Origin of the sequence: Paenibacillus amylolyticus (genome assembly GCF_003719335.1) — a bacterium.
Taxonomy (GTDB): Bacteria; Bacillota; Bacilli; order Paenibacillales; family Paenibacillaceae; genus Paenibacillus; species Paenibacillus amylolyticus_D.
Window position 1 is genome coordinate 288,357 of record NZ_RIAS01000005.1, and the last position, 57,671, is coordinate 346,027.

53 protein-coding genes (2 of these 53 cut by a window edge) are annotated in these 57,671 nt (G+C 46.4%); 46 read left to right on the forward strand and 7 right to left on the reverse strand.

Annotated features, from left to right (window positions below; genetic code table 11):
* Positions 1 to 603, reverse strand: partial view of a beta-galactosidase gene (locus tag EC604_RS12035; protein WP_123064399.1) — the 5' end (the start) only. Its footprint begins 1,428 nt before the window's first position; 603 of the gene's 2,031 nt are visible here — the first part of the coding sequence; the start codon lies at positions 601 to 603; its stop codon lies off the left edge, out of view.
* A 125-nt stretch (positions 604 to 728) separates the two neighbouring features.
* On the opposite strand from EC604_RS12035, the gene EC604_RS12040 reads away from it, so the two are divergent.
* The 18 genes from EC604_RS12040 to coaD all read left to right on the forward strand — a co-directional run bounded on the left by EC604_RS12040 (position 729) and on the right by coaD (position 23,647).
* On the forward strand, positions 729 to 1,562 hold the full coding sequence (locus tag EC604_RS12040) for a helix-turn-helix domain-containing protein (protein ID WP_123064400.1): 834 nt from the start codon (positions 729 to 731) through the stop codon (positions 1,560 to 1,562).
* A 302-nt stretch (positions 1,563 to 1,864) separates the two neighbouring features.
* Positions 1,865 to 2,653 (forward strand): alpha/beta hydrolase, encoded by a 789-nt coding sequence (locus EC604_RS12045; RefSeq protein ID WP_123064401.1) that lies wholly within the window; start codon positions 1,865 to 1,867, stop codon positions 2,651 to 2,653.
* A 65-nt stretch (positions 2,654 to 2,718) separates the two neighbouring features.
* Positions 2,719 to 3,378 (forward strand): SGNH/GDSL hydrolase family protein, encoded by a 660-nt coding sequence (locus EC604_RS12050; protein ID WP_123064402.1) that lies wholly within the window; start codon positions 2,719 to 2,721, stop codon positions 3,376 to 3,378.
* A 14-nt stretch (positions 3,379 to 3,392) separates the two neighbouring features.
* Positions 3,393 to 4,274, forward strand: coding sequence for an SMP-30/gluconolactonase/LRE family protein (locus EC604_RS12055; protein ID WP_123064403.1), 882 nt, complete (start codon positions 3,393 to 3,395; stop codon positions 4,272 to 4,274).
* A gap of 346 nt (positions 4,275 to 4,620) precedes the next feature.
* Positions 4,621 to 7,695: a X2-like carbohydrate binding domain-containing protein gene (locus EC604_RS12060; protein ID WP_240036835.1), complete on the forward strand. Its 3,075-nt coding sequence runs from the start codon at positions 4,621 to 4,623 to the stop codon at positions 7,693 to 7,695.
* A gap of 276 nt (positions 7,696 to 7,971) precedes the next feature.
* The gene (locus EC604_RS12065; RefSeq protein WP_123064404.1) at positions 7,972 to 9,513 is read left to right on the forward strand and encodes a response regulator transcription factor; all 1,542 of its coding nucleotides are present in this window, start codon (positions 7,972 to 7,974) and stop codon (positions 9,511 to 9,513) included.
* A gap of 23 nt (positions 9,514 to 9,536) precedes the next feature.
* Positions 9,537 to 11,306, forward strand: a complete 1,770-nt coding sequence (locus tag EC604_RS12070; RefSeq protein WP_123064405.1) for a cache domain-containing sensor histidine kinase — start codon at positions 9,537 to 9,539, stop codon at positions 11,304 to 11,306.
* A gap of 331 nt (positions 11,307 to 11,637) precedes the next feature.
* Complete coding sequence (locus EC604_RS12075) at positions 11,638 to 12,936, forward strand: extracellular solute-binding protein (protein ID WP_192895096.1); 1,299 nt, start codon at positions 11,638 to 11,640, stop codon at positions 12,934 to 12,936.
* 130 nt (positions 12,937 to 13,066) lie between these two features.
* The gene (locus tag EC604_RS12080; protein ID WP_123064406.1) at positions 13,067 to 13,966 is read left to right on the forward strand and encodes a carbohydrate ABC transporter permease; all 900 of its coding nucleotides are present in this window, start codon (positions 13,067 to 13,069) and stop codon (positions 13,964 to 13,966) included.
* Positions 13,959 to 14,789, forward strand: a complete 831-nt coding sequence (locus EC604_RS12085) for a carbohydrate ABC transporter permease (protein ID WP_123064407.1) — start codon at positions 13,959 to 13,961, stop codon at positions 14,787 to 14,789. The genes EC604_RS12080 and EC604_RS12085 overlap by 8 nt, the downstream gene beginning before the upstream one ends.
* Positions 14,790 to 14,964: 175 nt before the next feature.
* Positions 14,965 to 18,015 carry a glycoside hydrolase family 2 TIM barrel-domain containing protein gene (locus EC604_RS12090; protein ID WP_123064408.1) on the forward strand — a complete coding sequence of 1,017 codons (3,051 nt, stop codon included), beginning with the start codon at positions 14,965 to 14,967 and terminating at the stop codon, positions 18,013 to 18,015.
* 196 nt (positions 18,016 to 18,211) lie between these two features.
* Positions 18,212 to 18,517, forward strand: a complete 306-nt coding sequence (locus EC604_RS12095; RefSeq protein ID WP_090923916.1) for a hypothetical protein — start codon at positions 18,212 to 18,214, stop codon at positions 18,515 to 18,517.
* 117 nt (positions 18,518 to 18,634) lie between these two features.
* A complete protein-coding gene (locus EC604_RS12100) occupies positions 18,635 to 18,919 on the forward strand; it encodes a hypothetical protein (protein ID WP_151458072.1) in 285 nt (94 codons plus the stop codon).
* 25 nt (positions 18,920 to 18,944) lie between these two features.
* On the forward strand, positions 18,945 to 19,382 hold the full coding sequence (locus tag EC604_RS12105; protein WP_123064410.1) for a hypothetical protein: 438 nt from the start codon (positions 18,945 to 18,947) through the stop codon (positions 19,380 to 19,382).
* A gap of 270 nt (positions 19,383 to 19,652) precedes the next feature.
* Positions 19,653 to 20,519, forward strand: coding sequence for an AraC family transcriptional regulator (locus EC604_RS12110; protein ID WP_429350550.1), 867 nt, complete (start codon positions 19,653 to 19,655; stop codon positions 20,517 to 20,519).
* Positions 20,520 to 21,367: 848 nt separating this feature from the next.
* Positions 21,368 to 22,150 carry a hypothetical protein gene (locus EC604_RS12115; protein ID WP_123064412.1) on the forward strand — a complete coding sequence of 261 codons (783 nt, stop codon included), beginning with the start codon at positions 21,368 to 21,370 and terminating at the stop codon, positions 22,148 to 22,150.
* Between the two features lie 377 nt (positions 22,151 to 22,527).
* On the forward strand, positions 22,528 to 23,139 hold the full coding sequence (gene rsmD / locus EC604_RS12120; protein WP_123064529.1) for a 16S rRNA (guanine(966)-N(2))-methyltransferase RsmD: 612 nt from the start codon (positions 22,528 to 22,530) through the stop codon (positions 23,137 to 23,139).
* Between the two features lies 1 nt (position 23,140).
* A complete protein-coding gene (coaD, locus tag EC604_RS12125; RefSeq protein WP_123064530.1) occupies positions 23,141 to 23,647 on the forward strand; it encodes a pantetheine-phosphate adenylyltransferase in 507 nt (168 codons plus the stop codon).
* Here the strand turns inward: coaD and EC604_RS12130 are convergent.
* A complete protein-coding gene (locus EC604_RS12130) occupies positions 23,625 to 24,959 on the reverse strand; it encodes a nucleoside recognition domain-containing protein (protein ID WP_123064413.1) in 1,335 nt (444 codons plus the stop codon). The genes coaD and EC604_RS12130 overlap by 23 nt on opposite strands.
* Positions 24,960 to 25,224: 265 nt before the next feature.
* Between EC604_RS12130 and EC604_RS12135 the strand changes: the two genes are divergently transcribed.
* Positions 25,225 to 26,265, forward strand: coding sequence for a SepM family pheromone-processing serine protease (locus EC604_RS12135; protein ID WP_123064414.1), 1,041 nt, complete (start codon positions 25,225 to 25,227; stop codon positions 26,263 to 26,265).
* Between the two features lie 342 nt (positions 26,266 to 26,607).
* Here EC604_RS12135 and EC604_RS12140 read toward each other — a convergent pair whose 3' ends face one another.
* The gene (locus EC604_RS12140; protein ID WP_123064415.1) at positions 26,608 to 27,852 is read right to left on the reverse strand and encodes a nucleotidyltransferase; all 1,245 of its coding nucleotides are present in this window, start codon (positions 27,850 to 27,852) and stop codon (positions 26,608 to 26,610) included.
* Positions 27,853 to 28,203: 351 nt separating this feature from the next.
* Positions 28,204 to 29,439, reverse strand: a complete 1,236-nt coding sequence (hmpA, locus tag EC604_RS12145; protein ID WP_123064416.1) for an NO-inducible flavohemoprotein — start codon at positions 29,437 to 29,439, stop codon at positions 28,204 to 28,206.
* A gap of 511 nt (positions 29,440 to 29,950) precedes the next feature.
* On the opposite strand from hmpA, the gene EC604_RS12150 reads away from it, so the two are divergent.
* From EC604_RS12150 to trmD, 19 genes are all read left to right on the forward strand, one after another.
* Positions 29,951 to 30,457: a YceD family protein gene (locus tag EC604_RS12150; RefSeq protein WP_090923907.1), complete on the forward strand. Its 507-nt coding sequence runs from the start codon at positions 29,951 to 29,953 to the stop codon at positions 30,455 to 30,457.
* A gap of 65 nt (positions 30,458 to 30,522) precedes the next feature.
* On the forward strand, positions 30,523 to 30,696 hold the full coding sequence (gene rpmF, locus EC604_RS12155) for a 50S ribosomal protein L32 (protein WP_090923906.1): 174 nt from the start codon (positions 30,523 to 30,525) through the stop codon (positions 30,694 to 30,696).
* Positions 30,697 to 31,096: 400 nt separating this feature from the next.
* Entirely contained in the window at positions 31,097 to 31,645 is a 549-nt protein-coding gene (gene fapR / locus EC604_RS12160) for a transcription factor FapR (protein ID WP_240036837.1), read from the forward strand.
* Positions 31,642 to 32,637: a phosphate acyltransferase PlsX gene (plsX, locus tag EC604_RS12165; protein ID WP_123064418.1), complete on the forward strand. Its 996-nt coding sequence runs from the start codon at positions 31,642 to 31,644 to the stop codon at positions 32,635 to 32,637. Before fapR ends, plsX begins: the two co-directional genes overlap by 4 nt.
* Positions 32,638 to 32,645: 8 nt before the next feature.
* Positions 32,646 to 33,635: a beta-ketoacyl-ACP synthase III gene (locus tag EC604_RS12170; RefSeq protein ID WP_123064531.1), complete on the forward strand. Its 990-nt coding sequence runs from the start codon at positions 32,646 to 32,648 to the stop codon at positions 33,633 to 33,635.
* A gap of 25 nt (positions 33,636 to 33,660) precedes the next feature.
* On the forward strand, positions 33,661 to 34,599 hold the full coding sequence (gene fabD, locus EC604_RS12175; RefSeq protein WP_123064419.1) for an ACP S-malonyltransferase: 939 nt from the start codon (positions 33,661 to 33,663) through the stop codon (positions 34,597 to 34,599).
* Positions 34,600 to 34,854: 255 nt separating this feature from the next.
* Complete coding sequence (fabG, locus tag EC604_RS12180; protein WP_090923903.1) at positions 34,855 to 35,604, forward strand: 3-oxoacyl-[acyl-carrier-protein] reductase; 750 nt, start codon at positions 34,855 to 34,857, stop codon at positions 35,602 to 35,604.
* A 151-nt stretch (positions 35,605 to 35,755) separates the two neighbouring features.
* The gene (gene acpP, locus EC604_RS12185) at positions 35,756 to 35,989 is read left to right on the forward strand and encodes an acyl carrier protein (protein WP_024630176.1); all 234 of its coding nucleotides are present in this window, start codon (positions 35,756 to 35,758) and stop codon (positions 35,987 to 35,989) included.
* Positions 35,990 to 36,163: 174 nt separating this feature from the next.
* Complete coding sequence (gene fabF, locus EC604_RS12190; RefSeq protein ID WP_123064420.1) at positions 36,164 to 37,402, forward strand: beta-ketoacyl-ACP synthase II; 1,239 nt, start codon at positions 36,164 to 36,166, stop codon at positions 37,400 to 37,402.
* Between the two features lie 13 nt (positions 37,403 to 37,415).
* Positions 37,416 to 38,114, forward strand: a complete 699-nt coding sequence (gene rnc, locus EC604_RS12195; protein ID WP_090923901.1) for a ribonuclease III — start codon at positions 37,416 to 37,418, stop codon at positions 38,112 to 38,114.
* A gap of 418 nt (positions 38,115 to 38,532) precedes the next feature.
* On the forward strand, positions 38,533 to 42,102 hold the full coding sequence (smc, locus tag EC604_RS12200; RefSeq protein WP_123064421.1) for a chromosome segregation protein SMC: 3,570 nt from the start codon (positions 38,533 to 38,535) through the stop codon (positions 42,100 to 42,102).
* Between the two features lie 101 nt (positions 42,103 to 42,203).
* The gene (gene ftsY / locus EC604_RS12205; RefSeq protein WP_123064422.1) at positions 42,204 to 43,217 is read left to right on the forward strand and encodes a signal recognition particle-docking protein FtsY; all 1,014 of its coding nucleotides are present in this window, start codon (positions 42,204 to 42,206) and stop codon (positions 43,215 to 43,217) included.
* Between the two features lie 141 nt (positions 43,218 to 43,358).
* A complete protein-coding gene (trhA, locus tag EC604_RS12210) occupies positions 43,359 to 44,006 on the forward strand; it encodes a PAQR family membrane homeostasis protein TrhA (protein WP_123064423.1) in 648 nt (215 codons plus the stop codon).
* Positions 44,007 to 44,275: 269 nt separating this feature from the next.
* Positions 44,276 to 44,626 carry a putative DNA-binding protein gene (locus tag EC604_RS12215; protein ID WP_123064424.1) on the forward strand — a complete coding sequence of 117 codons (351 nt, stop codon included), beginning with the start codon at positions 44,276 to 44,278 and terminating at the stop codon, positions 44,624 to 44,626.
* 68 nt (positions 44,627 to 44,694) lie between these two features.
* Positions 44,695 to 46,071 (forward strand): signal recognition particle protein, encoded by a 1,377-nt coding sequence (gene ffh, locus EC604_RS12220; protein ID WP_123064425.1) that lies wholly within the window; start codon positions 44,695 to 44,697, stop codon positions 46,069 to 46,071.
* Positions 46,072 to 46,125: 54 nt separating this feature from the next.
* On the forward strand, positions 46,126 to 46,398 hold the full coding sequence (gene rpsP, locus EC604_RS12225) for a 30S ribosomal protein S16 (protein WP_056700527.1): 273 nt from the start codon (positions 46,126 to 46,128) through the stop codon (positions 46,396 to 46,398).
* A gap of 23 nt (positions 46,399 to 46,421) precedes the next feature.
* On the forward strand, positions 46,422 to 46,652 hold the full coding sequence (locus EC604_RS12230) for a KH domain-containing protein (RefSeq protein ID WP_123064426.1): 231 nt from the start codon (positions 46,422 to 46,424) through the stop codon (positions 46,650 to 46,652).
* Between the two features lie 292 nt (positions 46,653 to 46,944).
* Positions 46,945 to 47,457 (forward strand): ribosome maturation factor RimM, encoded by a 513-nt coding sequence (gene rimM, locus EC604_RS12235; protein WP_123064427.1) that lies wholly within the window; start codon positions 46,945 to 46,947, stop codon positions 47,455 to 47,457.
* Position 47,458: 1 nt separating this feature from the next.
* The gene (gene trmD, locus EC604_RS12240) at positions 47,459 to 48,220 is read left to right on the forward strand and encodes a tRNA (guanosine(37)-N1)-methyltransferase TrmD (RefSeq protein ID WP_123064428.1); all 762 of its coding nucleotides are present in this window, start codon (positions 47,459 to 47,461) and stop codon (positions 48,218 to 48,220) included.
* Positions 48,221 to 48,317: 97 nt separating this feature from the next.
* On the opposite strand, the gene EC604_RS12245 is transcribed toward trmD, so the two are convergent.
* Positions 48,318 to 49,265, reverse strand: a complete 948-nt coding sequence (locus tag EC604_RS12245; protein ID WP_192895097.1) for a polysaccharide deacetylase family protein — start codon at positions 49,263 to 49,265, stop codon at positions 48,318 to 48,320.
* A 406-nt stretch (positions 49,266 to 49,671) separates the two neighbouring features.
* Between EC604_RS12245 and rplS the strand changes: the two genes are divergently transcribed.
* The 8 genes from rplS (at position 49,672) to EC604_RS12285 (ending at position 56,556) form a co-directional block, all read left to right on the forward strand.
* Positions 49,672 to 50,013, forward strand: coding sequence for a 50S ribosomal protein L19 (gene rplS, locus EC604_RS12250; protein ID WP_024630190.1), 342 nt, complete (start codon positions 49,672 to 49,674; stop codon positions 50,011 to 50,013).
* Positions 50,014 to 50,317: 304 nt separating this feature from the next.
* Entirely contained in the window at positions 50,318 to 50,938 is a 621-nt protein-coding gene (gene lepB / locus EC604_RS12255; RefSeq protein ID WP_111269987.1) for a signal peptidase I, read from the forward strand.
* 35 nt (positions 50,939 to 50,973) lie between these two features.
* Positions 50,974 to 51,837: a ribosome biogenesis GTPase YlqF gene (gene ylqF, locus EC604_RS12260; protein ID WP_123064429.1), complete on the forward strand. Its 864-nt coding sequence runs from the start codon at positions 50,974 to 50,976 to the stop codon at positions 51,835 to 51,837.
* Positions 51,838 to 52,251: 414 nt separating this feature from the next.
* Positions 52,252 to 52,956 (forward strand): ribonuclease HII, encoded by a 705-nt coding sequence (locus tag EC604_RS12265; RefSeq protein ID WP_123064430.1) that lies wholly within the window; start codon positions 52,252 to 52,254, stop codon positions 52,954 to 52,956.
* A 30-nt stretch (positions 52,957 to 52,986) separates the two neighbouring features.
* Complete coding sequence (locus EC604_RS12270) at positions 52,987 to 55,095, forward strand: DNA ligase (RefSeq protein WP_123064431.1); 2,109 nt, start codon at positions 52,987 to 52,989, stop codon at positions 55,093 to 55,095.
* Positions 55,092 to 55,403, forward strand: coding sequence for an EscU/YscU/HrcU family type III secretion system export apparatus switch protein (locus tag EC604_RS12275; protein WP_123064432.1), 312 nt, complete (start codon positions 55,092 to 55,094; stop codon positions 55,401 to 55,403). The genes EC604_RS12270 and EC604_RS12275 overlap by 4 nt, the downstream gene beginning before the upstream one ends.
* Positions 55,397 to 55,795, forward strand: a complete 399-nt coding sequence (locus EC604_RS12280; protein WP_123064433.1) for a YraN family protein — start codon at positions 55,397 to 55,399, stop codon at positions 55,793 to 55,795. Before EC604_RS12275 ends, EC604_RS12280 begins: the two co-directional genes overlap by 7 nt.
* 209 nt (positions 55,796 to 56,004) lie before the next feature.
* The gene (locus EC604_RS12285) at positions 56,005 to 56,556 is read left to right on the forward strand and encodes a nitroreductase family protein (RefSeq protein WP_123064434.1); all 552 of its coding nucleotides are present in this window, start codon (positions 56,005 to 56,007) and stop codon (positions 56,554 to 56,556) included.
* Positions 56,557 to 56,663: 107 nt separating this feature from the next.
* On the opposite strand, the gene EC604_RS12290 is transcribed toward EC604_RS12285, so the two are convergent.
* Complete coding sequence (locus tag EC604_RS12290; protein WP_151458073.1) at positions 56,664 to 57,326, reverse strand: hypothetical protein; 663 nt, start codon at positions 57,324 to 57,326, stop codon at positions 56,664 to 56,666.
* A gap of 106 nt (positions 57,327 to 57,432) precedes the next feature.
* Positions 57,433 to 57,671, reverse strand: partial view of a YifB family Mg chelatase-like AAA ATPase gene (locus tag EC604_RS12295; RefSeq protein ID WP_123064436.1) — the end only. 1,372 nt of this gene lie beyond the right edge of the window; only the last 239 of its 1,611 coding nucleotides appear in the window; its start codon lies beyond the right edge, outside the window; its stop codon occupies positions 57,433 to 57,435.

Genomic DNA, 57,671 nt, shown 5'->3' on the forward strand with positions numbered 1-57,671 from the left:
GCTTGGAAGCACAATCTCGTCCCAATCATAGAACGTATGGCCCCAGAAGTTTGTGTTCCATGCTTTGTTGACCTGTTCAATGGTTTGATAACGTTTCTTGAGATATACACGGAATGCTTTTTCGCAGTTTTCACAATAACAATCGCCGCCATATTCATTGGAAATATGCCAGACAAGGACTGCGGGATGGTCTTTGTATCGCTCGGCGAGTTTGTCTGCGATGATTTCGGAGTACTTCCGGTAGGTCGGACTGTTCGGGCAGGAGTTATGCCGTCCGCCAAATTTCCGTTTGCGTCCGTCCGCATCTACGCGCAGGACATCGGGGTAATTTTTGGCCATCCAGGCTGGGTGCGCAGCGGTACTTGTAGCAAGGCAGATATATACTCCGTTTTCATATAAACGATCAATTAATTGATCCAGATATTCAAAGTTATACGTCACCTCGTCAGGCTGAATGAGTGCCCAGGAAAAAACGTTAATCGTGGCCATATCAATACCTGCCAGCTTAAACATGCGGAGGTCTTCCAGGTGGGTCTCATGATCCCATTGTTCAGGGTTGTAATCGCCTCCATAAAACATTTTAGGTAATTTGCTGCTGATCAATGTGCTCACCTCTTGTATAAGAATAAACCTATACTATATGATACATATGACTTTTAAAATATAATAAAAGTAATGATCGATATAAGAATATGGAACTAGATTCTATTATGTTTAAGGAGGTTACCATGCTCATTTCACCGGGGCATCAGCGTTATTTTATGACACCGCGGGACCAGCCGCTTCCGCTATATATCGAGAGTATAGGATATAACGGAAATCAGGAAAAAGTCTCCAGACCAGCGGGTTATCCGTATTACCACTGGCTGCAAACGGTCAAAGGAGCAGGAGAGTTCGAGCTATCAGGAACTTCGGTCATTCTGGGCGAAACCTCGGGTATTTTACTTCCTCCAAATCTGCCTCATGGATATGCTCGTGTTCAAAGCGAGTGGGAGACCATCTATATTACATTTGGTGGTTCACAGTGTGCCGGCATCGTAGATTCGTTAGGTTTGGGAGAGGCCGATATTCGTCAGTGGGAGACAGATAGCCCACTAAACGATTATGCTCAGCATGTGCTGAATTCGATCGGGAGTGACCAGGATTTATCCGGGCTGGAAGCTTCGGCGGACATGTACCGTTTTTTGATTTTGCTGAAAAAACACGGAATGACCGGCAATCGCTCCTCCATCTCTCAAGCTGTAGCAAGACTTGCTCCGCTGCTTGCCTTTATGGAGCAACATTACGGCGACCCGGACATCGGGCTAGAGCAAATGGCATGGATTATCGGAATCTCATCCAGGCATATGAATACGCTGTTTAAACAATCCTTTGGCATAACGGCCTACAGTTACTTCATTTTGCTTCGCATACGTAAAGCCAAAGAAATGCTGACGGGCAGTATGGAACTTACGATCAAGGAGACTGCGGCACGGGCTGGGTTTCGGGATGCCAGTCATTTTGTTGCTACATTTCGGCGGATTGAAGGGGTTACACCTGAACAGTTTCGCAACTTGTACTAGGGCGTGTCTTGAAACCGACTGAAGTGCATCTTTTACCACCTTTTCGCCCCCTGCTGCGTCACTTTCCCTTGATGTGCCCCGTCACACCTGCGGGAAACTTCCTGGCTTGGAACAAAAATTCGGCAAAATCTGCTTCCTTCAGCGTTTTCAGACACGCCCTAATCGAGACCAGGTTGAACAAAAAAGATATGCAGAAGGGTATTGATGCTTCCTTCTGTTGCCGTTATGATGATATCGAATCCTAGAATCGAAAACGATTAAACGAATCTATTCCATATGCATGAGAGAGGATGAGTCCGATCATGAATTCAATTATTCCTTTGTGGGAGCAGGCCGCCCCGCACGCAGCTGCAGGTCATGAAGACGAAATGCCACATCTAATTCCTTTTATTCAACCGGGTTCCGAGAGCGCTGTCATTGTATGTCCAGGGGGCGGTTATGGTCATCTCGCTGACCACGAGGGAGCACCTGTTGCTGCGTTGTTAAATCGCGCCGGAATCAGTGCTTTTGTACTCAAATATCGAGTAGCACCGCACAGTCACCCGGCACCTCAGGCGGACGGGCAGCGTGCAATCCGTTATTTACGTGCTCATGCGGAACACTTCGGGATCAACCCGTCCAAAATCGCAGTACTTGGCTTTTCGGCAGGTGGCCATCTCACAGCAACATTGGGTACGCAGTACGATGGTGGACAACCGGGACATGAGGATCGGATTGAACGGGAAAGCTCTAGGCCGGACCGAGTCATTCTCTGTTATCCGGTCATCACGATGGAGTCTTATGGACATGCCGGCTCGCGTATCAACTTGCTAGGCGAGGATGCAACCGAAGAACAGATTCAAGCTTTCAGTGCAGAGCGACAGGTTCGAGCAGATGCTCCTGAAGCATTTATCTGGCACACGAGTGATGACCAGGCTGTACCCGTGGAGAACAGTTTGCGATATGCCTTGGCTTTGGGTGCGCATGGGATTCCATATGATCTTCACATCTTTGAAAAAGGTCCACATGGTCTGGGGCTAGCGGAGCATGATGACACGGTTCGAGTATGGTCTGATTTGTGTCTCACTTGGCTTAAAAATCAAGGCTGGTAATGTTGGCACACACTTTATTTTGCCAGTGAACAAACGGATCAATATCCAGCAAAGGGGACAGCGCCATGAAATTGCAAAAGAATGACAGACTTCTTTTTATCGGGGATTCCATTACGGATTGCGGACGAACACATCCTGTAGGTGAAGGAAGTTCAGGTCTGGGACACGGTTACGTGGCACAGGTGTATGCAATATTGCGGTCCATTTATCCAGAACTGATGCTGCGAGTGCAGAATGTGGGTAATAGTGGGAATACCGTTCGTGATTTGAAGCAACACTGGCAACAAGATGTGCTTGATCTGAACCCGGACTGGTTGACTATTATGATCGGTATTAACGATGTATGGCGTCAGTTCGATCATCCGCTCGCGGATTCACAGGTGTTTCTGGAGGAGTACGAGACAACATTGCGTGAGCTGGTTGCATCCGTGCGCCCGAATCTGAAAGGCCTTGTGCTTATGACACCCTATTATCTTGAAGCGAACCCGGAAGATCCGATGCGGGCGACGATGGATATCTACGGAGATGCGGTTCGCAGGGTGGCATCGGAGTATGACGCGCTGTTTGTAGATACGCAAGCAGCATTTGCGCCACTGTGGGATCATTTTTATACATCGGTTCTCACACATGATCGAGTACACCCAGATGCTACGGGTCACATGGTACTTAGCAAAGCTTTTCTGGATGCGATTGGATTTGAATGGACGAGAAATACGAAATCCTAAGAAGGAGCGATATTATGAGTCATGTAACTGTAGTTGTGGATACGCCAGCACAATTGGGAGAAGGACCAAGCTGGGATGCGGAAAATAATCGTTTGTTATGGGTAGATATTGAAGGGTTTAAGGTACATGCATACGAACCCGAGACAGGTAAGGATCAGGCTTATGATGTTGGTGAACATGTCGGAGCAGTGGTTCCCTATCGTGGAGATGAAGTGATCGTTGCACTACGAAGCGGCTTCTATACATATCATCTGCTCACGGGTGAGAAGCAAGCGATCGCGGACCCTGAGCAAGACAAAGCTACCAATCGGTTTAACGATGGAAAATGTGATGCATACGGTCGTTTTTGGGCTGGCACGATGAGCCTGAACAACGAGCAAAAGGCTGGATCGCTATATTGTCTGGAGGAAGGAAAGCCTGTACGCAATATGGTGCAGCAAGTATCCACCTCCAACGGTCTGGGTTGGAGCCCGAATCGTGAGTCCATGTATTATATCGATACGCCGACACGCTCCGTGGATCGTTTTGATTTTGATCTGGCTTCAGGTACGATCTCCAATCGGAAGAGTATCATTTCAGTTCCGGAAGATATGGGATTCCCCGATGGTATGACTGTGGATGCTGAGGGTATGCTGTGGGTGGCCCACTGGGGTGGAGGAAGAGTTACACGCTGGAACCCGGAGACAGGGGAACTGTTGCAGCAGATTGAAGTGCCTGCAGATCAGGTGACTTCCTGTTGTTTTGGCGGCCCGAATCTTGAAGATTTATATATCACTACCGCACGTATCGGAATTAAGGAAGAGCGCTTACAGGAAACGCCGCAAGCCGGTTCACTATTTGTCGTTAAGCCTGGTGTTCAAGGGCAGGAAACTCATGTTTATGGACGAAAAGCTTAAGCAAAGTCAGCAGAAAAAGTTATAGTGGGTTTAAAGGTGCTGTGAGAACAGCATCTTTTTTTGTTTTGCTAAAGCAAAGAATTACAAATTTTTTTTGGAAAGTGGTTATTTGCACAGAGGGGAAAAACGTTTTCTATCGAATGTTATTATTGAAAGAATTATCCATTTTCCGGCGGCTTTCGATAACATTTGTAAGCGCTTAACAATGAAGCGAAGTGAAGGGAGGTGAGGCTCCTCTAAAGGATTAGGTATGGATTCGTCTGATACGCCATCATCAGCAGGATGAGACAGCGGGGATAGACCGAATTGCCAAGATGTACAAACGTGAAAAGGAGGAGTTGTCGAGATGAAAACGTGGATGAGCAAGTTCCGAATCCTGAGTTTAAGTGTGGCTATTGTTACAGCTTCACTGGGTGGTCTGGGGATGGCAGGAACTTCAGAGGCGGCGCCGAGTGAGGCCTACGAATGGAAAAGCGTCGTTACTGGCGGAGGCGGAGGTTTTATACCCGGCATCATCTTTAATGAATCTGAAAAGGACTTGATCTATGCACGCACCGATATAGGAGGAGCTTATCGCTGGAACCCGGTGGACAGCAGCTGGACTCCGCTTACTGACTTTGTAGGCTGGGACGACTGGAACAATAACGGGGTAGATGCACTCGCCTCCGACCCTGTTGATCCGGATCGGGTGTATATGGCGGTAGGGACGTATACGAACTCATGGGTAAAAGACAACGGATATATCTTCCGTTCCACTGATCGCGGAGATACGTGGGAGAAAACCGAGTTACCCTTCAAGGTTGGAGGGAACATGCCTGGACGTTCCATGGGGGAGCGCCTGGTTGTAGACCCGAATGATAACAGCATTTTGTATTTCGGAGCTCGCAGCGGCAACGGATTATGGAAAAGTACAGATTATGGGGTGACTTGGAGTGAAGTAACCAGTTTCCCGAATCCAGGTAACTATGTTGAAAACCCAGCCAATGAGTATACAAGTGACATCATAGGTCTGGCCTGGATCACTTTTGATGAAACAAGCGGCTCTGCGGGACAGGCCTCACAGACCATTTATGTCGGCGTAGCTGATAAAAGTGAAAGTATATATCGCAGTACCAACGGCGGTTTGACCTGGACTGCTGTTCCTGGACAACCTACGGGTTATCTGCCTCATCATGGGAAAATGGATGTAGATGGAAGTTTATATATAACCTACAGTAATGGTGCTGGCCCCTACGATGGGACGAAAGGGGATGTCTGGAAGCTGAATACAGCAACAGGTGTATGGAAGAACATCAGTCCTGTACCAAGCAGCAGTTCGGACAACTACTATGGTTATGGCGGCTTGGCCATTGATGCACAGGAGCTTGGTACATTAATGGTTGCAACGCTTAATTCCTGGTGGCCGGATGCTATCCTGTTCCGAAGCAAGGATGGTGGAGATACTTGGACTCGGATATGGGATTTTGAAGGTTACCCTGACCGCAAATTCAGATATACGCAGGATATTTCCGCGGCGCCTTGGTTAACCTTCGGTGTGAATCCTGCACCGCCGGAAATCTCGCCTAAGCTGGGCTGGATGATTGCTGCTCTGGAAATTGATCCGTTTGATTCCGACCGATTGATGTATGGAACGGGGGCAACCATCTACGGAACCAACAATCTGACCGATTGGGACGAGGATAAGAAAATTAACATTTCCGTTATGGCCAAAGGCATTGAAGAAACCAATGTCATGGATTTGATTAGCCCGCCAAGCGGAGCGAATCTGCTCAGTGCACTCGGTGATGTTGCCGGGTTCCGTCATGATGATCTGACCAAAGCTCCAGCGACGATGTTTACGAATCCGAATTATCCTTCAACGGAGAGTATCGACTTTGCCGAATTGAGCCCGAACACGATGGTACGGGTGGGTAAAGCGGATTACACGGTTGATCCCAACGCGAAGTCTATTGGCTTATCGAGCGACGGTGGAAAAACGTGGTACAAAGCAAGCGCAGAGCCGTCAGGTACTGCCGGAGGCGGAACCGTTGCCATCTCGGCGACAGGCAACCGTCTGGTATGGAGCACATCGGATCGCGGTGTATTCCACTCTGCCGGCGGTAATTCATGGACGGCAAGCACGGGCATACCCGCTGGAGCCAAAGTCATTTCCGACAGAGTCAACCCGAGCAAGTTCTATGGCTTCGCCGCAGGGAAAATTTACGTGAGTGTTAATGGCGGAGCATCATTTACTGTATCTCCAGCTACCGGGCTCCCTGCCTCAGGCAATTCGGACCTCGACGCTGTACCAGGTGTAGAAGGAGAACTGTGGTTTGCTGGAGGGAATGAAGAAGAAGGACCCTATGGATTGTGGCACTCAACCGATTCTGGAGCGACCTTTACGAAACTTTCCAATGTAGAAGAAGCTGACAGCATCGGTTTTGGTAAAGCAGCTCCCGGGCAGAATGTTGTCGCCTTGTATGCCGTAGCACAGATTGATGGAACTCGCGGATTTTTCCGTTCTGATGATGGTGGTACGAACTGGGTGAGAATCAATGATGATCAGCATCAGTACGCCCGAGTAACCACAATTACAGGTGACCCGCGAATTTATGGCAGAGTCTATCTCGGTACCAACGGACGCGGAATACTGTATGCGGACCCGGTTAACGGCAATGGGGGCACACCAACTGTCCCGAATTCGACCATTACCCCGGTAACGGCTCAATTTGATCTGAATGTGGATCAGCAGGCCAATATTCCTGTCACATTAACACTTAACGGTCATACACTAACCTCTATTCGGAACGGAAATACGATACTTGTAGCCGGAACCGACTATACCGTTGCGGGTAACCAGGTTGTGCTTTCAAAAAACTATTTAGCCACATTGTCCAAAGGATCAGCTGTGTTAACATTCCAGTTTAGTGCAGGCAATCCTGCGGTGCTGAACCTGACCATTAAGGATACAACAGTGGTCATCCCAGGTGGAACAATTCGCATCGAGATGTACAATGGAACAACGGCAGCTGCAGGCAGTTCAATCACTCCTAAATTCAGATTAACCAATACCGGCACGACCCCACTCAATCTGTCCGATGTAAAAATTCGATATTACTATACGATTGACGGTAGTCAGCCTCAAAATTTCTTCTGCGATTGGGCTGCTGTGGGAAGTGCCAACATTACCGGTACGTTTAGTTCCATTACTCCGGCATTACCAGGAGCGGATCATGTGTTAGAAATCGGATTCAAGGCAACTGCGGGAACGCTGAACGCAGGACAGAGCACGGAAATCCAGACTCGCTTTTCCAAAGACAATTGGACTAATTACAATCAAACGGACGATTATTCCTTTGAAGGAACGCATACCTCTTACGCTGATTGGTCTAAAGTAACAGGATATGTTGCCGGTCAGCTTGAATGGGGAATGGAGCCGTAACATTCGGTCCGTGAATGAATTGAGAAAATAAAAATGAACAAGAGGTCTCAAGATGCCCAATTAGGTCGTGGCGTTTTTGGGACTTCTTGTTTTGTCGAATTATAGTGTAAACTATAAGTAGTTACTATTGCTTAAACATAGGATTTAAGATATAACAATATGTACGATTATTATAATGTTCATGTAACCGCTAACAAGAACAACTTCAATAACCAACATATAGAGGGTTAAACGGTACAGATATAGAGTGATAGAAGAGACAGGGGGGTCGCGATCATGAACCGGTTGTGCAAGGTGCTGATTGTTGACGATGAATTTCTGGTTAGACAGGGTATTAAGCACCACATGAACTGGGAAGCTGAAGGGTTTAATATTGTCGGAGAAGCATCCAATGGCGAAGAGGGCTTGCAACAGGTGGCGTTGTTAAAACCGGATATTGTCATTACCGACATCGTGATGCCTGTTATGGACGGTGAAACTTTTGTTCGTACACTCAAAGCGGGTTATCCGCATATTGAGGTTATTGTGCTGAGCAGTTTCAGTGAATTTGAATATGTTCGATCTACATTGCAGCATGGAGCGGCAGATTACATATTGAAGCCCAAGCTGGACACGAATGAACTTCTGGAAGTGCTAAGACGTACGGCAGGCAAAATACCGGAGCTTCAATATGAGCCTTCCCATGATGGCTGGCGTCTTGGTCAGTTAATGGAGAAAATGTTGTCCGGATTTACGCTGGACGAAGACAACGAAATGCCTGTTATTCGGGAAAACTTTCCGTTAGGCGCTTTTCGTTTACTCGCATTTCAGGTGGCTGAAGGCAGTTTGAAAAATCAGGATCATGAACAGATTGAAGCTGAGGTTCGAAAACGGATGCCTGAGATTGAATGTGCCATTTTACCAGCTGACAGCCAATTGTCTGTTATGTTGCTGAACATGAAACCTGAGCAAGATGAAGGTACGGTTGAACAGGTCAGGGAATGGGCTTCGGAAGCAGGAGCAGGACAGAATTCTCCGGTGTGGGTGCTTAGTGAGAGATTTCATCCTTTTGAAAAGATGGGAACCATCTATCGTGAGCGTCTGCTTAAATTAATGGAGTTTTGCTTCTATTATACGAATCGTGCGATTCTAATTGATGGTGAGCTTCCGCCAATGCATCCTGCTGGGTATCAATTCAACGTCAATATGTTTTTGCAGCATGTAAAACGCAATCGGGTGGAAACGGCCAAAGAATATTTGCATGAACATGCAGCGACACTAGGGAGAGACTACATTGCTGATGTATTTGAGATCAAATCATTTTTGGGTAACTTGATCTTTAATGTTACGATTACTTTGGCAGATATGGATGTGCAGTCAGCAGGGCTTGAAGAGAGTAAATATACGTATTTTAAAAATGTGGATGGAGCGTCGACGCTTTCAGAAGTGATGCTGGTTCTGGATCAATTCATGACGGAGGTTCAGGAATGTGTTTCCGGTTCAGGGGGCAAACGAAGTGATCCGAATATGACCATGTTGCTGGATTACATGCATGCAAACTATGACCAGCCCTTGGGACTGTCCGAAGTGGCCAAACATTTTCATTTTAACCCGTCATATCTATCCAGTTACTTCTCGTCACATAAGAAAGAAGGATTTAATGAATATCTGAATAAGATTCGCATTGAGAAAGCGGAGGAATTGCTGCGATCGGATGATGTCACGATATCGGAAATTAGCAGCATGGTAGGGTATTCAGATCACAGTTACTTCTGTAAAGTGTTCAAAAAATTCACGGGACTATCTCCAAGTCGCTATCGGCGTAAATTTTGGGCTTAACTAGAAATGGATGAGATTACTTCATGAAAAAGTGGAAAAATGGCTTGTCGCGTCTCGGATTGTTCCCCAAGCTAATTCTGGTTATGGTTGTCAGTATAGTTCTGGTATCGGTGCTTATATTGTGGACAACGATTCATATGTCGACCAACCTGTTTACTGAAACGTTCAGTATCACGAATTCGAAGGTGCTGAGCCAGATTAAAACGAATTTTGATGCGTTTAACGACTCTATTGCTGCGGTGACGAACAATGTAGCGCAAAGTGGAGCTATTCGGGGGTTTCTATCGGATGGGGATGGGGATTCGGTTACCATGTCCAAATCGTATTACAGTATGCGTGAAACGATGAAGCGGGTTCAGTCCATCATTGAGTTTTATGAAGTAGGTATAACGATTGCAGGGGTAAATGGACGAAGTTTTTCGACTAATCCCTCATACATCCAGAAAACAGCGGAAGAATTAAAACAGGATAAGATTACGAAGGCAGCGACCGAATCGCCCAGCCGTCTAATCTTCGATGACTATCAGGCCCAAACCAAAGAGGGTACATTGCAAATGATCTCTGCGACCAAATCGTTGACGGATCGAACCCGAAGCAGAATTTATGGTACGGTTTATATCACGATGAGAGAAGAGTCATTCCGTCAGTTCTATGCTAATTTTACAAGTCGGGGCAATGACGTCGTCATCATGAATGAAAAAGGCGAGATCGTATCCTCTAACCGGGAAGACTGGATTGGCACGACTCAACCTGAACTGTTATCATATGCCGAAACCATAAATGAAACGGCACCCAAAAACATTACGGCACGAGTCATGGGGCAGGATAGCATCATATTATCTGAATATTTGCCCTTTTACCGTTTGTATATGGTGAACATCGTGGATAAGGAATCTGCGATGGGACAGCTCATTGATATGAAAACGGTCGCGTTGATCTGTGCTGCGATTGTGTTTGCGGCTCTGTTGCTGGTATTCCTGATTACGAGTCAGATGACGAAGTCGCTGCGCAGACTGGTCAAACAGATGTCCAACATTACGAAGAGCGATCTGGATAACTATATCCCGATCAGCGGCAGTTATGAGAGCAGGCAGTTAGGTCATGCCTACAATTATATGCTGGATGAATTGCATGATTACGTGGATCAGCTTGTACAGACGCAACGGGAGCAACGTAATGCTGAGCTTGCGGCGCTTCAGAGCCAGATTAATCCTCATTTCCTGTATAACACCTTGGCTTCTGTCAAAGTTCTGGTACAGCAAGGAAACAAAGACCGGGCCGCGGAGACGATTAATGCACTGATTGGTTTGTTGCAAAATACGATTAGTGATGTCAGAGAAACGGTGACGGTAGAGCAAGAAGTCGAGAACCTGAAAAACTATGTCTTTATTAATCATGTGCGTTATGGTGGACGGATTAAAGCAGCCTTTTACGTGGCACCGGACTGCACGCATTATCATGTTCCCAAGCTGGTGATTCAGCCATTTATCGAAAATGCCTTCTTCCATGGCTTTATCAAAAAGGAAACAGGCACGATCCATGTGATGGTTTCCCGCGCGGGAGAATCATTAGTGTGCGAGATTATGGATAATGGAGATGGCATTGAAGGACTTAATGTAGAAGGGGCACTGCCCAATCCGAAAAATAATCGTCAGCTATTCAGCGGTATAGGGATTCGAAACGTCCATGACCGAATTGAGCTTCTGTATGGCTCACCCTATGGTGTGACGATTATGAGCAACGTCGGAGAGGGGACGAGAGTCACTGTAACGCTGCCGCTGATTACAAGTTAAATAGCTCATAGACATTTCAAAATTCACGGACCCTTCATTTCTGATACCCAGAGATGAGGGGTTTTTTATATTCCAAATCATAAACGACTTGCATAGTTGTAAAATGTTCAGCTCAAAATAGTACAAAATCAAAAGAAAGTACAAAAAACCAAATTATGTGCAACCGTTTTCTGTAAAGGTTTTCATTGTGGCAATAAGAAGACAAATCTGCACAAAATTTTTACTAACGAATGGAGAAATGGGAATGATAAGATGAATACATCGAAAGCAACCGCTTTCAGAAAACGCAAACAAATTTACAAACAAAGAGGTCGAAGGGGAGTTGAATGGTTTGAAAAAAATGTGGGTATTGATGCTCGTAACGGTATTGCTGTTGTCCGCATGTTCATCCGGCGGTGGAGGTAAAGAAGCTGCTAGCGGTGGTGGCGGCGAGAAAGCAAAAGAAATTACGATCTGGGCTTGGGATAAAGCATTTAACGTCGCTGCTCTGGAGCAAGCTAAAGCCATTTATCAAAAAGAAAACCCTGATCTGAAAATCAACATCATTGAGAATGCTCAAGATGCGATCATTCAGAAGCTGAACACTGGATTGAACTCCGGAACAAGCAGCGGTCTGCCAAACGTAGTTCTGATTGAAGACTATCGTGCACAAAGCTTCCTGAGTGCTTATCCAGATGCGTTCAAAGATTTGTCTTCGACAATCAAAGCTTCCGATTTTGCAGAGTATAAAATTGGACCAACTTCTTATGAAGGTAAACAATACGGGATTCCGTTTGACTCCGGCGTAGCTGGTTTGTACTACAGAACAGACTTGCTTGAGCAAGCAGGCTACAAAGCTGCTGATCTGCAAGATATCACATGGGATGATTACATCAAAATCGGTGAAGCTGTAAAAGCAAAAACGGGTAAAGAGCTTCTGTCTCTGGACCCGAACGACCTGGGTATCATCCGTATGATGATCCAAACTGCAGGTAAATGGTACACAGCTGAAGATGGTAAAACACCTGATCTGAACAACAACCCTGCATTGAAAGAAGCGTTCGAAACATACAAAAAAATGATGGATGCTAACGTTGTTAAATTGCACTCCGACTGGAGCCAATTCGTTGCCAATGCCAATAACGGTGACGTAGCAACAATTCCTACAGGTAACTGGTTCTCACCATCCGTTCGTCAAGAAGCTTCCCAATCCGGTAAATGGGCTGTAGCTCCAATGCCGAAAATGGCTGGTCAAGCAAACTCTGTACACGCATCCAACTTGGGTGGTAGCTCATGGTATATCATGAACGATGTTCCTGGTGCAGATCAAGCGGCTGACTTCATGGCTAAAACTTTTGGTTCTGACAAAGAGTTGTATCAAGAATTGTTGACTAAAATCGGTGCAATCGGTACGTACACACCGGCTGTTGATGGTGATGCATACAACAAACCAGACGAGTTCTTCAGTGGTCAAAAAATCTTCGCTGATTTTGCTAACTGGACTAAAGAAATTCCAAAAGTAAACTATGGTAGCAACACTTATGCAATTGAAGATATCTTGGTTGTTGAAATGCAAGCATACCTGAACGGTAAATCCATTGATGACGTTCTGAATGATGCGCAAAAACAAGCTGAGGCACAATTAAACTAATATCCCAAGGTAACTTATAGAACCTAGGAAACAACGGAGCCATCTCCCTTGTCCGGCGCAAGTCGAGCTGGACATGGTGAGAGGCTCTGTAGGTTCTACCCATGTTGCATGGAGAGAGAGGAGCCATACTGTGAAAGCCATAAATACAGGAGACAGTCTCCAAAAGAAAAATAATTTGACTGGATGGGCTTTTGTTTTGCTGGCTGTTGTCGGAATTGTAGCATTCTACTTCTATCCGATGATTCAAGCGCTGCTCTTATCATTCAAGTCAGGCAAAGGTGCCAACCTTGAGTTTTCGGGCCTCGCAAACTACAAAAGATTGCTCGTTGATACCACGTTCCGTACGGCATTATCAAACACGTTTATTTACTTAATCATTCAAGTACCTTTAATGATCATTCTCGGTTTGTTCATTTCCGTATTGCTGAATGACAGCACACTGCGTTTCCGGAGCTTTTTCCGTACAGCAATTTTCTTGCCTTGTGTAACTTCACTTGTTGCTTACTCGGTTGTATTCAAGTATTTGTTCGCACCGGACGGTATGGTAAACCAGGCTTTGATGGGTTTACACATTATCGGCACACCAATTCAATGGATTACTGACCCGTTCTGGGCTAAAATTACGATCATAATCGCCGTTACTTGGCGTTGGACCGGATATAACATGATTTTCTATCTGTCATCCTTGCAAAACATCGATCAATCGATCTATGAAGCAGCGAAGATTGACGGAGCGAATGCTTTCACTCAATTTTTCAAAATCACTGTACCTTTGCTTAAACCGATTATTCTCTTTACATCCATTACATCAACGATTGGTACACTGCAAATCTTTGATGAAATTATGAATATTACCAAAGGTGGTCCGGGTAACGCGACCATGTCGATCTCACAATACATCTACAACCTTTCGTTTAAATATTCACCGGACTTCGGTTATGCAGCAACCGTTTCGTATTCCATCGTAATTCTGATCATTATTTTGTCCATCATCCAGTTCAAAGTGGCAGGTGATAATAAAAATGGCTAAATCAAGAGCAAAACGCATTTTCACATATGTTTTCCTGTCCGTCGTCGCTTTTATTTCCATCTTCCCATTTTTCTGGATGATCGTCAGCGCTACAAACAAATCGGTAGACGTAACTAGAGGCACTTTGCTGCCGGGCTCTGCTTTGATTGAAAACATCAATAAATTGCTCGACACCACGAATCTGATTCAGGCACTGGGCAATTCAGCGATTATCTCGATCGTGTCAACCATTCTTGCTCTCTTGATTGGTTCCATGGCAGGTTACGGGTTTGAAGTATTCCGCACAAAATCCCGCGATGTCGTGTTTAACATCCTGTTGATGTCGATGATGATCCCGTTTGCAGCGATTATGATTCCGCTCTATCGGATGTTTGCAACCATTTCGAGTGCAGCACCGGCAATCGGAATTAATACGATGGCTTCGGTTATTATCCCGACCATCACAACAGCGTTCCTGATCTTCTTCTTCCGTCAGAACACCAAAATGTTCCCGAAAGATTTGCTGGAAGCTGGACGTATTGACGGTCTGAGCGAACTGGGGATTTTCTTGAAAATCTATATGCCTACGATGAAAACAACTTACGCAGCAGCAGCGATCATTACATTCATGAGCAGCTGGAACAACTATCTGTGGCCACTCATCGTATTGCAAACGCCGGATCAGCAAACCATTCCGCTCCTGATCTCCAACCTGGGTGCAGGTTATGCTCCGGATTACGGGGTTATCATGACCGCAGTTGTTATTGCAACACTTCCAACTGCACTGGTGTTCTTCATTATGCAAAAACACTTCGTTGCAGGTATGGTTGGTTCCGTAAAATAAGCATAAGTGCATAACACGTCCAACTGGACGAATGCAGGAAAGAAGGGAGGACGCCTGTACAGGCGTACCTCTATCTTTTTTGTATAGAAGCAGAATCAAACACTAAGCGTAAGCTTCAATGAACTCACAACGAAAACTCATAACGAAATTCGCATTATAGAGGGAGAGAGAGCCGATGAAAGCAACAAAAGCAGATATCAACTGGTTAGGGGACGTAAGTGTATTTGAGGTAAACCGTCTTCATGCCTATTCCGATCACCGCTATTATCAAACGATGGAAGAGGCTGTGGCTTCTGCTGAGATGGCACTTCGTTACGATCTGAATGGAACATGGAAATTCAACTATTCCATTCGTCCGGATTGCCGTCCTGAACTATTTTATACGTCCGAGTACTCCAGCGAAGGCTGGGATGATATCGAAGTACCGGGACATATCCAGCTTCAAGGTTACGGACAGATTCAATATGTGAATACGCAATATCCGTGGGATGGATTGAATGAACTTCGTCCGCCGGCTCTGCCGCAGGATAAAAACGCGGTGGGTAGTTACATTCGCACATTCCATCTGCCAGCAGGCTGGGAAGCGAATCCGGTATACATTTCGTTCCAAGGTGTGGAATCAGCATTTTATGTATGGCTGAACGGAGAGTTCGTAGGCTACGGGGAAGACAGCTTCACACCATCTGACTTTGACCTGACACCGTTCCTGCAAGATGGAGAGAACAAACTGGCGGTTGAAGTATACCAACGAAGCACAGGCAGCTGGTTAGAGGATCAAGACTTCTGGCGTTTCTCCGGTATTTTCAGAGATGTATATCTGTACACAGTGCCGGCTGCACACATTCGTGATGTTCATGTTCGTACCGATTTGGATGCTTCATATACGAATGGTACATTGGAACTCGATCTGAAACTGGAAGGAAAAGCGGCAACAGGTGCGCGGATCGAAGCTGAGCTGTTGGACAAAGAGGGCAACTCAGTTAAACGTTTAGACGGGAATGTCGTGGACGACGGTCTGCTACAACTGCGTGAAGAAATTGGCCAAGTCAACCTCTGGAGTGCAGAGATTCCGTATTTGTATCGTTTGTACATCCGTGTGTATGATGCAGCTGGCAACCTTGTGGAAGTTGTTCCTCAAGCCGTTGGTTTCCGCAAATTCGAAATGATCGACAAAGTGATGCACATTAATGGCAAGCGTATTGTGTTCAAAGGCGTAAACCGTCACGAGTTCAACCCGCGTCGTGGTCGTGCGATCACGAAGGAAGATATGCTGTGGGATGTGCGTACGATTAAACAAAACAATATGAATGCCGTTCGTACATCACATTACCCGAACCAAAGCTTGTGGTACGAACTATGCGATGAGTACGGACTCTATGTGATTGATGAGATGAACCTGGAAACGCACGGCTCTTGGCAAAAGCTTGGCGCTGTTGAGCCTTCATGGGTAATCCCTGGCGATAAGCCGGAATGGCATGACATTGTTATGGATCGTGCAATTTCAATGGTGGAACGTGACAAAAACCATCCGTCCATTCTGATCTGGTCTTGTGGTAACGAATCCCATGGTGGTGAAGTGATCTACAAAGTGTCCCAATACTTCAAATCGGCAGATCCAACACGTATGGTTCATTACGAAGGTGTGTTCCACGACCGCCGTTTCAATGACACAAGTGACATGGAATCCCGGATGTATGCAAAACCGGCTGACATCGAGGAGTTCCTGAACGATAACCCGACTAAACCATATATTAGCTGTGAGTACATGCATGCGATGGGTAACTCCATTGGCGGTATGCATAAATACACGGAACTGGAAGACAAATATCCGATGTATCAAGGTGGATTCATCTGGGATTACATCGACCAATCCATCTACAAAAAAGATCGTTACGGTAAAGAGTATCTGGCATATGGCGGGGACTTCGGCGATCGTCCATCAGACTATTCGTTCTGCGGTAACGGGATTGTGCACGCAGATCGTAAAGTGACAGCTAAAATGCAGGAGGTTAAATTCCTGTATCAAAATATCAAGCTGTTCCCAAGTCGTGACGGCGTTAAAATTGTAAATCAGAACCTGTTCGCAGACACATCTGCGCTTGAATTGGTGTACAGCCTGGAGCATGAAGGGCATGAAGTATTGCGCGGCACACTGGATGTAAATGTTGCTGCGGAAAGTGAAACCGTAGTAGAGCTTCCTTTGAATGCAAAGGCTCTTGAAGGTGGCGAATATGCTGTCAACGTGGCGTTTGTACTGAAAGAAGCAACGCTGTGGGCTGACAAAGGTTACGAAGTAGCATTTGGCCAGTTTATTTTCACCCAAGAAGGTAGCCAAGCATCTGTTGCAACAGATAAAAACGTTGTGAGCGATATTCAGGTGGTCGAAGGTGACGTCAACATCGGCGTTCGCGTTGGTCAAACGCATGCGTTGTTCTCCAAGCAGTTTGGAACACTGGTTTCCCTGAAGTTCTCCGGTCGTGAAACAATTGCGATCCCGCCTGCACCACTGTTCTGGCGTGCAACGACAGACAATGATAAGGGTACAGCAATGGGCTTCGAGCTTGGTGCATGGTATGCTGCCAGCCTGTTGCCGCGTTCTGTAGAATGGAAGCATGAACAAAAATCGGATCAATACCGGATTGAGTTCACCTATAAATTGAACATCTCGGCAGATGTAGAGGTGAAAGTGATCTATACGGTGCTTGCCGATGGAAGTGTACATGTGCATAACACGTACAAAGGTACCGAAGGATTGCCAAACTTGCCAATCCACGCATTGTCTTTCAGAACATCTCCAGATTATGAGAACGTGGAATGGCTGGCGATGGGACCAGAGGAAAACTATTCGGATCGCGCATTTGGCGCTCGTCTGGGCATCCATGGCAGCAAGGTTGCAGATACGATGGCTCCATATCTCGTACCGCAAGAGTCGGGTAACCGTACAGGGGTACGCTGGGCTAAGCTAACGGACAATGCTGGACGTGGTTTCAAAATTGAAGCTTCCGGTGCACCGGTAGAGTTGAATGTTTCACCATATACAGCGTTTGAATTGGAAAATGCGCAGCATGTGTATGAGTTGCCACCCGTGCATTACACTGTCGTTACGGTAGCCGGCAAACAAATGGGTGTTGGCGGTGACGATAGCTGGGGCGCTCCGGTACATCCGGAATATCAAATTCCTTCCAATGGTGAGCTGAGCTTTGAATTCGTTATTCGTTCACTGTAACAGGGAAATATACGGCAAGAACAACAGGTGATGTTGCCACCCGTGTCAATGTAGCGGTAACTTGGCTTGAAGCGTGATCATATCAAATGCAGAGGTTCCCTTGGATGGGGCCTCTGTTTTTTTGTTTTCCCTTATTGAAACCGTTCTCGCTCCATTCTCGTAGAGTACTGGACAAAGATACTGAGGAGGGGACAGAATGAGCAGGAAAGCAAAAACGGGGGTATGGGTGACGGTGATAGCCGTTCTGGGAATCATTGTAGGATCATTTATTTGGTATTTTAATACGGCTTCCGGTGAACGCGCACTTAAAACGATGAGATCCAATAACGCAGGTGGTTTAGAACGGGTAGTGAAGGTGTACAGCAATTCGGGTGAACTGATTCAAACGTACGAGGGCAAGATTGATGTGCAGGATACGGAGTACGGAAATAAAGTGCTGTTTGATCTGAATGGCAAACGTGTTGTGATCTATAATGCAACGATTGTGACGGAAGAGAAATGAAAGTTGTGAAGTGAAGGGTATTCTGGTGATCCAGAGTACGTAGACAGATCAGGATACATAATCCTACTTCTGTGGTAAAATTAAGGAAAAATGAGAGTCGAGTGATTCGGAATGACGATGTTTCTTGTTGCTCTTGCGTTGCTGGGCATGTTAGCCTTCTATAGTTTGCTGGCTTATGTATTGATTCGTTTTATTTCAAAAAGAGCGTTTAAAGTGACGTTAACTAAATTAGAAATGTTGGAGATTATAACCGGGCTTGCTTTGATATTTGTCGTGTTCCAAGGCATTCGATGGGGATCAACTTCTACGATCTTACCGTCTATATTGCTTATCGCACCGTTAATCAATATGCGTATTTCGAATCGTAAACAAAGAGAACGCCTTAAACAAGAATTTACTTAAGTTGTTGTGGATAGGAGGGTGTGCTTTGATTCTGAGCAAAACAACGGATACGTCAGGGCTGACCAAAGTTAGCGAGCTATCTGATGAGTTGCAGTCTGTTTTTGATAAAGCCGCTGAAAAGTATGCTTCATGTAATATTGAATTGTATTTTGTGTTCCGCTGTCTGCCGGAAGATTACGGACGCAAATCAAGCGTCAGACATGTGAAGGCAGAAAAAGTGATCTATTTCGATATGACGGTTAGTGAAGACCGTTATAAGACTTGGAGTAAAAGCAGGCAGCGATATGCATTAAGCCATGCGTTGTATACATTCCTCATCGAAAAGATAAAGAAGTATAAGATAGATGGTCTGGACACCGATGAATTTATTGCTGATATGGGGATGTGGCTTAAAGAGGTTGGGTGGCTACAGACGGAAGAGCAAGCAGATCTGGGGGAGTTTGAAGAGAAGTATAGATCGTGAAATATCTGTATTGTGTACTGTGGAAATCGGGCGAGAATGAAACGTACACATGTACGTGAGGCAAGACTGGGCGTTCCTATTCTCGTTCTTCCGATTATCAAAATGGAACAAGGTAACGAATACATATGAGAGTTAATCTTTAAGCTCTTTGAATAGACAAATGATAGCATCTCCTAACAAGAAGATCATTAAGGTTTCTTTTACACTGTAGAAGAAAGGAGATGAGAGATCCTGGAAATATTCAAATTACTTCACCAATCCATTGATTATGTGGAACGACATCTTCATTCACCGATTGAGATTGAAGATATAGCTAGGGCAGGCATGAGTTCGAAATACCATTTTCAGCGAATGTTCCATGCAGTAACCGGCGTAACCGTTACCCAGTACGTAAGAAATAGACGTCTCACACTTGCCGCTCAGGAGTTAGCAGGGACAAACTGTAAAGTTATTGATGTTGCACTTAAGTATGGTTATGACAGTCCAGCAGCATTTACAAAAGCGTTCCAAAGGATGCATGGGGTAACACCTCTTGAGGCAAAGAAAATGAATGTGAAACTTAAAGCATTCCCTCGAATCTCCTTTCAAATTCAGGTTAGAGGGGAATCAGAGATGAATTATCGAATTGTCGAGGAAAAAGGCTCTATTGTATTTGGAAAAAGCGTTCTCATCCATGAAGATGCGTATAAAGAGGTACCCGTATTTGTGGAGGGCATTTGGAAAGATGGGACTCATGCTCAGATACTCGAGTTGTTAGAGAGACCGGATGGAACATTGTTATATGGTTATCATTATGATTTCGCTGAGGATGGTTCGAAGCGTTATTTAATGGGAGCAGAGGTGCCAGAGGGCATTCAGGTATCGGATGAATTTACCGTTCTTCATATACCTGATCAAACTTATGCCGTTTTTGACAGTGGAGGTAAGATGGCAGATGATGTCGAGATTGATTTGAGTATTTTGAATGTTTGGAAACGGATCTACACCGAGTGGTTCCCGTCAACGAGTTTTGAACAAGTGGAAGGACCCTGCATAGAGAAATATTACTGGGTGGATGATCAACATCAAAATTTCATCACCGAGGTATGGATTCCGGTTCGTAAAATTGCAGAAGGCATTAAAAGATTTAAGAAATGATTTATCCACTCTACAAACAAAAAGAAGCTCTCGTATGAGAGCTTCTTTTTGTTGTAAGAACGTTGGCTTCTACGTCTTCAAAAGCACTAACTACTGCTTTGTCCACCGATTTGACAACCGACTATTTCTTACGTGTCATGATATTACAAGAAACACTCTCCACTAAGTGAGAGAGTGATATGTCTATTTTACTAAGGAACGATTCTTTTTTTGCGTTGCTATGATCTTTTAGGCTAATAAATAGTTTTATTATTCTTCCTACTCCTACTAAATAATCAAAGGTGACTTAACCTTTAACAATTCACCAATTGTAGCGACAAAGTTCATAGTCTTATTATTTCCAATGTACTAGTATACAAAGTGTAAATAGAAAATATTAGAAAAAATTCTAATAATATAGAAAAAAATATCAAAGGTTAAGAAACTTTCATTTTGCTGAAGAAGATAGTGATGTAAGGAGGTGATTTCGATGTAGACCCTGGATCAGTGAAATTCTATCTCAATTAGTTAGTCCTTGTAACGGGTTGTGGTTTGATTGAAAACTCATGGAGAGAGCTTGGAGACCAAGACCGTGTCTAACCAAGCGACGCTTGTCCGCTCCCATCCTCGACGATATCAAAACCAGCCAAAACAGGTTTTGTTCGTATCGGAGTATGAATCTTAGTAGCAAAATGTGCGCTATCATCCAAAACGAGTATACATCAATTTGTAGCAAATTTTCTCGAAGGTAGCCTCTTCAACGACAAGTCTATCTCAGGTTTTCTTATCTTCTGAGTAGTTTCACAGATTCAAGTGCAATAGAGCAAAACTATATAATATTAAAAATTAAACAAATGGAGGATTTTGAAATGGAAGGTAAAATATTTAAGCTATTATTGACCGTTTCCTTTACATTTAGCACTCTATTTGCTTCAAGTGCAGTTTCGGATGCCATGCCTAGTTCCAATGCGTCAACTGTCAATAGTATGAATCAACATCTTGAGGAGAGTATACTTCTAATACAAGAGGATCTTGAGAAACAAGGGACTAGTATTGAAGCAGGTTTAACAGACCTCGCTCTTTTATTTGAACAGCAAAAACAAGGGAGTTCTGATCTCAAAGAGATCGAAAAGTTGGAACAACTAGTTAGTACAATTGGAGACTTATCAACAGACTATAAAAATTATAAAAATGGGGACTTATCGACAAATAAAAAAAATAACATTACTTTGCAGGCACAAGGGTCGATTTACGCTCCAGCAGTTGCAGCAATTGCTAGTTGGTTTGGATCACAAGGGTACCTTTTATCTGCAGAATTATTGTTACATGCTAAAGATAATACAATCTATATGTCTAACTACAGTCCAGCTTACGGCTCTCGTGTTAGAAGTTCTTCAGTAACTCAAAGGATACTGGCAAGTTCCGCGAGATCAGGTTCGGGAGAATTTCCTAATTCGGGAGGCCAGATAGACAGAGATCTTTATTATGCAATACATTATTTTAACTGGACGAAAACCCCGTCCTTTCTTATCTCTGATGTATATGATTTTGCACCTGGTCAGTATAGTGGTCTTGCAGGTACGGCTGTAAACGCTATGTATTTTGCTCAGCAAGAAGGGTATCTAACACCATACAAGGTTTTGTGCAGATAATTAATCTTTATAAAAACTAAAAGACATATTAGCTCCTGGGTATTACCCTCGTTAAACAGAGATAAAAAAAGAACTATTAAAGGACGTTCCCAATCAGAACTCAACTGCGGAGAGATGATATGTATTTCAACAAAAATAGACCCTCTTTCGAGGGTCTACTTTTCATGGGAGAGGAGAAACCGGACGAAGAGCTTATGGGGAAACGTAAGTCTTCTCCGCGGTTGTCTACGACACTTGTGATGTCGATAATTATAGAATGGCCCAAGGGTTTCCTTTTTATACATATTGGCCAAGAGTATTTTTCAAACGGAACCGGAGTGTGGTACGATAGCTTTAAGAATAAATATATGTACATAGAGAGAAAAGGTGACGTATTCGTGAGAGTGGTATCTGGAAGTGCGAAGGGCAGGCCGCTGAAGGCTGTTCCCGGCACAGGTACGCGTCCAACCACTGATAAGGTGAAGGAAGCGTTGTTTAGCATGATTGGCCCTTATTTTGAGGGCGGAGCAGCATTGGATCTGTTTGCAGGCAGTGGAGGTCTCGGGATTGAGGCACTCAGCCGTGGCATGGACAAGGCTGTTTTTGTTGATCTGGAATCGAAAAGTATTGAAGTAATCCGTGCGAATCTGAAGGCTACGAAGCTGGAGGATCAGGCGGCTGTATATCGTAATGATGCGGGTCGGGCGCTCAAAGCGCTGGCTAAACGCAATACAACCTTTGATCTGGTGTTTCTCGATCCGCCCTATCGCATGAAGAACGGACACGAGTTGATGTTAACGATGCACGAACTGGAACTGCTTACCCAAGGTGCAACCATCGTGTTGGAGTATGAATCCAAACATGAATACCCGGAGCAAGTTGGCCCGTTTGAACAAACGCGCAAAGCGGTGTACGGAGAGACAGCGGTATCCATATACGATTATGTACCTGTTGCGGCAGAAGATGAGCAAGAAAACCGCATCACAGAAGAGGAGGCTCCTCATGACTGAAATGATTCAGCGGCAGGAACGCATTGCCGTATATCCAGGAAGCTTTGATCCCGTAACGATGGGGCATCTTGATATTATTGCGAGAGCGTCGAAACAGTTTGATCGTGTCATCGTCGCTGTCTTGAACAATATGAGTAAAAATCCACTGTTCACCGTAGAAGAGCGCAAAGAGCTAATCCTTACTGTAACCAGCCACCTGCCGAATGTGGAAGTGGATAGCTTCCGTGACTTGACGGCTAATTATGTAAGGCAAAAGGAAGCGTCGGTTATCGTTCGCGGTATTCGCTCCGTAACCGATTTCGAGTATGAGTTGCAGCTCGCGTCGACCAACAGCAAGTTGAACCCGGATGCGGAAACGATTTTTATGATGACTAACCCGAAATACTCCTACCTCAGTTCCAGTATCGTTAAAGAAATCGCCCACTATCATGGTGATGTAACGGATCTGGTATCGCCTGAAGTTGAAGCTGCGCTTCGCCAGAAGATCAGCGGGAAAAAAGGCGGTTAATCCATAAGGTAAGGCCCGAGAGACTAATCATTACCCCAAGAAGTAAAGCGAGACTTAGGGCTGCTGCAGGGAAGCTGTTCCAGATGAGTTGCCATGTACTTATGGTGTCTGGAAATTCCAGAAACGGCCAATAGAATAAAGAGTCTGAGCGCTCCACTGCAGTGGTCTGCCACGTGGTCGATACTTCTGTGGTATAACGGCTGAATGGTTCCCACAACCAGAGGGTAAGGCCAAAGGCAGCTAACCCATGTCCTAATCGAACGATAACGAAAAATAGCATGGATTGCAGTCCAGGCATGGCTGTTCTTAGCATCGATGAGACTTGCAAATGCGAGCATACGCCTCCCCAGCCAAGCGCACCTGCCAGGAATGCCATCAGTAGGGCGGGTGCTATTGCTGTTTTGCTAATGTGGTATGTCCCTAAGTGAAGCTCCAGCACAGAAGGCCAGACTGCAGCTGAAATACCGGGAGTCAGGTAGAGTGAGAGCAACCGGATGAATACTGCAAAAACGATGATATACCCTCCAGTTAACATTAGAATCTGTACGGCCTGAGATACGGTGTCACCCAGTAATTTGCCAAAACCTCGTGCATCCCGGCTATGTGCTTCTCTAGCGGCGAGCAACATACGCGAACCGATGCGAAGTTTCTGAGAATTCTGAGCTAAGGGATGCAGTTGCTTCATTTCGGTCTCTGCTTGATTTTGGGCTGGTGAGAGAGAATGGACAGCTTTGTTAGATGATATGGGGTCTGGTACAAGATTTTTTTTTAGGGATGCAGGGATGAAACGAATGGCAACCGCGGCTGCAATCCAGCCGCTAATCCAGTGTATAATGAGGAGAAAATATCCGGCAGCAGGGTTATGTAGAAAAGCACCTCCAACAACAAGCAGAATCATCATGGGGTTGGCAAAATGAGCTGCTGCCGCAATAATAACCGCCTGCCTGGCGGTCATTTGTTGATCCTTGACTAATCGAGATACGGCATCTGCGGCGGCTGGAAAGCCTCCACACATGCCCACAGCGAGAGCGAAGCCGGCATGGCCTGGCAGCTTGAACAAGCGCCTCATCATGGGCTCTAGCAGAACCCCCAAGGCGTGGGTAAAGCCAAACGCGGTCAGCATCTGGGATAACATCAGGAACGGCAACAGGGCTGGAAAGACAATTTTCCACCAGATGTCCAGTCCCTGAATGGATGCGTCGAAGGCTTCTTTCGGAGATGCAACTATCGCAACAACCAGCATGAATGCACTAGTGCTTAGGAATACAGTTCGTACCAAACCGGGACTTCGAGCTTCACTGGATACGGTCATCGTTTCACCTCATATCAATTAACGCCTCTCGGGCATTGGGATTACAATGGACGGCCGAATCACGTTCGTAAACGGTTCGGCCTTGACCGGATAGACGGCGAATCATACTGCGGCCTATCCGGCCTGTACCATTGTATGCAGGAACAACAAGGTGTTAGACTTGGATTGTAATCATATGTAATAAGATGAGCTGAATAATTACAGGAAAGCAACTCTTGTGGAGTGGATTCAGCTTGTAGAGAGATAAAGAACGGAGGCTCATGAGATGAATCGGTTCCGGAAAACAGGTGGTTTCAGAGCTTCGATCTATGTGATCGCGGTGGCTCTGATTGTCTATCTTACGGTGTACATGCCAACGCCGTATATTATTTATACGCCTGGCAGCGCGGATGAAGTTAAACCGATGGTTACCGTGAAGGACGGTGACAAAGATGAAAAGGGCGTATTCATGATGACCACCGTGTCGGCGACGTATGCCAATTTATTTTTGCTAGCTACTTCGTACTTTGATAAAAATGCGCAATTGGATAAAAAGGAAGATCGTCTGCGTGGCAAAAGCGAAGCGGAATACTCCGCTGAACAGGTCTGGTTCATGAGTGATTCGCAATCCTCTGCCATGGAAGCGGCCTATGAGAAAGCGGGCATTACATACTCCATTGTGCCTGAGCACATCTTTGTGTTTGGTCTTTCGGAAAATCCCAAACCGGATGGGGATATTGAACCTGGAGACATTATTCTGGGTGTGAACGGTACAGCTACACCGGATAATAATGTGCTTGCCAAAGAGCTGGAGGGGAAAAAAGCCGGGGATACAGTGGAGATGCAATTGGAGCGCGGCGGTGAAACGATTAGCCGGGATATCACGCTGGTTGAGGTGAAAGACAGCAAGACAGGCAAGATGCGAACTGGGCTTGGAGTAATGATTGGCGCGGTGCAGAAGGTGAAGCCGGAAGACCCGAACAAACAAATCACATTTTCAAGCACACAGGTAGGGGGTCCTTCTGCCGGGTTAATGTTCACGTTAGAGATTTACAATCAGTTAACTCCTGGTGATCTGACCAAGGGACACCGGATTGCGGGTACAGGTACGATTACGAAAGATGGTGTTGTAGGAGCGATTGGCGGTGTGCAGCATAAAATTGTCGCTGCTGACCGTAAAAAGGCGGAAATCTTCTTTGTACCGAAAGATAATTATAAAGAAGCCGAGGCCAAAGCAAAAGAAATCAACACCCCTATGAAGCTTGTGCCCGTTAGCACACTTGATGATGCTCTGACTTACCTGAACACCATGTCTGTAAAGTCGTAAGTGGAATGAGATTGTCTTAAGATTGGGCTTAGAAGAGCCTGGACAGTGGCCTCTTTTAAAATATGAAGGTACGCTGGAAAACAGGAGATTCATTAAAGAAGAGCGTAAATCAGTGAGAAGAACGATGTAAAAGTGAGTACCAAGGTCAGGTTGAATATTACGATAAGTGTTATGCATTGGTAGGATATCCGTGTAAGCCATTGCTTTTAAAAAGGACGAAATGACGAAATCCCCTGTGATGACAGCCAAAGGCTGGGCACAGGGGATTTTTAGTTGGTTTTATGGTTTGCATCCTATTGGCATTTATGCATGTTGTAGCTTTGATTCATAGGGCGAGATGAATCAGATTCTCATGGGTGATTCGTAGTAGTCGCTATACATTATGCGTGATATGTTGCGCGAATCCTCTTGGTCATGGGCAAGAGCATAGGCGGCTTGCGCCTGGATATCCAACTCCAGTTGAGCATGATCAAACGTGGATGGCTTTGTTACCACAGGCAGGGAGGCTGTTTTTTTCATCTGTTTGAGCAGACTCTGGCCTGTTGAAGTAAAGCCGAGGACACGCAGATATCCGGGGCCGGTGGCTAACTGCTCTGGTGAACACTCGTCCTTCGTGTGGTTCAGGAGCATGTGGGCGAGCATGCGCTGCAGTTTGGTGCGCGTGTAACGGCGGGTTTTGAGTGCATTCAGGAGAGCTTCGACGGAAGGCTCTGGGAGCTGGGCGAGCGTTCGCATCAGCCGATGCTCTAGCCCTTCCGTGACTTCGGCGATGCGTTCCAGCTCGGAGGCACGGCGGGTAGCCGCGATGTGCAGCAGCGGCTGGGCAAAGCGCTCCCAGTGCATGGGAGCGCGTCCTTCTTGCCATTCGCGATGCAGAATGGCAAGTGTTGCCGCCGGCACGTATGGTGCGGCGGCGTTGGGCCCGTCCGCCAGCAACAGGCGGCGGACAGCTGTGGCACTGGCGATCGCCCCCGGGCCGGGCGTCGCCTGGTGATAGGCGGCACCGGTACGTGCCGCCGTCAAGGGCTGGATCGCGCTGCCCAGCCGTTGCAGCGCGATGAGGTAGTGCAGCCCAAGCGAATTGTTGGGCTGCTCCAGCAGTGCCGCGGCGTCGTTAGCATCGACGCCGCCGGGCGCCAGCGCCGCCGCCGCGCCTGCGTACGCGGCGGGGTAGCTGGCGCCTTCCCGCAGGCGGCGCGCGATATCCTCGCGCAGCCCTGCGGGCTCCACAGCCAGCACGCGCGCAATGCGCTGCAGGCTGTCGATGTCGCCGGACTCGCTGCCAAAGCAGAGCGAGTCCACAACCCCGGTGCGGTGCAGCAACGATACCGCACCAAAGGCAAACCACTCCGCCGGTTGAACCGCGTAGGCAACCGGCAGTTCAAGCACGAGATCGGCGCCAGCATGGAGCGCCATCTCGGTGCGTGCCCTTTTACCAACGATGGCGGGTTCGCCACGCTGGAGAAAAGGGCCGCTCATCACGGCAACAACGGCGTCTGCTCCGCTTAGCCGCCGTGATTCATTCAGATGATGCACATGTCCGTTGTGCAACGGGTTATATTCCACAATAACGCCTACAGCTTTCACGAGCGTTACTCCTTCCTGCCGCGTTAAAATCTCCCATAGGGTCGTTAATCACGCGGGTCATGACTTTTTTACAATATTAGATATAAATAGTCTGTTCACCGTCAAAGCTCATTTTACCTCTTTCATCATAGAGTAGAGCTGGCATTAGAGCAAATGATGAAAAAGGCACAGAACCAGCATCCGCAGATGCTGCCTGTACCTGAAATATAGCCCTAGCCCTGATTATCTTTAAGAAAACTCCCATAAGAAAAACTGCCTAAGGAACGACCTAAGAAGTAACCGCCACTTCCCCGAAATCCATTTTTGTGCTCGCCAGATGAATTTTACACATTCTTCGGCTGTATTTTATGCTCACACATTCTCCGCAGCAGGAACAAGACTGGCTTTTGGCCCGAAAAATTCATAATGGATACGATCTGATGCAACACCGATGGACAGGAGCTCTGCATATACCGAACGCATAAACGTGACAGAGCCGCACAGATAATAGTTCGCATCCGGTTCTTGAATGACTTGACGAAGCCAAGCCGCATCCATGTATCGCCGTTTATAAACTAGCTCATTTTCCAGATCAGAATCAGCAGGAGAGGTGTAACAATAGTGCGCGTTAAGATTAACATGCTCCTGAGACAGTTGATCTACATGATCGCGGAACGCGTGCGATAAGCCGTTTGGGCTAGCATGTAGAAAGGTAATGGAACGCTGATCATCCGACTCCACCAGTGTATTTAGCATGCTAACCATAGGGGTTATGCCTGCACCTCCGCTTAACAGCACAACAGGACGCGGATCTTCTAAATCCAATATGAAATCACCCGCAGGAGCGGAGAGTTCGACCAGGCTTCCCTCTGTAATATGATTGTGAAGATAATTCGAAATTACACCGTCAGGACGATCCGATCCGCCTGATTCACGTTTCACGGATATACGATAATAGGGTTTGCCAGGTGCGTCGGAAAGGGTATACTGACGAATCTGGGTGAATTCCTGTCCGGCAGGCTGAATTTTAATGCTGATATACTGTCCTGGCTTGTACGAAGAGATAGACTTGCCATCTTCCGGTATCAAATAAAACGAAGTGATGAGTTCGCTTTCTTGCACTTTCTTCGCAACTTTGAAGGTTCTGAAACCGTCCCATCCACCCGTTTGATTTGCGGCTTCGCTATACATATCCTGCTCAATACCAATAAAGGCATCGGCAATCACTTGGTAAGCATCGCCCCAAGCAGCTAAAATTTCATCGGTTGCAGCTTCGCCGAGCACATCTCCGATGGCTTGAAGCAGGTAAGTGCCGACGATAGCGTACTGTTCAGGTACAATGCCAAGGCTGCGATGTTTGTGAGCAACCTGACGGACGGCTGGCAAAATAGCCGCGAGGTTATCAATGTGCAGTGCCGCGGTGTAAACCATGTTGGCGAGTGCCGCTTGCTGACGACCTTGTTTTTGATTTGCATGATTGAAAATGTTTAATAGCTCCGGATGAGCCGTAAACAGCGTTTGATAGAAATGGCGTGTAATGGCTTCTCCATGAACTTCAAGTACGGGTACAGTAGATTGGATCACGTCAATCGTTTGTTGGCTTAACATGTAATTTCCCTCCCGATATTTTTTTGGAATATCAATGATAGATTGTTATAAAAATGGTTGTGAAATTTTGCTCTGTGATTGAATCTACAACAAGTATAGGTATCGGGTTTAGGGACCTGTGTGACATAGATCACACCAATCGTTAACGATTGGTGACCGATGTGAGGAGTGGAGAGTATCAGATATAAGTAAGGGATAGAATCATAAGTATAAGTGTTAGAGATGACTTGTAGTTATGATGGAGTAGGTCTATAATAGATCAGATGTGACGGTTTAATCGGAGTGATCGTTTTCCAGAAAGGGTGTAAAGTTAAAAGTGTTGACAAACCTCTTGGAAAATCGGTATAATGATTTTTGTTTGTTAAGTCAGTTTCATAAATCTTTTGTGAGTGACAGATAGCATACATACAGTCAGGAATGAACGCACATATTAGGATCGTCTTGTACTGTATACTGCCGCCATTCGTTAGACAACTATTTATGAAATTGGTTTCGTTTGGAGTGATAGAACATGATAATGCCATTTCGCAAAGTGGCAACCAGTGATCGCCCCCTGCGCTTTAACGAACAGTGGGATATCAAACATCTGGTTTCTAACCGACAAGATATCACAGCCGTTACCCCGCTGACTGCGGATTTGTCTGCAGAGATCAGAGAGGAGAACGTTGTGGATGTTCATGGCAAACTGACAGTAGGAGTGGACATGTTATGCTCCCGTTGTCTCAAGCCGCTAAGTGAACATTTTCATATTGATTTTCATGAGCAATTCAAGCAGGGAAAACAACCAGAGGAATTATCTGAGGACGACGATACTCTCTATGTGGATGAGGATAGCGTTGATCTGAAAGGTTATGCCGAGGAAGCTTTTCTGCTGGATCTTCCGTTTGTACCGCTCTGTAGCGAGACATGCAAGGGACTTTGTCCTAAGTGTGGCCATGAGCTAAACGAAGGTGACTGCGGTTGTGATAACCAGGTTATCGATCCGCGGCTTGCAGGACTCAAGGATTTTTTTAAATGAGCATGATTGAAAATCGAACGTAACAACTACCTGCAAAGGTTGATTTTGATAAGGAGGTGGGAATAATGGCAGTACCTCAACGGAGAACGTCCAAGACGCGTCGCGACAAACGTCGCACTCACTTTAAATTGGCTGTACCGGGCATGGTGAAATGTGAACAATGCGGCGAATTGAAGCTTGCTCACCACGTGTGCAAAGTGTGCGGAACGTACAAAGCAAGAGAGATCATCTCTCAATAATAGCTACACATCAAGCAACACTTCATTTCGATGGGGTGTTGCTTTTTTGTGTGAAGAAAAAGCGAACGAATACGCTTGTTCGAGCGAGTTTGTATGCGTGGTACATATGTTCATTTAGTACTTTGATGAAGTGATGTGAATTTGTTATACTAGCCTTTCTTTTTGACAAAGGATGAGATATACTATAGTTTAGTACCAGGTTCTAAGATTTGACGTTACATACAGATCATCATAAACTTTTATTTTACAAGCTCTCTGAATAAGCAGGGCTACAGCATATAAAGAAGTAGGTTTGAAAGAGTGAACTTAACCAACAAGGTGGGTTCTGGAAACGATATAGCGGGGGGTGTCAGGCATCGAGCGTTTACCGAAGAGACAGAGGCAACAGCAGTTAACCAAAATGATAGACGAGAATCCGTTTGTGACAGATCAGGAGCTTACACGTCAATTGAAGGTAAGTATCCAGACGATCCGTCTTGACAGGCTGGAACTTGGCATACCGGAGCTTCGGGAACGGATGAAACTGATGGCGGAGCGCTCGTATGATCAGGTGCGATCACTGCCCCTGCATGAGATTATCGGTGATATTGTGGATTTACAGCTGGACAAGAGCGGGATATCCTTATTTGAGATCAAAGAGGAACATGTTTTTTCAAGAACAGGTATTGCCCGCGGGCACTATGTCTTTGCACAAGCGAATTCACTTGCAGTCGCTGTCATTAATGATGAGATTGCGTTAACCGCTTCGGCAGATATACGTTTTGTTCGCTCTGTTCGTTTGGGAGAAAAGTGTATTGCCAAAGCATATGTGAAATCAATTCCCGGTCAGAAGGGGAAAGCCAAAGTTGAAGTGTTCACCTATGTTGGTGAAGAAATGGTGTTCCAAGGTAATTTTGTGATCTATCATTCAGGTGGAGAAGACAGCAAAGAAGGAGGTCATTTGGAATGAAAATCGTCATTGATGCCATGGGAGGAGATCATGCTCCTGCGTCAACCGTAGAAGGGGCTATTGCCGCGGCTGCGGAATGGGCGGATACACAGATCGTCCTGGTTGGCGATGAAGCCAAGATTGAACCTCTTTTAAGTCAGTCTGGAGCTAGACCGGCCAACTTGAGCGTTCGGCACGCTTCCGAAGTGATTGGTTCAGATGATGAACCGGTAAAGGCAGTAAGGCGCAAAAAGGATTCTTCCATGGTTGTAGCCGGACGTATGGTTAAAGAGAAGGAAGCCGATGCCATGATCTCGGCAGGGAATACAGGAGCGTTAATGACGGCTGGTTTGCTTGTTGTAGGCCGGATGGACGGGATTGAACGTCCTGCACTTGCCCCCATGATTCCTACGATGGATGAAGTAGGTGTACTTGCCCTAGACCTTGGTGCGAACATGGATGCTAAGCCGGAACATTTGGCACAATACGCGCTGATGGGCAGTTTGTATCGGCAAAAAGTACAAGGTATTGCATCTCCAAGAGTGGGATTGCTCAACGTGGGTACAGAGCCAGGCAAAGGCAACGAACTGACCAAACATGCCTATCCGCTGTTAGAACAGCTTCCGATTCGTTTTGTGGGGAATGTAGAGGCGCGTGATGTACTGACTGGTGCCTGTGATGTGCTGGTGTGTGACGGGTTCGCCGGCAACATCTTGCTGAAATCACTGGAAGGTGCGGCAGGAGCGATTTTCGGCCTGCTCAAAGAAAAGTTTACCTCATCCTTCAAAAATAAACTGGCTGCGGCGGTGCTCATGCCTGAATTACGCGGACTTAAGAGCAAGCTTGATTATACGGAGCACGGCGGTGCCCCATTACTAGGTTTGAGCGGATTGGTCGTCAAAAGTCATGGTTCCGCGGATGGCAATGCGATTAAAAATGCCGTGCGTCAGGCACGGATTGCAGTACAAAACCAGTTGGTGGACAGCATATCTAAGGAAATTAGTGGGAAGTGAGTGACGATATGAATAATTTGCGCCCGGTAGGGATTATTGGTACAGGTAAATATGTACCAGAGAAAATTTTGACAAACAGTGATTTGGAAAAAATGGTCGATACGAATGACGAGTGGATTGTCAGCCGTACAGGAATTAAGGAGCGGCATATCGCTGCACCGGATCAAGCCACTTCTGATTTAGCCTATGAGGCGGCGATAAGAGCGCTTGAATCTGCGGGCATGACAGGCAGTGATCTGGATCTGATTATCGTTGCTACAATTACACCGGATTCCTCTTTCCCGTCGACAGCTTGCATTCTGCAGGATAAATTGGGTGCCAAGGGCGCTGCTGCATTTGATTTGTCTGCTGCTTGTTCCGGGTTTGTATATGGTCTTGCAACGGCAACCAGTTTCATTCAAAGTGGCATGTACAATAACGCGCTTGTTATCGGTGCAGATTGTTTGTCACGTATTACGGATTATACAGACCGTAACACCTGTGTGCTCTTTGGTGATGGAGCAGGGGCTGTCGTTGTTGGTGAAGTTCCGCAAGGCCGCGGTTTCAAAGCATTTGATCTCGGTGCAGAAGGTGCAGGGGGCAGCCTGCTTCAAATCGAAGGCGGTGGTTCACGTCTGCCGGCAAGTGCGGAAACGGTTGAGAATAAAAAGCATTATATTTATATGAACGGCCGTGAAGTGTTTAAATTTGCTGTTCGTGTCATGGGTACAGCAACGATTGAAGTTCTTCGCAAAGCTGGCATGGATCGTACCGATGTTGATCTGTTCGTTCCGCATCAGGCGAATGTACGTATTATTCAATCGGCTATGCAACGACTGGAACTTCCAGAGGAGAAAGTGGTTGTCAACGTAGACAAGTATGCTAACACGTCGGCAGCATCCATTCCACTTGCACTGGTTGAAGCTGCAGAAGAAGGCCGTATGAAAGCAGGAGATACTGTTTTGATGGTCGGCTTCGGCGGCGGTTTGACTTGGGGCGCATCCGTACTCGTATGGTAAACTAGACAGCTGGAGGATGAACGAAATGGGTAAAATCGCTTTTGTATTCCCTGGACAGGGATCACAAAAAGTAGGTATGGCCAAAGATGCATATGAGTCTGTACCTGCAGCCAAGGAAGTTTTTCGCACAGCAGATGAAACGCTGGGCTTCTCCCTGAGCAACCTGATTTTTGAAGGACCAGACACGGAGCTGAAACAGACATCCAATACACAGCCGGCTTTGCTCACCGCGAGCATTGCACTGCTGGAGGCTTTCAAAGAAAAAGGAATTGAGGCAGACTATGCTGCTGGTCATAGCCTGGGCGAATACAGTGCATTAGTGGCAGCGGGTGTTCTTTCTTTTGAGGATGCTGTGCGAATCGTCCGGGCACGTGGCCAATATATGGAAGAAGCTGTTCCAGGTGGACAAGGAGCAATGGCTGCTGTACTGGGTGCAGATCGGGAAGCGCTGGGGGTGCTTTGCCGTGAAGTATCAGAAAGCGGACAGGCAGTTGAACTGGCCAACATCAACTGTCCTGGACAAATCGTTATTTCAGGTGTAAAAGAGGGCGTTGATGCCGTGTCAGAACGGGTGAAGGAAGCAGGCGGCAAACGCGCACTTGCACTTGAAGTAAGTGGTCCGTTCCACTCTTCACTGATGAAAGGCGCCGCAGAGAAGCTGGCGGATAAGCTGAGTACAGTTACGTTCTCACCTGCCAAGCTTCCTGTAGTAGCTAATGTAACCGCAAGACCTGCTGAAGAGGGACAATTTCAGAACTTGCTTACGACTCAGGTCTATTCTCCGGTTTTATGGGAAGACAGTGTGACTTGGCTGATCGAGCAAGGTGTGGATACGTTTATTGAGATTGGTTCAGGCAATGTATTAACCGGTTTGATTAAAAAAACAGATAAAACCGTAAAATTATACAATGTAAACAGTCTTGAAACCTTGGAAGCAACCGCAGCTGATCTTAAAAATAATTAAATCACATAAGTAGAACTATTTATTTACACTTTAGCGGAGAGGACAGAAAAACCTGAAAAAGCGAAGCTAAAATTCTTATGAAAGAAAGCTGCATCGGAAACAAATGCTTCGCCTTTATCACCGGATTTTCCCTTTGGAAAAGGGGATCAAAAAAATCTGGGGATAACAGCGATTGGAAGGTTATTCTGTCACCTTAGTGCATGTGTAAATAACTTAGGTTCAACTTATGTAGATTCAGGGAGAGGAGGAATGGTTATGTCTAAACCGTTAGAAGGTAAAAATGCATTAGTGACCGGAGCGTCCCGCGGAATTGGCCGCAGTATTGCACTTGCCCTGGCTGAAGCCGGAGCGAATGTAGCTGTAAATTATGCGGGTAGTCAAGCTGCGGCAGAGGAAGTAGCCGAGGAGATCCGTGCAAAAGGTGTTCAGGCGATTACGATTCAGGCGAATGTAGGTCAGATGGTTGAAGCGGAACAGATGGTGAAAACGACGCTTGAAGCATGGGGCAATGTCGATATTCTGGTGAATAATGCGGGGATTACACGGGACAACCTCATTATGCGGATGAAAGAAGAAGAGTTCGATCAAGTCATCGAAACGAATCTTAAAGGGGTGTTTAACTGTCTGAAGGCAGTAACACGTCCAATGATGAAGCAACGTTCAGGAAGAATTATTAACATCTCTTCTGTTGTAGGCGTGCTGGGTAATCCGGGTCAAGCCAACTATGTGGCTGCTAAAGCGGGAGTTATCGGTTTAACGAAGGCTTCTGCTCGAGAACTTGCTTCTCGCGGAATTACGGTGAACTGTGTTGCACCAGGTTTCATTGAAACCGATATGACTAAAGAATTGTCTCAAGAGCTGGTCGATGGTATGCTTAGTGGCATTCCGTTGTCCCGTCTGGGACAGCCGGATGAAATTGCTGGTGTGGTTACATTCCTTGCATCAGAAGCTTCATCTTATATGACAGGTCAAACACTGCATGTCGATGGCGGCATGTACATGTAAATTTCCTGGACTTTGAATCAAAGTCGGGGAACAGGCGCTGGACGATCCGAAATGCCGGAAAAAGGCCGGGTTCCCCGGCCGGGAGCCGCATATGTCTTCTATGGCATTTTGCCTGCGATTCTCGTATAATACCAAGGAGGAGGTGAACCGGATGTCCGATGTATTGGAGCGTGTAAAACGCATCGTCGTCGACCGCTTGGGCGCAGACGAAGCTGAAGTTACACTTGAAGCATCTTTCAAAGAAGATTTGGGTGCTGATTCTTTGGATGTAGTGGAATTGGTCATGGAATTGGAAGATGAATTCGATTTGGAAATCTCTGATGAAGATGCAGAAAAAATTACGACCGTAGGTGAAGTTGTAAACTACATACAATCTCATACCTAAAGTCAATTCAGTCCCGCTCCTGTTTTCGAACAGGCGGGACTTCTCATCATTCATTGGTTTTTCACATCCCGCAGACAAGGTGCTTGCTGATCTTTGGAGAGGCGTCTTGCATTCAAGTCTGCGGATATTCCCACAAAATACTTGCGTAATGCAGTCGATATAGAGGTGAGTCGGTTGAAACAAAGAGTTGTAATTACCGGAATGGGCGTAATGACATCGCTCGGAAAAGACTTAGAAACGTTCTGGGGCAGTTTAATGGCAGGAAAGTCCGGAATTTCTCAGATTGAGGCATTTGATGTTAGTGAATACACGACACAGATTGCAGCCGAGATCAAAGATTTCAACCCGGAAGAATATATGGATCGAAAAGATGCACGGAAGATGGATCGTTTTGTACAGTTCGCTGTGGCAGCTGGTTTCAAAGCGGTGGAAGATAGTGGTCTGAAAATCAACGAGAACATTGATGCAGAGCGTTTTGGCGTATCGATTGGTTCTGGTATTGGTGGATTAGGAACTTGGGAAGATCAGCACAATGCGCTTTTGCAAAAAGGCCCTAAACGTGTGAGCCCGTTCTTTATCCCGATGATGATTTCGAATATGGCATCTGGACAGATGTCCATTTCACTGGGTGCCAAAGGACCAAACATCAACGTTGTTACCGCTTGTGCAACAGGAACACACTCCATTGGAGATTCGTTCAAGCTGATTGCCAATGGTGATGCGGATGCAATGATCTGCGGCGGTGCTGAAGCAACCATTAGGCCAACAGGACTTGCAGGTTTCTGCGCGATGCGTGCAATGTCCACACGCAATGATGATCCTACGAAAGCAAGCCGTCCCTTTGATACAGGTCGTGACGGATTTGTTATGGGTGAAGGTGCCGGAATTCTGATTCTGGAATCTCTGGAACATGCTCAGGCTCGTGGTGCACGAATCTACGGTGAAGTAATCGGTTATGGTCTGACAGGTGATGCTCACCATATGACAGAACCAGATCCAGATGGTGCAGCACGTTGCATGACGATGGCGCTTCGCAATGCTGGCATTCAGCCGGAAGAAGTGGATTACATCAATGCACACGGAACTTCAACACCGGTAGGTGACCGTTCCGAAACGTTGGCCATCAAAAAGGCGTTTGGCGATCATGCGTACAAGCTAGCCGTAAGTTCCACCAAGTCGATGACAGGCCATATGCTTGGCGCTGCGGGCGGGGTAGAGGCTGTGATCTGCGGATTGTCCCTGACACATCAGACACTGGCTCCAACGATCAACCTGGAAGATCAGGATCCTGAATGTGATCTGGACTATGTACCTAACGTTCCGCGTCAAACCAAAGTGAATGTAGCAATGTCCAATTCCTTTGGATTTGGCGGTCACAACGCCACCATTATTCTCAAAAAATTTGAAGCATAAGGGGCTAGTTCGTTTGAGTGAAGATCTGAAGCAGTTACAACAAAAACTTCAAATCAAATTTGACAACAGACAGCTTCTAAAACAAGCGTTTACCCATGCTTCTTACGTAAACGAACATCGATTCAGTCAACATCAGGATAACGAACGTCTGGAGTTTCTGGGCGATGCTGTATTGGAGTTGACTGTATCGGAGTACTTGTATCATCTGTATCCTAACCGTCCGGAAGGAGAACTAACAAAGATGCGGGCATCCATTGTCTGTGAACCTTCCCTCGTCAAATTTGCTGAAGCGCTCAGTTTTGGACAATATGTACTTCTTGGAAAAGGTGAGGAATTAACCGGAGGACGTACACGTCCAGCTCTTCTGGCGGACGTGTTCGAGTCATTTATTGGTGCATTATACCTGGATCAGGGTCTTGAACCTGTGCGAGCATTTCTGGATCAGCATGTGTTTCCGTTAATCGTTGTTGGCAGCAAGCTGCAAATGAGTGATTACAAAACAGAGCTGCAGGAACTCACACAGCATCACAATATGGGGGCTCTGGAGTACCGGATCGTCGAAGAGCGGGGACCAGCCCATGAACGTGAGTTTGTCTCGGAAGTCCATATGGGCCAAGAAAGACTTGGCCGAGGTACAGGACGCTCCAAAAAAGAGGCGGAACAACAGGCAGCATCTGCGGCGCTTGAACGATTGAAGCTTCCAGAGGCCTGAATTGTACCAGGCAGAGCTTAGACAAACGAAGAGCAAAGAGCAGCCCGCGGGCCCGCCCCGGCGGAAGTAATCGGCCGGACTGCTTTTTGCTCTTTTTTTTGTAAAGAGACTCGGGAGGCATTATCGGATCTTTTACTATATAAGTTGAACTATTCATTTACACTCTAACGGAGAGGACAGAAAAAACCTGGAAAAGCGAAGCTAAAAGCTTTCTGCAAGAAAGCTACATCGGAAGCATAAGCTTCGCCTTTATCACCGGATTTTCCCCTTTGGAAAAGGGAATCAAAAAAATCTGGGGATAACAGCGATTGGATGGTTATTCTGTCATCGGAGTGGGCTGTGTAAAATCTTTAGTTCAACTTATATAGGTGCTGAAAGCATTAATTGAAATTTGCAAGAGGAGGTGACGAGAAGCCCTATGTTTCTGAAACGAATAGAGTTGGGTGGATTCAAGTCATTCGCCGACAAAACGGAAATGGAATTTGTTCGTGGCATTACAGCAGTTGTAGGTCCGAACGGAAGCGGTAAAAGTAATATATCCGATGGAATTCGCTGGGTATTGGGGGAACAAAGTGCAAAGTCACTCCGTGGCGGTAAAATGGAAGATATTATTTTTGCAGGCAGCGATGCGCGTAAAGCTGTCAACTACGGAGAGGTTTCCCTTACACTGGACAACGAGGATCATGCACTCGCTCTGGATTTCGGTGAAGTGACCGTGACCCGCCGTGTTCATCGCAGCGGGGACAGTGAGTATTTTATCAATAAACAATCCTGTCGCCTGAAAGATATTACCGAACTGTTTATGGATACGGGGATTGGTAAAGAGGCTTACTCGATTATTGGACAAGGACGAATTGAGGAGATCTTGAGTACTCGTTCCGAGGATCGTCGGGGAATCTTTGAAGAGGCTTCAGGGATCGTTAAATATAAATCCCGCAAACGCGATGCAACGCGCAAGCTAGATGAGACAGAGCAAAATCTGCTGCGTATTCACGATCTTGTAACCGAACTGGAAGATCAGATCGGCCCGCTTAAAGAACAATCCGAGAAAGCCATGCATTACAAACAACTTCGTTCCGAACTCAAATCGAAGGAAATTTCGATGTATGTGTATCAGATTGAACAGATTCATGCTTCCTGGAGCAAAGCGAGCGAACGTCTGGAATCACTCAAACACGAAGAGGTTGGATTAGCGGCGATTGTATCAACGCATGACGCGAAGCTGGAGAATGATCGGAATGCACTGCGTCTGTTGGAAGCGGAGACGGAAGAACTTCAATCTGCTTTGCTGCAGTTTAGTGAGGCAACAGAGAAAAGCGAAGGGCATGGGGAACTGCTTCGGGAGCGAGCGCGGCATCTGCAAGCGAATCAGGAGCAACTGAGGGAAACGCTCGCGGTGAGCGAGGAGAGACATCGGGAGCGTGAAGCTGAGCTGATTGCCTTGCGGGAGAAGTTTAGCAAGCTTGAACTGGAACTGGCTGATGTGAAAAATCGCTTGTCTGAAGAAGAAGCCAAGCTGGTTGGTGTTACGGGCGGAATAAGTCAGCAACAGGAGGAGAGCCTCAAAGGGAACTTGCTGGAACTGATGAATCAGATGGCGCAGGCGCGAAACGAAATACGGTATGTGGATCAGCAGAAAGAAACGCTGGAGCGCAGAATGAACCGTGCATCAGAAGAATCCGGCAAATGGGAAGAACAGAAAGAAACGTTAGAAGGCCGTAAAGCTGACATTCAGAAAAAAGTGGTTCGGTTAGGTAAGGAAATCAGTGAACTGCGCGGGGGTTATATTTCGGAAAGTGAACGGCTACAGTCGTTGCAAAAACTTTTGGAAGAGAGCCGCAGCACCGTACGTAAATGGGAGCAAAAGCGTGAGGCACAAGTGTCCCGCCGGGATACGATGAAAGAAATGCAGGATGATTTTGACGGCTTCATGCTGGGTGTAAAAGAAGTGCTCAAAGCTTCTCGGAAAGGGACGCTAAACGGAGTACATGGTGCAGTGGCAGAACTCGTTAAAGTTCCTGAGAAGGTCGAACTTGCGGTAGAAACAGCGATGGGGGCTGCGCTACAGCATATCGTCATGGAGAACGAGGCAGTATCGAGACAGGCTATTGCTTTCTTGAAGCAACGCCAACTAGGACGTGCAACCTTTCTTCCGCTGGACGTTATTCGTCCCCGTTCAATCGGTGCTGGCGAACGTTCGATGGTTGAGGGGATGGATGGTTTTGTCGGCATCGGTGCTGAACTGGTACAGTATGACTCAAGATATGCCTCAATTATCGGCAGCTTGCTCGGCAATGTCATTATTGCAGAAACGTTGGAGTTTGCGAATAAAATTGCAGCGCGTTGTCAGTATCGTTTCCGCGTTGTAACCCTCGAAGGAGATGTCGTCAACGCTGGCGGTTCCATGACAGGCGGCAGCCAGCACAAAAAGAATGGCAGTCTGCTCAGCCGCAAGCGGCAGCTGGATCAGCTGGATCAAGATATTCTGGATACCGAGCAGCAGATTGTGAAGCTGCATCGAAGTGTGGAAGACGTCAAAACTCAGCTGGAGCAGTGTCAGGATAAACTGGATCAGTTACGTCAGTCTGGTGACGATACCCGAAATGCAGAGCAACAAGCCTCGATGGAGATGAAGCAGCTAGAACATGAACTGCGCCACGTATTGGAGCAAGTTGCTGTGGCAGGTCAGGAAAAGAGTGGTTTCACCGAAGAAATCAAGGAACTGGACAAATCCCGGCTTGAAGCGGAGAAGAAACTTGAGCAGCTTGAGGAAGAGGAGAGAGCAACTCATCGCGCTATTCATGCGGCAGAGTTTGCCCGGAAGGCCAATGAGTCTGCAAAAGAAGAGCTGCAAACGCAGTTGACCGAACTGAAAGTGCGGGAAGGCAAGCTGGATCAGGAACGCTTCTCAAATGAGGAGCAATTGCGGAGACTGGAGCGAGAGGTCGATTCACTAGTCAAAGATCTGCGTCAGAATCGTACGTTGCTCGCTTCAATGGAAGCGGATTTCAAGAAAACACAGAGTGAAAGTGTAAAACAGATTGAAGATTTAAACGAGTACAAGCTTAAAAAGGCACAGGCTTCTCAAGAATTGGACTTCAAACGTGCCGCGCGCAGTGAACTGTCCCAAAAGCTGGAGCTGGCCGAGAGTGAAACGAAGGAGCAGCGCACACAGCTCAAAGCCGTGGAAGAGCAGATGCGTCAGACTGAAATTTCTGTGAACCGTCTGGATGTTGAACTGGAAAATATTTTGCGTAAGCTGACGGATGAATATGAGTTAGGCTATGAGCTTGCCAAAGAACGTTATCCAGTACCCGAGGATGTGGAGAGCACACAAGCAGAGGTACAGAAGCTAAAACGTGCGATATCGGCTCTTGGCGATGTGAACCTCGGTGCAATCGAAGAGTTCCAGCGTGTGAATGAGCGGTATGAGTTCCTGAACGAACAGAAAAATGATTTGGTGGAAGCCAAAACGACACTGTATCAGGTCATTAAGGAAATGGAAGATGAAATGGCGAAGCGGTTCAAAATTACGTTTGATGCGATTCGCCGCGAATTCGGCACTGTATTCACAAAGCTGTTTGGCGGAGGCCGTGCTGATTTGGTTCTGATGGACCCTGAGCGACTCCTCGAAACAGGCATTGATATCGTAGCCCAGCCACCAGGTAAGAAACTGCAAAATCTGCAGCTGTTGTCTGGCGGAGAACGGGCCTTAACAGCGATGGCACTGCTCTTTGCCATTCTGCACGTGAAACCTGTACCATTCTGCGTACTGGACGAAGTCGAGGCTGCACTGGATGAGGCGAACGTCGTTCGTTTTGCCCAGTACTTGCGTGAGTTCTCTGAACAAACCCAATTTATTGTGGTTACTCACCGGAAAGGCACGATGGAAGAAGCAGATGTCCTATATGGGGTTACGATGGAAGAGGGCGGAGTATCCAAGCTTGTTTCGGTTAAACTGGAAGATGAGGAAGCGGAAATTGCCTAATTGCATCGAGACTAATGCGCGCTTCAAATAAGGATTCATTTCATTTTTACAAAAAAACATTACTATTAACGATTTAATTATGTACACGATGGAGGGGCTTTATGAGTTTCTTTAAAAAGCTACGGGACAGCATTGCAAGTAAAACGGAGTCCGTCACGAAACAGTTCAAGGATGGCCTGGAAAAGACACGCAAAGGGCTTGTGGAAAAAGTAACCGATCTGGTCATTCGCCGCAAAAAAATTGATGAGGAATTTTACGAGGAACTTGAAGAAATTCTGATCGGAGCAGACGTAGGTGTCAATACGGTCATGAATCTGATCGAAGACCTGCGCGCAGAAGTGAAGAAACGCAAAATTGAGGATGCGGCCGAGTTGCAGCCTGTGTTGTCCGAGAAACTGACAGATTTGCTTCGTGGGGAACAAAACAATGAACTGAAAATGAATCCGGATGGCATTACAGTTATTTTGTTTGTTGGTGTGAACGGTGTTGGTAAAACAACCACGATCGGCAAGCTGGCTCACCGTTTCAAGCAACAGGGGAAAAAAGTCATTATGGCAGCGGGCGATACGTTCCGCGCTGGAGCGATCGAGCAACTTGAAGTATGGGGACAGCGTGCCGGCGTAGATGTGATCAAACAGCAATCCGGTTCTGATCCGGCTGCTGTTATGTATGATGCGGTGCAGGCGGCGAAGCAGCGCGGAGCCGATGTGTTGTTATGTGATACGGCAGGCCGCTTGCAAAATAAAAGCAACCTGATGGACGAGCTGAACAAAATCTATCGTGTCATTCAGCGTGAGATTCCAAGTGCGCCACATGAAGTGCTGATGGTGCTGGATGCCACGACAGGACAAAATGCGCTGAATCAGGCCAAACTTTTCGGTGAGAAAAGTGGTGTAACGGGTCTTGTGTTGACCAAGCTTGATGGAACAGCTAAAGGTGGTATTGTGGTTGCGATTCGTCAGGAGCTGGACCTGCCTGTGAAGCTGGTTGGTCTTGGGGAGAAGATTGACGATCTGCAGGAGTTTGATTCTGAGCAGTTTGTTCACGCGTTGTTTGCAGGATTAATTCAGGAGCAACCAGCAGAGGGTGCAGAAGACGAGAATACGCAATCCTGATCTTGATCTTGGGTCGTAAACGAATAATCATATTCATCGTATTGCCGCTGCATCATGTGAGAGCTCACGTGTAATGTCATCGGCAATACGTGTATAATGAAAGGTAACTGATATTGTACTGGGTTAGAAAGGAAGGTTGATATGGCCAATACCTATACCTATTCCCGCCGTGAAGAGGTCGCTAATGCCGTGACACATGGAATTGGTGCTGCGCTTAGTGTAGCTGCGTTAGTGTTGTTAATTGTATTCTCCAGTATGAAAGGCACGGCCTGGCATGTTGTAAGTTTTACAATCTATGGTATTACCATGCTGATGCTCTATACGAATTCAACATTGGTGCACGCGCTCAAAGAGGGAAAGGCAAAAGATTTGTTTGAGTTTTTTGACCACTCTTCCATCTATCTGTTTATTGCAGGCACATATACACCGTTTTTATTCGTCGCAGTTCGTGGAACACTGGGCTGGACGCTATTCGGTGTCATCTGGGGCATTGCACTGGCCGGAGTGATCTTCAAAGCCTTTTTCACCAAGAAGTTTCTGTTTATGTCGACGATCTTCTACATCGCGATGGGGTGGCTGATCGTTATTGCTTGGCAACCGCTTGTGACAGTCATTCCCACAGGTGGGATTGTGTTGTTGGTTGCAGGAGGCCTGATGTATACGCTGGGTACATTGTTCTATGTATGGAGAGGTTTCCCGTTTCACCATGCGATCTGGCATCTGTTTGTACTGGCAGGCAGTATTCTGCATTTCTTTGCGGTTTTAATCTATCTGACTCCGCTTCGTTAGAAGCGTTAAACGAAGCGTCTCTTCTTTAGGGATGTTTCGTTTTTTATTTTGGTACGGGGTTGAAAGGCTTCTAGTTTGCTTTATGGAATAGAAAGAAAATAAGGCCTTATAACGCCTATAGATGGCATTTTTAAACTGTCCATGGCAGGCTTTTCATCTCTTTTTATTGTGACAAGTATTTTTGCTTGACATCCTGATTTGTTTTAGGTATTATTAGGAACGTTGCAAGAGTGTAAAGTGTTTTTCCTTGACGAAGGGAGTGCCCCGATATGAGTCAAGAAAACCGGCTTGAGAAAACAAACCGGATTAACTTGCTGTTTGCCTTTTATGAATCACTGTTGACAGAGAAGCAGCAAACGTTTCTGAAATATTACTTTCATGATGATTTTTCACTTGGTGAAATTGCAGCCGAGTTTGAGATCAGCCGCCAGGCGGTATACGAACATATCAAGCGTGCTGAGCAAGTACTCGAAAACTATGAAAGCAAGCTTGGCTTGCTGGAGAAGTATGAAAGACGCAGCCGCTGCCTTGAAGATTTACAACAAGCACTGGAACGCGCTGGCGTTACCGTGGATAACAACAAACCAATACACGATCTCGTTGCTTTGCTGGGAGAATAACCATTGTTTGCAGTGAAGTGAGACGAATCGGTCCTAAAATGGAATGGAAGCATGAAGGAGGTGGGATCATGGCATTTGAAGGATTAACGACCCGATTGCAGAATGTGTTCAGCAAGTTGCGCGGCAAAGGCAAGGTGTCTGACGAAGACGTAGCCGAAGCGATGCGCGAAGTACGTCTGGCATTGCTTGAAGCGGATGTAAACTTCAAAGTGGTCAAGGAATTCATCGCCAAAGTGAAAGAGAAGGCTGTCGGCAAAGAAGTAATGGACAGCTTTACACCCGGAATGGTCATCATTGACATTGTTAACAAAGAGTTAACAGAGTTAATGGGTGGAAGTCAGGCTAAGCTGGCGAAGGCAAACAAACCACCTACGGTCATTATGATGGTTGGTTTACAGGGTGCGGGTAAAACGACGACTTCCGGTAAACTGGCAAAAATGTTGCAAAAGCAAAATAGCAGACCTTTGTTAGTTGCAGGTGATATTTATCGTCCGGCTGCGATCAAACAATTGCAAGTTCTGGGAGAGCAGTTGAAGGCGCCAGTGTTCACCCTTGGTGATCAGACAAGCCCGGTGGAAATTGCTCGCCAAGGTTTGCAACATGCAAAAGATAACGGACATGATTATGTGATCGTGGATACGGCCGGACGTTTACATGTTGATGAAGAATTGATGGAAGAGTTGCGTCAGATTCACAGTGTAGTAACCCCGGATGAAGTATTGCTGGTTGTTGACAGTATGACAGGCCAGGATGCTGTTAATGTGGCAGAGCACTTTAATCAGCAACTTGATCTGACCGGAGTTGTACTGACCAAACTGGATGGCGATACGCGTGGTGGTGCGGCACTGTCTGTTAAAGCAGTTACAGGCTGTCCGATCAAGTTTGCTTCCCTGGGAGAGAAACTTGATGCACTGGAGCCATTCCATCCGGAACGTATGGCTTCACGTATTCTTGGTATGGGTGACATGTTGTCCTTGATTGAAAAGGCACAGTCCAATATTGATACCGAGAAAGCGAAGGAAATGGAACGGAAGATGCGGAATGCAGAATTCACGTTCGAGGATTTCCTGGAGCAGATGGATCAGGTGAAAAAGCTTGGACCAATTGACCAGATCATGGATATGATTCCGGGTATGGGCAAGATGAAACAAGCGAAAGACCTGAAGGTTGATGATAAACAGATGGGCCGGATCGAAGCGATTGTCTATTCGATGACAACCGAAGAGAAACGTAACCCGGATATGATTAACCATAGCCGCCGGAAGCGGATTGCTACCGGAAGTGGAACGTCGCTTGCAGAGGTGAATCGTCTGATCAAGCAGTTTGATGAGATGCGCCGCATGATGAAGCAGTTCTCGGATATGATGGGCCCTAAAGGCGGCAAGAACAAAGCAATGAAGCAGTTGAAAGGTCTCGGCAAAGGAATGAAGTTTCCTTTCCGTTGATTGAACAATAGCTTACATGGGAACCAGATTTCATTGAAGGAGGTGAATTTTCAAATGGCAGTTCGTATTCGTCTGAAACGTATGGGTGCTCACAAAGCTCCTTTTTACCGCGTAGTGGTATCGGATTCCCGTTCCCCACGTGACGGTCGTTTTATCGAGGAGATCGGTTACTACAACCCGGTTGAACAACCGGCTGTTGTTAAGATCGATGAAGATAAAGCATTGCAATGGCTTCAAAACGGTGCGCAAGCATCCGACACTGTCCGCAACTTGCTCAGCAAAGCGGGCGTGATGAAGAAATTCCACGAGTCCAAATTATCTAAATAAGGTGCTGATTCGGAGGGTCATCTATGGAAGAATTAGTAAGCATAATTGCTAAGGCTTTGGTCGATCATCCGGATGATGTGGCGGTTCGGACGGTTGAGAAAGACCGGCTTGTCGTTTATGAGTTGACGGTGCATCCCGACGATGTCGGAAAGGTGATCGGAAAACAGGGACGAATCGCAAAATCTCTTCGTACGGTCGTCACATCAGCAGCAGTTAAGATGGATAAACGGGTTACCGTCGATATCATATCTTAAAGATATACGAAAGGGGGTTAGGATGAATGTCCTAGCCCCTTTTCGTGCATGCTGAACTTATCATTTAATTGTTTAATGGGAATTTAGGATTAAAATTAATTTGGAGATTACACTTTAACGGAGCGGGCAGAAAAAATCTGAAGAAACGAAGTGTTCGCCTTTAGCACGGGATATCAACCTTTTGATAATATATTCAAGATATCCGGGGATAACAGCGATCGGAAGATGTTTCTGACTGCGGAGTGTGGGTGTAATCGGTTATCATTTTGATTGAATTTCGTAGGAGGATTGTATGGCAGAGTTTATGAATGTAGGTAAAGTTGTAAATACGCATGGAATTCGCGGCGAGTTAAAGATCATGCCTTTGACTGATTTTCCAGAAGTACGTTTCGCCAAGAATGCTGAATTATTTTTGTTTACCCCGGATAATCGTCCGGTGCCGGTTACAGTGGAATCTGCGCGTTTGCATAAAAATATGTATATCGTTCGTCTGAAAGAATACGGCAACATTAACGAAGTGGAGAAGTTCAAGGGGGGGATAGCGAAAGTATCCAAGGAAAACCTTGCTGAACTTGAAGAAGGGGAATATTACTTCCACCAAATCGTAGGGTGTGCTGTCATTACGGAAGAGGGAGAGACACTCGGAACGATTTCGGAGATTCTCACCCCAGGTGCGAATGATGTATGGGTAGTCAAAACCCCAGCGGGAAAAGAAGTTCTGATTCCGGTTATCGACGATGTTGTTCTGGATGTGGATGTAGAGCAGAAGCTGGTCAAGATTCACCTGATGGAAGGACTGCTGTAACATGAAGGTGGATGTATTAACGTTATTTCCGGAAATGTTCGATGGAGTGTTCGGCACGAGCATTCTGGGTAAAGCACAGACCAAGGGGCTTGTCTCGCTTGGGGCGACCAATTTCCGCAATTACGCAACCAATAAACATAACACTGTCGATGATGCACCTTATGGCGGCGGTGGAGGCATGGTGCTTAAACCTGACCCGATTTTTGCTGCCGTAGAGGATGTTTTGGAACAGCGTGGAGAAGCTGCCTCCACGATGAAAGCTCCCCGGATTATTCTGATGTGTCCACAGGGCGAGACGTTTACACAGAAAAAGGCGGAAGAACTGGTTCAAGAAGATCATCTGATCTTTATTTGCGGTCATTATGAGGGATATGATGAACGTATCCGTGAATTTCTGGTGACGGATGAACTATCTATCGGTGACTATGTGCTGACTGGCGGAGAACTACCTGCCATGGTGGCCATTGATAGCATTGTGCGGCTGATTCCAGGCGTACTAGGGAACGAGACAAGTGCAGTGACAGATTCGTTCAGTACGGGGTTGCTTGAGTACCCTCATTACACCCGCCCACCGGAATTTAGAGGCATGAAGGTGCCGGATATGCTCTTGTCTGGGCATCATCTGAATATCGAGGCTTGGCGGAGAGAACAGTCGCTGATTCGTACGTTGGAGCGCAGACCTGAATTGTTAGAGTCGGCAGATCTGACAGAGAAGGAACGGAAATGGCTGGAGCAGTACCGTGCCGAACAAGATAAGAAATAATTAAAGATAAAGCCGAGTGGACAGCTTAGACTGTATCCATCGGCTTTTTGAATTAATCAAGGCAGAATTGAATTATTCGTTTGAAAGTAATACTAGTCTAGAACCGCTCACTGAGTATATTGGAACCCGTTTGTAGCAGGGTAGGGAGATCGGTATCATTTGTAACGGTTAAGCGAGGTAAAACCATAGGTGAATCCCCAGGGTGAACGAATCCGGGTCTAACCGTGAATCCCATGCGATATCCATGCTGATGGAGTTTGTAAATCATTTGTTCACTGAAATATCCATAAGGGTAGGCAATATAGGGCGTATTGATACCGATATGTTTGATCTGTTCAATATCGTGATCCAGCAGGCTTGTATCCAGCGTAACGGGCAGATCGTCTCCACATACCATATATCCTTTGTGATGCAGGTTAAAGGTATGGCTATTATACTCAAATACATCGCTTCCTGCGGCCATCTCTTGCTTGGAGATATCGCTTTTTTTATTAGGGTTAAAAGCGACTGGTGTGGACTGAATTCGGCTACCTATGACAAAAAGGGACGCATGGAAATGATATTTTTTGAGTATGGGATAAGCCAGCGTATAATTGTTTTGATATCCGTCATCAAAGGTAATGACAAATGATTTCTCGGGTAGAGAGATTTCACCGTTAACGTATTGTTCAAGCTGAGCCAGAGTAACGGTTCGGTACCCACTTTCGTATAAATATTTCATATTCTGCTCAAACACATCCAGGTCAATGATGGATTTATTCTTTGGCTCGTGATTGTCTACTTTTGGCGTAACATAATGATACATGAGAACAGGAACTTTTGTAGCCGTGCCTTGTTTGATAACAAAGTTAGAGCGATCCAGCTTGGAACGAAGCGAAAAGTCCGAGTGAGTTAACGTGAAGAATTTACGTTGTACGATATTCCAAGACGAGCATGCCTTGTGGGATAACGCGTTGGTGGGATGATTAACAGCATAAGCGTATAATGTAACGGTGCATGTGAGTAATGCAAGTGCGGCTAACAATAATTTTTTGAAGTATTTCATGTCTCTCCTGGTTCTCCTTTAGCATTCATCTATTTCTTAAAATTCGTTACGCTGCTCGTGTAATGAGCTTTTAAGTACATGATAGACGATCTTCTATGTCGGAAAGTTACATTATTTTATCCACGAGAGCGGTTGACTTTTTAAAAATGGACCAAAACTTTTCACCTATTTTCTAAGAAGAGAAGAAGTGGATACGAGAATTGCGAACTATGGGCTGATGATAAAAAAACACAGATGTATGTAAGATGATCTATTATAAATTTGTTTATTTTAGCTTGTGTTTTAATATGCCACGTGATATAATAATTCTGTTATGTGGAATACGGCGGTCCTCTATGGATAATGAAAGAGACAAGGTGATCTCTGGAAGAAGTATGAACGCCTGTACGGAAGGAGGGAGTCATAGATGAATATCGTTCAAGCGATTACACAAGAACAACTTCGCAAAGATATTCCGAGTTTTCGTCCTGGTGACACTTTGAAAGTGCACGTTAAGGTAATCGAGGGAACTCGTGAGCGTATCCAATTGTTCGAAGGTGTTGTGATTAAACGCCGTGGTGGTGGAATCAGTGAGACTTTTACAGTTCGTAAAATTTCTTACGGTGTAGGTGTGGAAAGAGCTTTCCCGCTTCATTCCCCTAAAATCGATAGAATCGAAGTGGCTCGCCGTGGTAAAGTGCGTCGTGCGAAGCTTTATTATCTTCGTGAACTACGCGGTAAAGCAGCGAGAATTAAAGAAATTCGTTAATATAACGGATACCGGGAAGGGCTTGGAGACAAGCCCTTTTCGTTTTTGTCCGGGAAAAGTTGAACCGGAGGTACACTTCCGAGTAAAATGGTATGGCGGATATGCGGCGTAAAGTCCGGGAGGATTGCGAAATCAGTTATCCAAGGCATTTGAATTGTGGTTCAATGTATGGTTGTAATGCTTGGCTGCAAGAATTACATAACTGAGTTGAATAATTTGTTTTCTCTAGTCTTATGTAGGGAGGAAGCAAAAAGCTGAATGTATACTGCTATAATCATGTACTGTGAAGAGAGGAAGATCTTGAATGGAACAAGAAGTTCAACAGGACCAGGGCATACCTGCGGAAGAAAAAAATAATCGATCCAAAAAAGCGAAAAATGAAATTGTCGAGTGGTTGAAGGCCATTGTCATTGCACTCGTGCTTGTCATTCTGATTCGCTGGTTGCTTTTTAAACCATTTGTGGTGGACGGGCCGTCCATGCAACCGAATTTCTCGACAGGAGAACGTGTCATTGTCAATGAGATTCTGTACGATATCCGTGAGCCAAAACGTGGTGAAGTCATCGTCTTCCATGTACCTTCCGAAGGACGGGATTTCATTAAACGTGTTATCGCGGTAGCGGGAGATACGGTGCAGGTTCAGGGGGACACGGTAACGGTCAATGGACAAAAGGTGAATGAGACCTATATCCAGGGCGCTATTGATGCGGCTGAAGCTAACGGTGGAACGTATAACGTGAAGGATTTCCCGAATGAACAATTCCCAGATGGTAAAGTGCCAGCGGGTCATGTGTTTGTTATGGGGGATAATCGACCAAACAGTACAGATAGCCGAATGATCGGATATGTATCGCTGAAAGATATTATTGGCCGTGCGGATGTTATTTTCTGGCCTATTGGAGAAATTAAGTGGATCAACCACTAAAATCTAAAGTATGTATTAAATGAGGTGAAGACAAGGTGACGATACAATGGTTTCCAGGTCATATGACCCGAGCCAGACGCCAGATTCAGGACAAGTTGAAGCTCATTGACGTGGTCATCGAACTATTGGATGCCCGTCTGCCTGTCTCCAGCCGTAATCCGATGATTGACGAAATTTTGATGGATAAACCCCGCATGATTTTGCTGAACAAGTCGGATTTGGCGGATGCCAAAGTGACGCAAGAGTGGATTGAGTATTTTAAAAAAGAAGGCATTACAGCGTTCCCTGTGGATGCTTCGACAGGTACGAATGTCAAAGATATTCCTGCTCAGGCACGACTTCTTCTAAAGGAGAAGATTGATCGTCAACTGGCAAAAGGCATTAATCCCCGAGCCGTTCGAGGATTGATTGTCGGTATTCCCAACGTAGGTAAATCCACATTGATCAATCGTTTGGCTGGACGGAGCATTGCTGCAACTGGAGATCGTCCAGGTGTAACCAAAGGCCAGCAATGGATTAAAGCAGGCAAGGACATGGAACTGCTGGACACACCAGGTATTCTGTGGCCGAAATTCGAAGATCAAAATGTGGGATACCGTCTTGCTGTAACGGGTGCGATCAAAGAAGAAATCCTGAATGCAGAAGATATCGCATTTTTCGGAATCAGTTACCTGATGCGTTATTATTGGGATGCGCTGGAAGAGAGATATGGTCTTCAGGAGTTCTCCAGAGATGCGGATGATTCGGACAGCGTTATTGCCATTATGGAGCAGGTCGGCCGAATCCGCGGGTGTGTCATCAGTGGCGGACGGATTGATCTGGAGAAGGCATCGCGAGCATTTCTGCGGGAGTTACGAGCAGGCAAGATGGGGCGTTTCTCCATGGAAGCTCCTTACTAATCGAAAATATCCTTACAAGAGCCGAAAGAAGCGGCCGTTACCGGATTACCGGGAACGGCTTTTTTTTGTGTTTTGAAGGCTACAGGGGATATAAACCTAGCGTAAATATGGTAAAAAAATGAATTTAAGTGTGCTTTGTGGAATTGTTTGTTCTGTATAGGAGCTGTCCTGAAATCATGCTATGATAAATGATGTTGAAAATTTGCAGAACATGAGTTTGTATGTATTCAATTTAAAGCTATGACAACCGATAAATGAAGACATCAGGATATTTTTATGAATACTTTTAACATGAAACATTGTGCAGTAATACGGTTAAGCAGAACAAATATGCGATGGCCTACGTCTAATTTAATTATATACATTACATGGGATTACACAGTTAGATGAAACATGGGTGAGGAGATGAACAGAATGACAGCAAACCATGAAATGCCGGAGCTTGCATTGCCAGAACTGCAACGCAAATCGAAGAAAAAGAAAAAAGAAACTAGCGAACCCCGGGATCTTTTGTTGTATGAGCGGGAGTATTGGGGGAGCGGGTTTGAATATATCGCAGGAATTGATGAAGTGGGACGCGGATGTTTGTTTGGAGATGTGGTAGCGGCTGCAGTGATCCTGCCCCAAGGGCTTATTTTGGAAGGGGTCAATGATTCTAAAAAGTTGTCAGAGAAGAAGCGTGATACGTTATATGACATCATTATGGAGAACGCGCTGGCTGTAGGTGTAGGATATGCAGATGCGGAAACGATTGATCGTCTGAATATTAAACAGGCCGCCAGACTAGCCATGAAACGTGCCGTAGAGGCACTTGATGTAACACCTCATTACATGCTGGTGGACGCGGAAAAGGTGGATTTGAATATACCGCAGTTATCTATTGTTAAAGGGGATGCAAACAGCCAATCGATCGCTGCGGCTTCCATTGTGGCCAAGGTAACGAGAGATCGGCTGTGCAAGGAAGAATGGGATACGTTATACCCACAATATGGTTTGTCGGTACATAAAGGATATGCAACTCAATTTCATCGGGAACAGATTATGGCACTCGGCGCAACACCGATGCATCGGCGTAGCTTTCTCGGTAATTTATTAGGTGAGCAACAAACGTTGTTTTAAATGAACGGGAACGGAAAGGAGGGGAACGAGTTGAATATCAGCTCCATGATTCGTGGTTTAATGGGAGACAGTAAACCCGGAAATGTTAAGCCACTTGAACTAAAGGAAGGTCAGGTCGTTCGTGGATCTGTCGTCAGTGTATCGGATGATGGTGGAGAGGCTGTACTTCAGATTCAAGGAGTACAAGTGCGTGCAAAACTGGAGACTCCGCTCCGTCCGGGTGAGACGACACTTCTGCAGGTTCAGCCTCCAGGTGAAAATGGTATAACCGTAATGAAACCAGTTGCTGGTTCTCTTGCAGAATTACCACAGGCTTCATTGAATAATTTGTTGCAAGAGGTAGGCTTGGTGGATACCAAAGACAACCGGGAACTGCTTCTTGCCATGCAACGGAGTGGGCTTCCGCTGACCAAGGATAATATAGCGATGGTGCAAAACATGATGGGAGCCAAACCTGCACAGGTGCCTGTGGAGGAATGGATACAGGCGGCAGGCATTGCCTTCCAGCGTGGGTTGCCTGTTACGGCAGAAACGGTGAAAGGATTACATCAGACCGTATTTGGACCTCCTTTGCACCAGTTGTTAAGTGGTCTTGCAGATCAACTGGAGTCACTTTTGTCTCAAACGGTGGCAGGTAAGCCGCTTCTTGACGGAGCAGCAAGCTCGAAAGCAGGAGCGACTACAGGACAGGCTGGAGCTTCTGCAACGTTTCCGAATGTGGCTATTCAGCCGGAAGAAAGCACGCCAGCGGTAAATGTGAGCAGACCGGGAGTTGGAACGCCATTAGTCTCTCCTGCGGCATCACAGCCGAATCAGGTTCAGACTACTCAAGCGACGGGTGCAACAGTTGCTGCAACTGGCGTGGAAGGTGCAGTAGAAAGCACACAGCAGCAGGTTAAAGGGAATGGGAACGTGCCGCTGAATGCAGGCCAGGCGAATAGTGGACAGACAGGGGCTGATGCTGCTGCGAAGGAAGTTGCCAGCCAAGCGGAAACGGCTGGCAAAGGGAATGCAGGTATTCCGTCAGGCACTGGAATACCTGGGGAAGGCCCGCCGCGCGCTGCGGATGCGGGCCAAGTTGTAAGCCGCCCGGGCACACCGGGGGCGGCGGAAGCTGCGGCTGGCCGTGCAAGTGCTGGCCAGCCGGAAGGTGCGGCCGTGCGTGCAGACGGCCGCGCAGACACGCCTGCTTCTGCGGCAACACCGTCCGCAGCAGGGCAGGCAGCGCAAGCAGCGCCTACGCCAGCACAGCTGGCGCCAAAGCTACTTGCGCTGCTGGACGCGCTGCGCGGCGCGTCCACTGCCGCACCGGCACAGCCGGGTGCGGCAACGCAAGCCGCCCCTGCTGCGCAGCAGGGCGGCCCAGCGGCTGCGGCTGCCGTAGGCTCGCCGCAGCCCTTGCCAGCCGGCGCTGATGCGCAGCCGGCTGGCGGTGTTGCCGCCGCACCTGCAGGAGCGGCGGCGCCCGCGCCCGTCACCCACGGGGGAGACCCGTGGGTGGGGCGCGTGCTGAAGCTGCTCGGTGCGGAGCACGAGCAGCAGGCCGTTCACGGCGCGGCGATGCAGCCGCGCTTGGGTGAGGCAGCGAGTCCGGCGAACACGGACACGCTCAAGGGTTTGCTGCTGCAACTGGCCAGCAGCGATAGTGCTCCGGCGGCGCTGAAAGATGCCGCCAATCAAGCCATACAATACCTGACAGGTCAGCAGCTATTGCTTACAACCGATCGCGGTGCAGCGTTTGCGCAAATGCACTGGTTTATCCCCATCACGGGTCCGGACGGGGAACAGACGGCCTCTGTGCAGATTCAATCACGCCGCGGTCCGCGCGGGGAGTTGGATGCCTCGAATTGCCGTTTGCTGTTTGACTTGGATATGAAAAGTTTGGGACATACCCTTGTTGATGTACATGTGGTCAATAACATTGTCAGTTTGCGTGTTCTTAATGATCGGGAAGAAATGGGAGCGCTCTTGGAGAGTGGACGTGAAGTGATCCATCAATCGCTGGACAAGCTTGGATATCAGCTGTTGACCTTCCGGGCAGAACCTTGGCCGGCAGGGCAGGAGCCCGGGACGGAGCGTAAGATGACTGCTGCCGATTATAGCCCTGAGCGATACAAAGGGGTGGACTTCAAGGCATGAAAGAGGAATCAGCACAGTCGGACCTGTTATCGAAAAAAGCAGTTGCGCTAAAATATGTTCCAGGAGAAAGTGAAGCACCTGTTGTCGTAGCCAAAGGCCGTGGCAAAGTGGCTGAAGCCATTCTGGACAAAGCCAAGGAAAACGGCGTTCCCGTACAGGAGGACGCAGCTTTAGTTGAAGTGCTCTCCAAGCTGGATCTGGATGAACAGATCCCGACAGAATTGTATCAGTTGGTAGCAGAAGTGCTTACCTATGTTTATCGAGCCGATCGGCTTGCTTCAGGCCGAAGTGATAACGAATCATGGTAGAACAGGGATCTGGACAGAAGCCTAGTGGCAAGCTGACTCGTCAGCAGAAGGGCAAGATCGGCGAAGAGGAAGCTTGCCGTTGGTTAAAGGAACAGGATTATTGTATCCTACAACGAAACTGGCGTTGTCGCAGCGGAGAAGTCGATATTATTGCAGCACGTGAAGAGTTGTTGATTTTTGTTGAGGTGCGAAGCCGAAGTTCCCATTCAGGATTCGGAACTCCACAAGAGTCTGTCGATCAGCGCAAAATGCAACAGGTTCGTTCGACGGCGGCCGTTTATATGCAAATGACCGGAGAACATACTCGTCAGATTCGATTTGATGTCATTGCGGTGATGATGAACCATGACGGGGAGATCCTGTCCATAAATCATCTAGAAAATGCATTTTAGCTTGGAGTTAGTTGATAAAAAAAAGGATGAGCTTTTAGACAAGTGTAACGTCTAAAGTTCATCTTTTTTCATTTGATTCGTATTTAACTGCACAAACGAAGAGACCGTTAAGTTTTTCTTATCTGCCGTCCTTTGAATCTGGTCAACAGAGAGGTGTATAATGAAAATTGCAACCTGGTGTGTACCATTTGGAGAGGGAGGCATGACCCATGAGTAAAACGACGAAGACAATCAACGAAGTCCGCCATGCGATCGAGAATCGCCGCACCGTCAAAAAATTCAAGAAAGATCCTGTTCCAACGGAGCAAATCATCGATTTGCTGGATACAGCCGTTTGGGCACCTAACCATAAATTGCGTGAGCCGTGGAGATTTGTGTTGTTTAATGGCAAAGGACGCAAAAAGCTCGCAGAGGCCATCGAAGCCGAGATGGGTGAGGACAACAAGTTTTCGGCGAGTGTGCAGCAGGTGCCTGCCATTTTGCTTGTTGTGCTGGAGGAAGACCCGAGACAAGCGATTTGGGATGAAGATTTCGCCGCAGTCAGCGCCATGGTTCAGAACTTTATGCTCGCAGCATGGAGCGAAAATATAGGCACGTTTTGGGTGACCAAACCATTTTTATATGCACCTAAATTTCGGAAGCCACTAGGTATCAAGGCAGGAGAAAAGATTATTGGTATGATCTATATGGGATACCCCGATGTCATTCCATCCGCGAAAGAGCGTACACCTGCCAAAGAGAAGCTAACGTTGTTTGAATAAAAGAACTCCATTCGAGACCACATACATGTGGTCTTTTTAATTTGCGATAGAGATTGGTGACAAGCTGCAGAGTAGACAACGCCTAAATTCCCAGGCAATCAAACGGATCAGCTGTTTCGTAATAATAGCTCCTCAAGCATGCTTAAATATTCCCTCTTAATCGTTTTCTTGTCTTTTAGCTTTAACAATAATTGATAAAAACCTTCCCTATAATCAGAATAATGTGAGATGTTCGCTTTTTCCATCATTGCTGCAAATCGATTTTCAAACTGTTGCGCATCACGCATCATGTATTTATAATTCATCACCCATAGTTTCATCAGATGGATCCAATGATCATTTTCAAACTGTGTTTTGTCATAGACCAAATTCCTGTCGGTATTTAGAATACCGATATCATAAAATGTAAAAGGGTTATCTCCTCCAATAAATGTGGATATCAAAAATTTATCGGGCATCAGGCTGTTTGCATAGTCATACCAAGCCGGTTGGAACTTTGCTTTTACACTTTCGGTTACTTCGTACAATGCGATGTCTGGAGTAATATCTTTAATTGATAGCAATATATCTACATCTGAGTAATCGTCTGAGGTTTGTTCAACACGACTGCCGATTACATCTATTTGGGTTATAAAGGGCAACCCTTCTATGTGGTCTATTAACTGTTCGGTCAAAGCTTCACTATTGGATGATCCCACGATATCCCCTCCGATAAGCTCTCTGTATGAAAAGAAACATTCATTTAAATTATGATCGCCTTTCCCTGCCATCTCACTTTTGAATGTGTGCTTGTGTTGCCATCCACGCCGTATATGTACTCCTCATTAACATGTAAGGAGAGTGCATATACGGCTTATATAAGAACGGAATATAGTATTAAAACAAACTCAAGTCTAACTGCCGATATTGTATGGCTTCCGCCACATGGGCTGTCACAATCTCACCTTCATGATCCAGATCAGCAATGGTTTGTGCCATTTTCATAATTCGGTCATGGGCACGCATGCTCAGGTTCAGCGTCTGTATCGTTTGATCCAATAACTGCTCTGCTTCACGAGGTAGACGGATTGTTTTCCGTAAAAATGTGCCAGAGAGCTGACTGTTCCAGCGCACTG

Excerpts from the sequence above, each read along its gene's own strand:
- EC604_RS12230 (WP_123064426.1), top strand. The coding sequence starts at position 46,422 with ATGGAAGAATTAGTAAGCATAATTGCTAAGGCTTTGGTCGATCATCCG.
- EC604_RS12050 (WP_123064402.1), top strand. The coding sequence starts at position 2,719 with ATGAAATTGCAAAAGAATGACAGACTTCTTTTTATCGGGGATTCCATT.
- EC604_RS12170 (WP_123064531.1), top strand. The coding sequence starts at position 32,646 with ATGAATAATTTGCGCCCGGTAGGGATTATTGGTACAGGTAAATATGTA.
- trmD (WP_123064428.1), top strand. The coding sequence starts at position 47,459 with ATGAAGGTGGATGTATTAACGTTATTTCCGGAAATGTTCGATGGAGTG.
- EC604_RS12285 (WP_123064434.1), top strand. The coding sequence starts at position 56,005 with ATGAGTAAAACGACGAAGACAATCAACGAAGTCCGCCATGCGATCGAG.
- EC604_RS12085 (WP_123064407.1), top strand. The coding sequence starts at position 13,959 with ATGGCTAAATCAAGAGCAAAACGCATTTTCACATATGTTTTCCTGTCC.
- EC604_RS12130 (WP_123064413.1), bottom strand. The coding sequence starts at position 24,959 with ATGACCGTATCCAGTGAAGCTCGAAGTCCCGGTTTGGTACGAACTGTA.
- EC604_RS12045 (WP_123064401.1), top strand. The coding sequence starts at position 1,865 with ATGAATTCAATTATTCCTTTGTGGGAGCAGGCCGCCCCGCACGCAGCT.
- EC604_RS12115 (WP_123064412.1), top strand. The coding sequence starts at position 21,368 with ATGGAAGGTAAAATATTTAAGCTATTATTGACCGTTTCCTTTACATTT.
- lepB (WP_111269987.1), top strand. The coding sequence starts at position 50,318 with ATGGAACAAGAAGTTCAACAGGACCAGGGCATACCTGCGGAAGAAAAA.
- rpsP (WP_056700527.1), top strand. The coding sequence starts at position 46,126 with ATGGCAGTTCGTATTCGTCTGAAACGTATGGGTGCTCACAAAGCTCCT.
- plsX (WP_123064418.1), top strand. The coding sequence starts at position 31,642 with ATGAAAATCGTCATTGATGCCATGGGAGGAGATCATGCTCCTGCGTCA.
- hmpA (WP_123064416.1), bottom strand. The coding sequence starts at position 29,439 with ATGTTAAGCCAACAAACGATTGACGTGATCCAATCTACTGTACCCGTA.
- EC604_RS12055 (WP_123064403.1), top strand. The coding sequence starts at position 3,393 with ATGAGTCATGTAACTGTAGTTGTGGATACGCCAGCACAATTGGGAGAA.
- fabG (WP_090923903.1), top strand. The coding sequence starts at position 34,855 with ATGTCTAAACCGTTAGAAGGTAAAAATGCATTAGTGACCGGAGCGTCC.
- coaD (WP_123064530.1), top strand. The coding sequence starts at position 23,141 with ATGATTCAGCGGCAGGAACGCATTGCCGTATATCCAGGAAGCTTTGAT.
- fapR (WP_240036837.1), top strand. The coding sequence starts at position 31,097 with ATGATAGACGAGAATCCGTTTGTGACAGATCAGGAGCTTACACGTCAA.
- acpP (WP_024630176.1), top strand. The coding sequence starts at position 35,756 with ATGTCCGATGTATTGGAGCGTGTAAAACGCATCGTCGTCGACCGCTTG.
- fabD (WP_123064419.1), top strand. The coding sequence starts at position 33,661 with ATGGGTAAAATCGCTTTTGTATTCCCTGGACAGGGATCACAAAAAGTA.
- ftsY (WP_123064422.1), top strand. The coding sequence starts at position 42,204 with ATGAGTTTCTTTAAAAAGCTACGGGACAGCATTGCAAGTAAAACGGAG.
- trhA (WP_123064423.1), top strand. The coding sequence starts at position 43,359 with ATGGCCAATACCTATACCTATTCCCGCCGTGAAGAGGTCGCTAATGCC.
- EC604_RS12095 (WP_090923916.1), top strand. The coding sequence starts at position 18,212 with ATGAGCAGGAAAGCAAAAACGGGGGTATGGGTGACGGTGATAGCCGTT.
- EC604_RS12090 (WP_123064408.1), top strand. The coding sequence starts at position 14,965 with ATGAAAGCAACAAAAGCAGATATCAACTGGTTAGGGGACGTAAGTGTA.
- EC604_RS12100 (WP_151458072.1), top strand. The coding sequence starts at position 18,635 with ATGTTTCTTGTTGCTCTTGCGTTGCTGGGCATGTTAGCCTTCTATAGT.
- EC604_RS12280 (WP_123064433.1), top strand. The coding sequence starts at position 55,397 with ATGGTAGAACAGGGATCTGGACAGAAGCCTAGTGGCAAGCTGACTCGT.
- EC604_RS12060 (WP_240036835.1), top strand. The coding sequence starts at position 4,621 with ATGAAAACGTGGATGAGCAAGTTCCGAATCCTGAGTTTAAGTGTGGCT.
- EC604_RS12245 (WP_192895097.1), bottom strand. The coding sequence starts at position 49,265 with ATGAAATACTTCAAAAAATTATTGTTAGCCGCACTTGCATTACTCACA.
- EC604_RS12135 (WP_123064414.1), top strand. The coding sequence starts at position 25,225 with ATGAATCGGTTCCGGAAAACAGGTGGTTTCAGAGCTTCGATCTATGTG.
- EC604_RS12290 (WP_151458073.1), bottom strand. The coding sequence starts at position 57,326 with ATGGCAGGGAAAGGCGATCATAATTTAAATGAATGTTTCTTTTCATAC.
- EC604_RS12265 (WP_123064430.1), top strand. The coding sequence starts at position 52,252 with ATGACAGCAAACCATGAAATGCCGGAGCTTGCATTGCCAGAACTGCAA.
- rpmF (WP_090923906.1), top strand. The coding sequence starts at position 30,523 with ATGGCAGTACCTCAACGGAGAACGTCCAAGACGCGTCGCGACAAACGT.
- EC604_RS12065 (WP_123064404.1), top strand. The coding sequence starts at position 7,972 with ATGAACCGGTTGTGCAAGGTGCTGATTGTTGACGATGAATTTCTGGTT.
- EC604_RS12215 (WP_123064424.1), top strand. The coding sequence starts at position 44,276 with ATGAGTCAAGAAAACCGGCTTGAGAAAACAAACCGGATTAACTTGCTG.
- EC604_RS12275 (WP_123064432.1), top strand. The coding sequence starts at position 55,092 with ATGAAAGAGGAATCAGCACAGTCGGACCTGTTATCGAAAAAAGCAGTT.
- rimM (WP_123064427.1), top strand. The coding sequence starts at position 46,945 with ATGGCAGAGTTTATGAATGTAGGTAAAGTTGTAAATACGCATGGAATT.
- rplS (WP_024630190.1), top strand. The coding sequence starts at position 49,672 with ATGAATATCGTTCAAGCGATTACACAAGAACAACTTCGCAAAGATATT.
- EC604_RS12040 (WP_123064400.1), top strand. The coding sequence starts at position 729 with ATGCTCATTTCACCGGGGCATCAGCGTTATTTTATGACACCGCGGGAC.
- EC604_RS12070 (WP_123064405.1), top strand. The coding sequence starts at position 9,537 with ATGAAAAAGTGGAAAAATGGCTTGTCGCGTCTCGGATTGTTCCCCAAG.
- EC604_RS12150 (WP_090923907.1), top strand. The coding sequence starts at position 29,951 with ATGATAATGCCATTTCGCAAAGTGGCAACCAGTGATCGCCCCCTGCGC.
- smc (WP_123064421.1), top strand. The coding sequence starts at position 38,533 with ATGTTTCTGAAACGAATAGAGTTGGGTGGATTCAAGTCATTCGCCGAC.
- ffh (WP_123064425.1), top strand. The coding sequence starts at position 44,695 with ATGGCATTTGAAGGATTAACGACCCGATTGCAGAATGTGTTCAGCAAG.